This is a genomic window from Citrobacter sp. Igbk 14 (genome assembly GCF_028069825.1).
GTDB lineage: Bacteria > Pseudomonadota > Gammaproteobacteria > Enterobacterales > Enterobacteriaceae > Citrobacter.
In genome coordinates, this window is record NZ_JANEWM010000021.1 from 1 (window position 1) to 57,671 (window position 57,671).

Annotated in this window: 53 protein-coding genes and 2 pseudogenes (1 of these 55 running past the window's edge); 28 read left to right on the plus strand and 27 right to left on the minus strand. The window is 52.4% G+C overall.

Features of this window, described 5'->3' with window-relative positions; translation table 11 throughout:
• The 3 genes and pseudogenes from NNN64_RS10325 to tssJ form a co-directional block, all read left to right on the plus strand.
• Positions 1-124, plus strand: a pseudogene (locus NNN64_RS10325) (type VI secretion system contractile sheath domain-containing protein); the annotation flags it as partial.
• Positions 120-1,721 (plus strand): annotated as a pseudogene (locus NNN64_RS10330) (ImcF-related family protein); the annotation flags it as partial. The pseudogenes NNN64_RS10325 and NNN64_RS10330, both read left to right, overlap by 5 nt.
• 2 nt (positions 1,722-1,723) lie before the next feature.
• A complete protein-coding gene (gene tssJ / locus NNN64_RS23335; protein ID WP_442870702.1) occupies positions 1,724-2,554 on the plus strand; it encodes a type VI secretion system lipoprotein TssJ in 831 nt (276 codons plus the stop codon).
• Between the two features lie 362 nt (positions 2,555-2,916).
• Here tssJ and cbpM read toward each other — a convergent pair whose 3' ends face one another.
• Positions 2,917-3,210 (minus strand): chaperone modulator CbpM, encoded by a 294-nt coding sequence (gene cbpM / locus NNN64_RS10345; protein WP_271441321.1) that lies wholly within the window; start codon positions 3,208-3,210, stop codon positions 2,917-2,919.
• Positions 3,210-4,130: a curved DNA-binding protein gene (cbpA, locus tag NNN64_RS10350; protein ID WP_271441322.1), complete on the minus strand. Its 921-nt coding sequence runs from the start codon at positions 4,128-4,130 to the stop codon at positions 3,210-3,212. Before cbpA ends, cbpM begins: the two co-directional genes overlap by 1 nt.
• A 274-nt stretch (positions 4,131-4,404) precedes the next feature.
• Here cbpA and NNN64_RS10355 point away from each other — a divergent pair, with 274 nt between their 5' ends.
• The gene (locus NNN64_RS10355) at positions 4,405-4,707 is read left to right on the plus strand and encodes an antibiotic biosynthesis monooxygenase family protein (protein ID WP_271441323.1); all 303 of its coding nucleotides are present in this window, start codon (positions 4,405-4,407) and stop codon (positions 4,705-4,707) included.
• Positions 4,708-4,819: 112 nt separating this feature from the next.
• Here NNN64_RS10355 and dsbA read toward each other — a convergent pair whose 3' ends face one another.
• On the minus strand, positions 4,820-5,443 hold the full coding sequence (gene dsbA, locus NNN64_RS10360) for a thiol:disulfide interchange protein DsbA (protein WP_271441324.1): 624 nt from the start codon (positions 5,441-5,443) through the stop codon (positions 4,820-4,822).
• 413 nt (positions 5,444-5,856) lie between these two features.
• On the opposite strand from dsbA, the gene NNN64_RS10365 reads away from it, so the two are divergent.
• From NNN64_RS10365 to agp, 7 genes are all read left to right on the plus strand, one after another.
• Complete coding sequence (locus NNN64_RS10365; protein ID WP_271441325.1) at positions 5,857-6,219, plus strand: copper resistance protein; 363 nt, start codon at positions 5,857-5,859, stop codon at positions 6,217-6,219.
• A 48-nt stretch (positions 6,220-6,267) separates the two neighbouring features.
• Positions 6,268-8,148, plus strand: a complete 1,881-nt coding sequence (locus NNN64_RS10370; protein ID WP_271441326.1) for a protein-disulfide reductase DsbD family protein — start codon at positions 6,268-6,270, stop codon at positions 8,146-8,148.
• The gene (locus NNN64_RS10375; RefSeq protein WP_271441327.1) at positions 8,145-8,768 is read left to right on the plus strand and encodes a DsbA family protein; all 624 of its coding nucleotides are present in this window, start codon (positions 8,145-8,147) and stop codon (positions 8,766-8,768) included. The genes NNN64_RS10370 and NNN64_RS10375 overlap by 4 nt, the downstream gene beginning before the upstream one ends.
• A complete protein-coding gene (locus NNN64_RS10380; RefSeq protein ID WP_271441328.1) occupies positions 8,758-9,264 on the plus strand; it encodes a protein disulfide oxidoreductase in 507 nt (168 codons plus the stop codon). Before NNN64_RS10375 ends, NNN64_RS10380 begins: the two co-directional genes overlap by 11 nt.
• 132 nt (positions 9,265-9,396) lie before the next feature.
• Positions 9,397-10,152 carry a sulfite exporter TauE/SafE family protein gene (locus NNN64_RS10385; protein ID WP_271441362.1) on the plus strand — a complete coding sequence of 252 codons (756 nt, stop codon included), beginning with the start codon at positions 9,397-9,399 and terminating at the stop codon, positions 10,150-10,152.
• A 69-nt stretch (positions 10,153-10,221) separates the two neighbouring features.
• Positions 10,222-10,929: an ArsR/SmtB family transcription factor gene (locus NNN64_RS10390; RefSeq protein WP_271441329.1), complete on the plus strand. Its 708-nt coding sequence runs from the start codon at positions 10,222-10,224 to the stop codon at positions 10,927-10,929.
• Positions 10,930-11,017: 88 nt separating this feature from the next.
• Positions 11,018-12,259 (plus strand): bifunctional glucose-1-phosphatase/inositol phosphatase, encoded by a 1,242-nt coding sequence (agp, locus tag NNN64_RS10395; RefSeq protein WP_271441330.1) that lies wholly within the window; start codon positions 11,018-11,020, stop codon positions 12,257-12,259.
• A 40-nt stretch (positions 12,260-12,299) separates the two neighbouring features.
• On the opposite strand, the gene NNN64_RS10400 is transcribed toward agp, so the two are convergent.
• Both NNN64_RS10400 and wrbA read right to left on the minus strand, forming a co-directional pair.
• The gene (locus NNN64_RS10400; protein ID WP_271441331.1) at positions 12,300-12,527 is read right to left on the minus strand and encodes a YccJ family protein; all 228 of its coding nucleotides are present in this window, start codon (positions 12,525-12,527) and stop codon (positions 12,300-12,302) included.
• A gap of 20 nt (positions 12,528-12,547) precedes the next feature.
• Positions 12,548-13,144 carry an NAD(P)H:quinone oxidoreductase gene (gene wrbA, locus NNN64_RS10405; protein ID WP_003832057.1) on the minus strand — a complete coding sequence of 199 codons (597 nt, stop codon included), beginning with the start codon at positions 13,142-13,144 and terminating at the stop codon, positions 12,548-12,550.
• A 385-nt stretch (positions 13,145-13,529) separates the two neighbouring features.
• On the opposite strand from wrbA, the gene NNN64_RS10410 reads away from it, so the two are divergent.
• The 3 genes from NNN64_RS10410 (at position 13,530) to rutR (ending at position 15,477) form a co-directional block, all read left to right on the plus strand.
• Positions 13,530-13,703: a general stress protein gene (locus tag NNN64_RS10410; RefSeq protein WP_003036022.1), complete on the plus strand. Its 174-nt coding sequence runs from the start codon at positions 13,530-13,532 to the stop codon at positions 13,701-13,703.
• Positions 13,704-13,865: 162 nt separating this feature from the next.
• Entirely contained in the window at positions 13,866-14,780 is a 915-nt protein-coding gene (locus NNN64_RS10415; protein WP_271441332.1) for a DMT family transporter, read from the plus strand.
• A 58-nt stretch (positions 14,781-14,838) separates the two neighbouring features.
• Positions 14,839-15,477 carry an HTH-type transcriptional regulator RutR gene (gene rutR, locus NNN64_RS10420; RefSeq protein WP_271441333.1) on the plus strand — a complete coding sequence of 213 codons (639 nt, stop codon included), beginning with the start codon at positions 14,839-14,841 and terminating at the stop codon, positions 15,475-15,477.
• On the opposite strand, the gene NNN64_RS10425 is transcribed toward rutR, so the two are convergent.
• Positions 15,474-15,869 (minus strand): lysozyme inhibitor LprI family protein, encoded by a 396-nt coding sequence (locus tag NNN64_RS10425; protein WP_271441334.1) that lies wholly within the window; start codon positions 15,867-15,869, stop codon positions 15,474-15,476. The two genes, rutR and NNN64_RS10425, sit on opposite strands and share 4 nt — an antisense overlap.
• Positions 15,870-15,928: 59 nt before the next feature.
• Positions 15,929-19,891, minus strand: coding sequence for a trifunctional transcriptional regulator/proline dehydrogenase/L-glutamate gamma-semialdehyde dehydrogenase (gene putA / locus NNN64_RS10430; protein WP_271441335.1), 3,963 nt, complete (start codon positions 19,889-19,891; stop codon positions 15,929-15,931).
• A gap of 422 nt (positions 19,892-20,313) precedes the next feature.
• Between putA and putP the strand changes: the two genes are divergently transcribed.
• The 5 genes from putP to phoH all read left to right on the plus strand — a co-directional run bounded on the left by putP (position 20,314) and on the right by phoH (position 26,660).
• Complete coding sequence (gene putP, locus NNN64_RS10435) at positions 20,314-21,822, plus strand: sodium/proline symporter PutP (protein WP_271441336.1); 1,509 nt, start codon at positions 20,314-20,316, stop codon at positions 21,820-21,822.
• A 221-nt stretch (positions 21,823-22,043) separates the two neighbouring features.
• Positions 22,044-22,877, plus strand: coding sequence for an iron uptake transporter permease EfeU (gene efeU / locus NNN64_RS10440; RefSeq protein WP_271441337.1), 834 nt, complete (start codon positions 22,044-22,046; stop codon positions 22,875-22,877).
• A 57-nt stretch (positions 22,878-22,934) separates the two neighbouring features.
• Positions 22,935-24,062: an iron uptake system protein EfeO gene (gene efeO / locus NNN64_RS10445; RefSeq protein WP_271441338.1), complete on the plus strand. Its 1,128-nt coding sequence runs from the start codon at positions 22,935-22,937 to the stop codon at positions 24,060-24,062.
• A 5-nt stretch (positions 24,063-24,067) separates the two neighbouring features.
• On the plus strand, positions 24,068-25,351 hold the full coding sequence (gene efeB, locus NNN64_RS10450) for an iron uptake transporter deferrochelatase/peroxidase subunit (RefSeq protein ID WP_271441339.1): 1,284 nt from the start codon (positions 24,068-24,070) through the stop codon (positions 25,349-25,351).
• Positions 25,352-25,871: 520 nt separating this feature from the next.
• A complete protein-coding gene (phoH, locus tag NNN64_RS10455) occupies positions 25,872-26,660 on the plus strand; it encodes a phosphate starvation-inducible protein PhoH (protein ID WP_199954506.1) in 789 nt (262 codons plus the stop codon).
• 177 nt (positions 26,661-26,837) lie between these two features.
• Here the strand turns inward: phoH and artJ are convergent, their stop codons facing one another.
• The 6 genes from artJ to NNN64_RS10485 all read right to left on the minus strand — a co-directional run bounded on the left by artJ (position 26,838) and on the right by NNN64_RS10485 (position 31,544).
• Positions 26,838-27,569, minus strand: coding sequence for an arginine ABC transporter substrate-binding protein ArtJ (artJ, locus tag NNN64_RS10460; RefSeq protein ID WP_271441340.1), 732 nt, complete (start codon positions 27,567-27,569; stop codon positions 26,838-26,840).
• Between the two features lie 239 nt (positions 27,570-27,808).
• Complete coding sequence (gene artM / locus NNN64_RS10465; protein ID WP_137382221.1) at positions 27,809-28,477, minus strand: arginine ABC transporter permease ArtM; 669 nt, start codon at positions 28,475-28,477, stop codon at positions 27,809-27,811.
• The gene (artQ, locus tag NNN64_RS10470; RefSeq protein ID WP_271441341.1) at positions 28,477-29,193 is read right to left on the minus strand and encodes an arginine ABC transporter permease ArtQ; all 717 of its coding nucleotides are present in this window, start codon (positions 29,191-29,193) and stop codon (positions 28,477-28,479) included. Before artQ ends, artM begins: the two co-directional genes overlap by 1 nt.
• Before the next feature lie 6 nt (positions 29,194-29,199).
• Positions 29,200-29,931 carry an arginine ABC transporter substrate-binding protein ArtI gene (gene artI / locus NNN64_RS10475; RefSeq protein ID WP_003027298.1) on the minus strand — a complete coding sequence of 244 codons (732 nt, stop codon included), beginning with the start codon at positions 29,929-29,931 and terminating at the stop codon, positions 29,200-29,202.
• 16 nt (positions 29,932-29,947) lie between these two features.
• Positions 29,948-30,676 carry an arginine ABC transporter ATP-binding protein ArtP gene (gene artP / locus NNN64_RS10480; RefSeq protein WP_137382222.1) on the minus strand — a complete coding sequence of 243 codons (729 nt, stop codon included), beginning with the start codon at positions 30,674-30,676 and terminating at the stop codon, positions 29,948-29,950.
• Positions 30,677-31,028: 352 nt separating this feature from the next.
• Positions 31,029-31,544: a lipoprotein gene (locus tag NNN64_RS10485; protein ID WP_200000890.1), complete on the minus strand. Its 516-nt coding sequence runs from the start codon at positions 31,542-31,544 to the stop codon at positions 31,029-31,031.
• 126 nt (positions 31,545-31,670) lie between these two features.
• On the opposite strand from NNN64_RS10485, the gene NNN64_RS10490 reads away from it, so the two are divergent.
• Positions 31,671-31,994 carry a heavy metal-binding domain-containing protein gene (locus tag NNN64_RS10490; protein WP_108474624.1) on the plus strand — a complete coding sequence of 108 codons (324 nt, stop codon included), beginning with the start codon at positions 31,671-31,673 and terminating at the stop codon, positions 31,992-31,994.
• Positions 31,991-32,821 (plus strand): N-acetylmuramoyl-L-alanine amidase, encoded by an 831-nt coding sequence (locus NNN64_RS10495; protein ID WP_271441342.1) that lies wholly within the window; start codon positions 31,991-31,993, stop codon positions 32,819-32,821. Before NNN64_RS10490 ends, NNN64_RS10495 begins: the two co-directional genes overlap by 4 nt.
• 111 nt (positions 32,822-32,932) lie before the next feature.
• Here NNN64_RS10495 and NNN64_RS10500 read toward each other — a convergent pair whose 3' ends face one another.
• The 4 genes from NNN64_RS10500 to poxB form a co-directional block, all read right to left on the minus strand.
• The gene (locus tag NNN64_RS10500) at positions 32,933-33,946 is read right to left on the minus strand and encodes an NAD-dependent epimerase/dehydratase family protein (RefSeq protein ID WP_137382225.1); all 1,014 of its coding nucleotides are present in this window, start codon (positions 33,944-33,946) and stop codon (positions 32,933-32,935) included.
• A gap of 97 nt (positions 33,947-34,043) precedes the next feature.
• On the minus strand, positions 34,044-35,474 hold the full coding sequence (locus tag NNN64_RS10505) for an SDR family oxidoreductase (RefSeq protein WP_271441343.1): 1,431 nt from the start codon (positions 35,472-35,474) through the stop codon (positions 34,044-34,046).
• Between the two features lie 10 nt (positions 35,475-35,484).
• A complete protein-coding gene (gene ltaE, locus NNN64_RS10510; RefSeq protein WP_271441344.1) occupies positions 35,485-36,486 on the minus strand; it encodes a low-specificity L-threonine aldolase in 1,002 nt (333 codons plus the stop codon).
• 155 nt (positions 36,487-36,641) lie between these two features.
• Complete coding sequence (poxB, locus tag NNN64_RS10515) at positions 36,642-38,360, minus strand: ubiquinone-dependent pyruvate dehydrogenase (RefSeq protein WP_271441345.1); 1,719 nt, start codon at positions 38,358-38,360, stop codon at positions 36,642-36,644.
• A 153-nt stretch (positions 38,361-38,513) separates the two neighbouring features.
• On the opposite strand from poxB, the gene NNN64_RS10520 reads away from it, so the two are divergent.
• Positions 38,514-38,948 (plus strand): DoxX family protein, encoded by a 435-nt coding sequence (locus NNN64_RS10520; RefSeq protein ID WP_040231860.1) that lies wholly within the window; start codon positions 38,514-38,516, stop codon positions 38,946-38,948.
• A gap of 87 nt (positions 38,949-39,035) precedes the next feature.
• On the opposite strand, the gene hcr is transcribed toward NNN64_RS10520, so the two are convergent.
• The 4 genes from hcr to aqpZ all read right to left on the minus strand — a co-directional run bounded on the left by hcr (position 39,036) and on the right by aqpZ (position 43,687).
• Positions 39,036-40,004, minus strand: coding sequence for an NADH oxidoreductase (gene hcr, locus NNN64_RS10525; protein WP_271441346.1), 969 nt, complete (start codon positions 40,002-40,004; stop codon positions 39,036-39,038).
• 10 nt (positions 40,005-40,014) lie between these two features.
• Complete coding sequence (gene hcp / locus NNN64_RS10530) at positions 40,015-41,667, minus strand: hydroxylamine reductase (protein WP_137382230.1); 1,653 nt, start codon at positions 41,665-41,667, stop codon at positions 40,015-40,017.
• Positions 41,668-41,822: 155 nt separating this feature from the next.
• Positions 41,823-42,722 (minus strand): lysine exporter LysO family protein, encoded by a 900-nt coding sequence (locus NNN64_RS10535; protein WP_137382231.1) that lies wholly within the window; start codon positions 42,720-42,722, stop codon positions 41,823-41,825.
• A gap of 269 nt (positions 42,723-42,991) precedes the next feature.
• A complete protein-coding gene (gene aqpZ, locus NNN64_RS10540; RefSeq protein WP_048212061.1) occupies positions 42,992-43,687 on the minus strand; it encodes an aquaporin Z in 696 nt (231 codons plus the stop codon).
• 364 nt (positions 43,688-44,051) lie between these two features.
• On the opposite strand from aqpZ, the gene NNN64_RS10545 reads away from it, so the two are divergent.
• Positions 44,052-45,710 carry an ATP-dependent endonuclease gene (locus tag NNN64_RS10545; RefSeq protein ID WP_271441347.1) on the plus strand — a complete coding sequence of 553 codons (1,659 nt, stop codon included), beginning with the start codon at positions 44,052-44,054 and terminating at the stop codon, positions 45,708-45,710.
• Here NNN64_RS10545 and NNN64_RS10550 read toward each other — a convergent pair.
• Positions 45,707-46,657, minus strand: coding sequence for a VirK/YbjX family protein (locus NNN64_RS10550; protein ID WP_271441348.1), 951 nt, complete (start codon positions 46,655-46,657; stop codon positions 45,707-45,709). The two genes, NNN64_RS10545 and NNN64_RS10550, sit on opposite strands and share 4 nt — an antisense overlap.
• 162 nt (positions 46,658-46,819) lie before the next feature.
• Between NNN64_RS10550 and macA the strand changes: the two genes are divergently transcribed.
• Complete coding sequence (gene macA / locus NNN64_RS10555) at positions 46,820-47,935, plus strand: macrolide transporter subunit MacA (protein WP_271441349.1); 1,116 nt, start codon at positions 46,820-46,822, stop codon at positions 47,933-47,935.
• Positions 47,932-49,878, plus strand: coding sequence for a macrolide ABC transporter ATP-binding protein/permease MacB (macB, locus tag NNN64_RS10560; protein WP_271441350.1), 1,947 nt, complete (start codon positions 47,932-47,934; stop codon positions 49,876-49,878). The genes macA and macB overlap by 4 nt, the downstream gene beginning before the upstream one ends.
• Before the next feature lie 84 nt (positions 49,879-49,962).
• Here macB and cspD read toward each other — a convergent pair whose 3' ends face one another.
• On the minus strand, positions 49,963-50,187 hold the full coding sequence (cspD, locus tag NNN64_RS10565) for a cold shock-like protein CspD (protein ID WP_005128369.1): 225 nt from the start codon (positions 50,185-50,187) through the stop codon (positions 49,963-49,965).
• Positions 50,188-50,509: 322 nt separating this feature from the next.
• Between cspD and clpS the strand changes: the two genes are divergently transcribed.
• From clpS to NNN64_RS10580, 3 genes are all read left to right on the plus strand, one after another.
• Entirely contained in the window at positions 50,510-50,830 is a 321-nt protein-coding gene (gene clpS / locus NNN64_RS10570) for an ATP-dependent Clp protease adapter ClpS (protein ID WP_271441351.1), read from the plus strand.
• A 30-nt stretch (positions 50,831-50,860) separates the two neighbouring features.
• A complete protein-coding gene (gene clpA, locus NNN64_RS10575) occupies positions 50,861-53,137 on the plus strand; it encodes an ATP-dependent Clp protease ATP-binding subunit ClpA (RefSeq protein WP_040231864.1) in 2,277 nt (758 codons plus the stop codon).
• A gap of 75 nt (positions 53,138-53,212) precedes the next feature.
• Complete coding sequence (locus tag NNN64_RS10580) at positions 53,213-53,542, plus strand: DHCW motif cupin fold protein (RefSeq protein WP_271441352.1); 330 nt, start codon at positions 53,213-53,215, stop codon at positions 53,540-53,542.
• A 189-nt stretch (positions 53,543-53,731) separates the two neighbouring features.
• Here the strand turns inward: NNN64_RS10580 and trhP are convergent, their stop codons facing one another.
• From trhP to NNN64_RS10600, 4 genes are all read right to left on the minus strand, one after another.
• Complete coding sequence (trhP, locus tag NNN64_RS10585) at positions 53,732-55,093, minus strand: prephenate-dependent tRNA uridine(34) hydroxylase TrhP (RefSeq protein ID WP_271441353.1); 1,362 nt, start codon at positions 55,091-55,093, stop codon at positions 53,732-53,734.
• A gap of 166 nt (positions 55,094-55,259) precedes the next feature.
• Positions 55,260-55,982 (minus strand): two-component system response regulator BaeR, encoded by a 723-nt coding sequence (baeR, locus tag NNN64_RS10590; RefSeq protein ID WP_137382236.1) that lies wholly within the window; start codon positions 55,980-55,982, stop codon positions 55,260-55,262.
• Positions 55,979-57,382, minus strand: a complete 1,404-nt coding sequence (gene baeS, locus NNN64_RS10595) for a two-component system sensor histidine kinase BaeS (protein WP_137382237.1) — start codon at positions 57,380-57,382, stop codon at positions 55,979-55,981. Before baeS ends, baeR begins: the two co-directional genes overlap by 4 nt.
• Positions 57,382-57,671, minus strand: partial view of an MFS transporter gene (locus NNN64_RS10600; protein WP_271441354.1) — the end only. 1,123 nt of this gene lie beyond the right edge of the window; the window shows 290 of its 1,413 coding nt (coding positions 1,124-1,413); its start codon lies off the right edge, out of view — the gene reads right to left on this strand; the stop codon is at positions 57,382-57,384. The genes baeS and NNN64_RS10600 overlap by 1 nt, the downstream gene beginning before the upstream one ends.

The window sequence follows — 57,671 nt, forward strand, 5'->3', positions numbered from 1 at the left end:
TGAAGTGATGATCCCCGAAACCCGCGAGTTTGAGTTTGCGAACCTTGGGTTTATCCCGCTTAGCTACTACAAGAACCGCGATTATGCGTGTTTCTTCAGCGCGAACTCCACCCAGAAGCCGGCACAGAGGGCGACCACTGGACGGTATTGTGCGCGTCATGCCGCAGTCGCTTAATCTGACCCCGCAAATCAGCGATAACGATTTACGCGGACTGGAAAAAATCAGCGAACTGCTGCGTTATTCCGCGCCGGTCTGGCTGTGGCAGTTGTGTGACAGCAAGTGGTTGCAGGCAAAACGCACTGAACAGGCGGTGGGTGCTTCGTTTCCGCTTCGCGCAAAACCTGATGACATTACCCGCCAGCTTGAATTGATGCTGTCGGCCCTGCGAACGCAGGGAGTGAGTCAGGTGGCTGAGAACAACAGTCACGACTTCCTGCTGCGCCTGGGCCAGTACCTCCAGGACGGCGGTATCGCCCGCTGGGCTCAGCAACTGGCGCCATGGCTGTCTGCCTCACAGCAGCGTGTTCCGCTGCGTGGCCTGATGTTCAGCCTGGCACAGGGCAGGCCTGCTGAAGACACTGGCGAGACGACAGCAACTGGCGAAGAAAAGTACATTCCTGAATCACAACGCCATGCGCTGACCCTACCGGTTGTATGGCAGGGCATCGTGGATGACTGCGTCCGTGTTCGTGGCCGCCGTGTTGGTATGGCCTGGGAGCAGACCCTGGTCTGGACGCTGATGGCTATTATTGGTGTCTGGGGGGCGGGGACGCTGCTGTCGTTTGCGGTCAACCGTCTGCAGATTGTCTCCGTGGCGCAGCAGGCGCATGCTCTGGTGGAGCATCCTTCCGTATCGGATTACCAACTGACGGCCCTGCATACACTGCGTAATGACGCCGGCCGCCTGCAGCACCGTATTCAGGGCGGCGCGCCATGGTATCAGCGCTTCGGTCTGGACCATAATCAGCAGCTGCTCGACGCGATGCTGCCCTGGTACGGCGTGGCGAACAACCGCCTGATCCGCGACCCGGCAAATGCCGTCCTGACGCAGAAGCTCAGCGTGCTGGCAGGCTCCGCTCCCGGCAGCGACCAGCGGGCACTGCTGGCGAAACCGGGCTATGACCAACTGAAAGCCTGGCTGATGATGGCCCGTCCGGATAAAGCCGACGGCGCGTATTACGCTCAGACCATGAAAGTCGTGCAGCCGACGCGGCTGGGTATCTCCACTGGTCTGTGGCAAAGCCTGTCGCCGGACCTGTGGGCGTTCTACATCGCCGAACTGCCGAAGCAGCCACAGTGGAAAATCGCGCCGGATGCGCAACTGGTGAGCCAGAGCCGCCAGGTGCTGTTGCAGCAGATTGGCCGCCGCAACGCCGAAAGTACGCTCTATGAAAACATGCTCAAATCTGTGCGTCGTAATTTTGCCGATGTCTCCCTGGAAGACATGACCAGCGGGACCGATGCCCGCCGTCTGTTTACCACGGATGAGGTGGTGCCGGGCATGTTCACCCGTCAGGCGTGGGAAGGCGGCATTCAGCAGGCTATCGAAAAGGCTGCAAACTCCCGCCGGGATGAAATTGACTGGGTGCTGAGTGACAGCCGGAAAGCGGTTTCCTCGGATTTGTCGCCGGAAGCACTGAAAGCACGTCTGACGCAACGTTACTTCACCGACTTTGCCGGCAGCTGGCTGAGCTTCCTCAACAGCCTGCGGCTTAAACCGACGTGTTACGTACAAGTTTAACTAAAACAGCGCGCTGGCTGTTCCCCCTGCTGGTATTCAGTCTGGTGGGGTGCGGGGTGACGCAGAGCATCACCGATGGCAGCAAATCAGCATTTAACTCTGTGTTCTACAAAAAGATTAAGGTGCTTCACCTGGATTTCACGGCACGTGAAGCACTGAATACGGATGAACGTGAAAACAACGCGTTGTCGGAGCCCGTCGTGGTACGCGTCTATCAATTGAAAGACACTAAAACTTTCAACAGAAGTGTGTACCAACAGTTATTGAACGATGGTGAAGCCGTTCTTGGGGCTGACATGCTGTCCACCCGTGATGTGGTCGTGAAACCAGGTGGTGACGCACTGCTTGATATGCCGATGGAAGACGATGCGAAATATGTGGCCGTGGTGGGGTTATTTCGGCAACAGGCATTTCAGCGTCTGATTGCTCCCGTCATGCGCCGGCTGCGGCTGATGATTGGTCGTGCCGTAGTGACGCTGGTCAATGACAGCCTGAAGATGCAGAACCTGCAGGTGACGAGCCTCGATGATGGTCCACTGGATGACGTCGAACGCCCTCTGCAGTACGGTCAGATTAGTGTCCCGCTGGCTGGCTCTGAAGCCATTATGGTGAGTCTTGGCGGCGATACTGATTCCGCCGTTGCTCTGGTGGTTGATGACCGTCGTTATCGTCCTACCGGTCTGGTCGCGGGCGATAGCGGTCTTTATCACTACGAGGGGCACCGCATCCGCTTATCTGAACAATATGGAGTGGGAGTTTCGACACTTTATAAAAAATTTCCTATCTGCGCTAATTCTGCTTCAGTTTTGTGAACTACCGCACTAAGCCGCCAATCTGGCGGCTATGATACGGTTCCAACGTTCGGCATCATTTCATATCAAATCTTGCACCAATGTCACTTAAACTTAGAACGCTTGATGCGATCCAATTTTAGCTGTCAAAGTTTCGCGATTTATGTGCCGCGCTACACGGACTGTAAAATTTCTGCCGGAATTTTTGTACGGTCAGGGCGTGAAGGGGGGGCCGATATCCGCAGTTTTTCTGAATATCTGCCGGGCGGGTATTGAGCTCAACAATCCGTAGCTGAGAAATCGAATCTGATGAGTTGGGTTCTTTATAAAAAATACGCCCTGCAAATCTGTAGGTGCGGCTCAACGCCGCACCCTTAATATATTCACGGATGGCTAATAAATCGGGACAGGCGTTGGCGCAAAAGGCGGTTTTCCTGTCGTAGCTGCGCATTTTCCTCGAGCAACGTCAGTGCGACAGCAATCCCAGGCCAGTCAAGCGCCAGTTCATGGCGCAGACGCAGTGCGCGTTGCACCACGGTCAGCGCATGGTCATCAAAGGTCTCATCTTCACGGGGTTCGATTATCCCTAAACCGACAATTTCATTCAGTTCCTCTGCAGAAACACCGGTATGCAGACAAAACTCGGTAATGGTAAAGGTAACGGTCACGTTAGCCATTATGCTTTCCCCCACTCTTTACGCGGATCAAAGGACTTCTGCGCATCCGCCAGCTGTTGCCACAAGGCGGCGCTGTTGTCGTCAGGTTTCGGCGGCATCACGATTTTGATGACCGCGTACAGGTCGCCAGTATGTTTTTTACCGACCAGACCTTTGCCTTTGATACGTAATCGCTGTCCAGCCTGGCTTCCTGCGGGGATGGTCAGCAAAATACTCTCTTTGAGTGTTGGTACAGTCACTTTTGCGCCCAATGCGGCTTCCCATGGGGCAAGCGGAACGACAACTTCCAGATCCTGATTAACAATATCAAACAGCGGATGCGGCGCGATATGAATCACCAGCCACAAATCACCGTTCGGGCCACCGTTTTCACCAGGGGTTCCCTGACCTTTCAGGCGAATGCGCTGCCCATTGCCGACACCGGCCGGGATCTTAACGTTGAGGGTTTTGGGGATTTCCCGCTCGATCATGCCAAACGCATTGTACACCGGCAGATTGTAACTGATGGTGCGGCTATGCTCAGCAAGGGTTTCTTCGAGGAAAACGGCGACCTCGATTTCAATATCATGTCCGCGACTGGCGTGGCGCTGCCGTGACTGATGTGCGTGCTGGCCAAAAATTGAAGAGAAGATATCGTCGAAATCTTCAGCGTTGTAGCGTTGACCTTCTCCTTGCTGGAACTGACGATTAAACTGCGGGTCGTTGCGATGCTGCCACAACTGGTCGTATTCGGCGCGTCGCTGTTCATCGCTCAGTACTTCCCAGGCTTCGGCAACTTCTTTAAAACGGGCTTCAGCGTCGGTTTCTTTGCTGACATCGGGATGGTATTTTCGCGCGAGACGACGGTAGGCGGTCTTGATTGTCTTGAGATCGTCTGTCGGCTTCACGCCCATAATGGCGTAATAATCCTTTAATTCCATAGCGTTCTCTCGTGTAAATCAACACATGAAGAAGGCAATTCCTCTCAAAAGGTATCACCGTTAAGTTTAGGGTAATCCTGATAGGCACGAATGCCAACCATGAAAAAGGGGGGCGCAGCTCATAAAAGGGTCACCGGCTAATGTGGTGAGCCTGCTTGTTTATTTACCTATCACACTCACATTCTCCTTTTTCACCAGACTGTTCGTTGTTGAGCGAAGCATCGCATTTAATCCGGCAATAGAGTGGCTGAAATTAACAAGGGAGAGATACTGAATGATCGCCGTTATTTTTGAAGCAGATGTGCATCCTCAGGGGAGGGAGCGATATCTTCAACTGGCCTCAGAGCTGAAGCCGTTGTTGGCAGAGATCCCCGGGTTTATTTCTATCGAACGATTTCAGAGCATTAATACGCCCGGGAAAATGCTGTCACTTTCATGGTGGGAGGATGAGGATGCAGTACTCAGGTGGAAATGCAACGTCAGGCATCAGGCCGCACAACAGGAGGGTAAGCAGTTGATTTTTTCATACTACAGAATACGTGTTGCTACTGTTTTGAAGGATTACGCCTCTGAATAAGGTTCTGCCAGCGTATATGATAGTTAACAGTCAATAATGTCCGCCTGTAGGAACAAGAGCCAGAACAGGCTCTGGCTCTTGTTGATGGTGCGTCAGTAATATTAACGGCTTATCAAGGCTTGGAAAAAAGAAAACGAACGGTATCAGCGTAGTTCTGGACAAAAGCGTTAACGTTATCTGATTTTAATCCTTTCGGGTTAATCATATATTTACCCTTGATAAAGATAGCCGGTACACCTTTCAGGTCTACCGCTTTAGCCAACTCCTGTTGTTTCGCCGTTAATGATTTTACGGCAAAGCTATTCCACGCAGCATCATAGTCGTTTGCACTGACACCAGCGCGGATAAATACATTTCGGATATCATCTGCTGTTTTAACAGTTTGTTTTTTCTGCACGGCATCAAACAGTAAAGGTTTTACTTTATCTTCCACGTTTAACAGCATAGCGACAGACCAGGCGTGTGTCATCTCCGGCCCCAACGGGCCTAAGAAATCGACGTGATACTCAGTGAGTTTGACATCAGTAGGTAATGTTTTTTTCACATTATCAGTGACTTCCAGAACTTCATCATACTGGTAGCATGAAGGGCAATAAAATGAAAAAAACTTAAGCGCAGCGGGCGCTGACGCAACTGGCTTTTCAAGTGAAATATATTCTTTGCCATCGGTAAATGTTGCTGCCTGAACGCTCACAGTAAAAAACAGGCCTAGAAGAGGAAGTAAGATTTTTTTCATTTTCATATACTCTAAATAACATTTAACAAACAATTGTTTTGATGATGAACATAACGTTCATGGCGGCAAGTGATAATACAATATTCATCAGAAAATGTGCTGACTCTTACTTTCATTTACGTAGGAATATCCGCTGGCGGACTTCTCTTTCATTTTTATCATCAGTGATGAAATATCTGTTGGACGCTTTTGGAATGACAGATAATAAACCCTGTGATATTTCCGGCTTTGTTTTATTAGTGCCATTATTTTGTAATAGTGAAATTGATTAATAACATTAATCATCATTTCTGGGCAGATCGCTGTGGGAGGAATGAGATTTGACCGGCCTCTGCCGACATAACTTTACAGGGTAAAGGTTGCCAAAACCTCGCCAGTGGCTAAGATAACTCGCGTCAATCAGTGAGGGTATAATGGCGAAACGTCAACGGATGGGATGGTGGTTCCTCTGCCTGGCATGTGTTGTGGTGATGGTATGCACCGCGCAACGCATGGCGGGTCTGCACGCTTTGCAGATGAACACCGCGACCACTGCTGTTGTCGCGAGCGCCCAGGCCGATACCGATGAAGCTTCGCCCGTTACGCCGTGTGAACTGAGCGCAAAATCGTTGCTGGCTGCACCGCCAGTATTGTTCGAAGGCGCGATCCTGGTGCTATGTTTGCTCATGTCGCTGTTGGCACCTGTGCGGGCATTTCGCCTACCTTTTTTCCCTCCGCGCGTTATCTCGCCGCCCACACTTAGGGTTCATCTCCGATTTTGTGTCTTCCGTGAATGACAGCGCAGCCGTTGCTGACTGTTAGATAATTATTCACGGAGAAAAAATATGAAGACTGTTTTCAGGCAGGCGCTGCTCTGCCTGTTATTGCTATGGCTGCCCGTATCCTGGGCGGCTGATATCGGCTGGCTGCGTTCACCCGATAACAATCACGCCAGTGTACGGTTACGTGCCGATACAGCCGCAGGCGGTGAAACCCGACTGCTGCTCGATGTTAAACTGGAGGATGGCTGGAAAACCTACTGGCGATCGCCGGGTGAGGGCGGTGTAGCACCGTCCATCGTCTGGAAAGATAAAATGCCTGCTGTTGATTGGTACTGGCCGACACCCGCGCGTTTTGAGGTCGCCAATATCACCACCCAGGGATATCACGGTAATGTCACCTTCCCGATGGTCGTACGTGGCACAACGCCAACCACCCTTAACGGTGTATTGACCCTATCAACCTGCAGCAATGTCTGTCTGTTAACGGATTTTCCCTTTTCCGTGACGCCGAGCGTTCAGGACCCGTCTTTTGCTCATGACTATGCGCAAGCGATGGGGCAAGTACCGCTGGCCAGCGGCCTGACCGATGCGCTTAGTGCCGGGGCGCGAGCCGGAGAGCTGGTGGTTGAGGCGCGTCGTACGGGGGGCTGGTCTGCACCAGGCCTGTACCTGGATACCGTTGATGATGCGGATTTTGGTATGCCCCAAATCCGCGTAGAGGGCGAAACACTATGGGCAACGGTTCCGGTTCATGACAGCTGGGGGGAAGGGGCGCCGAATCTTCGGGGTAAGCAACTGACACTGGTTCTGGCTGATAACGGCGTTGCGCAGGAAAGTCGTCTTGCCATTGGCGATGCGCCAGTGGTGCAGAATGCAGAGATCTCGCTATGGCAGGTGGTGCTGATGGCGCTGTCAGGCGGGTTGATTCTTAACTTAATGCCCTGCGTGCTTCCGGTGCTGGGCATGAAGCTGGGCTCGATTTTACTGGTTGAGGAGAAAAGCCGTCTTCAGGTTCGCCGCCAGTTTCTGGCATCGGTGGCTGGCATCCTGGTCTCTTTTATGGCCCTTGCGCTGCTGATGACGGTGCTGCGCCTGACCAATCAGGCGCTTGGTTGGGGGATCCAGTTCCAGAGTCCGTGGTTTATCGGTTTTATGATGCTGGTGATGCTGACGTTCAGCGCCAGCCTGTTTGGGCTGTTTGAATTCCGCCTTCCTTCAGCAATGACCACCATACTGGCAACTCGCGGCGGTAACGGCTTGTCAGGGCATTTCTGGCAAGGCGCGTTTGCGACGTTGCTTGCCACACCGTGCAGTGCGCCGTTCCTGGGGACGGCAGTGGCGGTGGCGTTGACCGCCTCGCTTCCGACGCTATGGGGGCTGTTCCTTGCGCTCGGGCTGGGGATGAGTTTGCCATGGTTGCTGGTGGCGCTGCGTCCAGGTCTGGCGCTGCGTCTGCCGCGTCCGGGGCGTTGGATGAATATCTTGCGGCGTCTTCTCGGCGTGATGATGCTTGGCTCGGCGATCTGGCTGGCAACATTGCTGCTCCCGCATCTGGGGTTCGCAAGCCAAAGTACAGCCAAAGAGAGTGTGAACTGGCAACCGCTGAGCGAGCAGGCCATCGAAGAGGCACTGGCCCAGCACAAGCGCGTATTTGTAGATGTAACGGCAGACTGGTGTATTACCTGTAAAGTTAATAAATACAATGTACTACAAAAAGAAGATGTCCAGTCGGCACTGCAACAACCCGATGTGGTAGCCCTGCGGGGTGACTGGACACTGCCCTCTGAAGCGATTACCGAATTCCTGAAAAAACGCGGCCAGGTCGCTGTGCCGTTCAACCAAATTTATGGCCCCGGTTTGCCGCAAGGCCAGGCGTTGCCGACGTTGTTAACCCGCGATGCGGTGCTAAATACACTGGCCGGTGCCAAAGGAGTAACCCCATGAAAATGATGATTATCCTGCTGTTAACCCTGTTTTCTGCCGTCAGCGTGGCGAAAGAACCTGCGCCATTTACGCCTGAGCAGGAGAAGCAAATTGAAGCGCTGATTCAGGAAGCGCTGTTTAACGATCCCAATAGCCCGCGTATTGGTGCCAGGCAGGCTAAACTGACGCTGATAAATTTCACCGATTACAACTGCCCATATTGCAAGCAGTTGGATCCGATGCTGGAAAAAATTGTACAGAAATATCCTGATGTGGCGGTGGTGATTAAACCGCTGCCGTTTAAAGGGGAAAGTTCGGTTCTGTCGGCGCGAACCGCGCTGACGACCTGGCGTGAGCACCCGCAGCAGTTTCTGGCGTTACATGAGAAACTGATGCAGAAGAAGGGCTACCACACGGCAGTGAGTATTAAACAGGCACAGGAGAAAGCCGCTGCCAGCCCTGTGACGCTGGATGCACAAAGTGAAGAGACGCTGAGCACCAACCTGCAACTGGCACGTCTGGTTGGTGTGCGGGGCACACCTGCAACGATTATTGGCGATGAGCTGATCCCGGGTGCAGTACCGTGGGAAACACTGGAAGAGGTGGTCAAAGAAAAACTGGCGGCCGCAAATGGTCAGTAAACTGCGCCGCTGGCTGCGCGAAGGACTGATCTTACTGGTGTTATTCGCCGGGGCGATGTTGTTGATGGATGCCTGGCGAGCGCCCCAGCTTCCCGCAGCGTTTGACAGCACACCTTTGCAGACGCTGGATGGTGAAAACGTTACGCTGGCCGCGCTCAGCAAAGAGGAGCCAGTGCTGATCTATTTCTGGGCGAGCTGGTGCGGCGTGTGTCGGTTCACGACACCGGAAGTCGCCAGACTGCACTCAGAAGGCGAGAACGTGATAACCATTGCGCTGCGCTCCGGTAATGAGGCGGAGGTAACGCGCTGGCTGGCGCGTAAAGGCGTAGACTTTCCTGTCATCAACGATGCCGACGGGGCCATCTCCCGCAGTTGGGACATCAGCGTCACGCCAACGCTGGTCGTGATGTCGCACGGTCGCGTGGTATCGACAACCAGCGGCTGGACCAGTTACTGGGGAATGAAGTTACGCCTCTGGTGGGCAAAAACTGTCTGATTCTGATGCCGGGGAAACCCGGCATTTTTTCTGCCGCAGCACACCAGGAGGGCATATTTCGTTTCCCGACGAAGCAAACCTGGCGATTGACGTCCAGAATAGGTCATCCTCTTTTTTCCTGGAACGTACATGATGGCAACTTCTTTCGCGCTCGACTCCTCCCTGGTGATAATGATTGCCGCAACCTTTGTGCTGGCGGGGATGGTGAAAGGCGTAACGGGCATGGGCTTACCCACGGTGGCGATGGGGATCCTCGGATCGCTTATTTCTCCGGTCGCGGCGGCGGCGATGCTGCTGTTACCCTCTCTGATTAGCAATCTGTTTCAGTTTGGCGGTGGTGGTAATACCGGCCGATTGCTGCAACGATTGTGGCCTATGCTGCTGGCGGTGGTGATTGCCACTTTGCTTGCCAGTGTCTGGATCACCGGGGGCGACACAACCCGGACCCAGTTTGCGCTTGGCATGGCACTGGTGGCCTATGCCATCTGGACGCTGATGGGGAAAAAAATTACCGTGGATCCGCAGCGTGAAAAACCCTTTTCCCTTGTCATTGGATTGGTGACCGGTTTATTGACGGGGGGAACGGGGGTATTTGTTATGCCCGCCGTGCCATGGATCCAGTCTTTGGGCTTTGAAAAGGATGAATTGGTGCAGGCGCTTGGCATTTCGTTCACGTTTTCGACGCTGGCGTTAGCTCTGGGCTTGTGGTGGCACAATGCGTTACCTGTTCAGTCCCTGAGTTTATCGGCTTTTGCCATTCTTCCAGCGCTACTGGGACAGTGGCTAGGGACTCGTGTGCGACGAGTGATTTCACCTGTGGTGTTTAAACGCTGTTTTCTGTTTTGCCTGGTGGGGTTGGGCGTGGAGATGATGCTGCGCGCCGCGTAAGTCTCGCTGTGACTTTACGCCTGTTTCATGCCATCGTTAATTCAGAGGGTTAACGCCAAAGGAGGTGCTATGGCATCGGTAATACTGCACGAAGAAGAGGGTGAACTGGAGTTGCAAATGGCGCTTACTGCGGCAGTGATGGCGGATAAATCGCGTTCGCGTATGTTGTGTGCGTTGATGGATGGGCGCGCCTGGACCGCAACTGAACTTAGCGCGGTGGCGGACGTGTCAGCCTCGACGGCCAGCGCACATCTGGCGCGTCTGTGCGAACAACGATTTGTTGTGGCGTTAGCCCAGGGACGACACCGTTATTTTCGCCTGGCAAGTGCGGAGATAGCCGGCCTCCTGGAACGCCTGATGGGTGTGGCATGGTCTGCATCAACGTCGCGAAAAATCACCACCCCAATACACCTGCGGCATGCGCGAACCTGCTATGACCACCTTGCCGGCGAAGTGGCCGTGAGGCTTTTTGATACTCTGGTTGCCCGGCAATGGTTAACAGCGGATGGCGAAACGCTGACCGCTCTGGGGCAGGAAAAACTGGCAGAAATGGGGATTGTCCTTTGTGCCGGTGTGACCCGACGAAAGATAAGCTGCGGCTGTCTGGACTGGAGTGAGCGACGTTATCATCCGGGCGGCGTGCTCGGTGCCACGTTGCTGAGCTGGTTTAGCGAACAGAAGTGGATTAAAACGCAGACAGGTAGCCGGCACGTCACCTTTACCCCACTAGGAGTGCGCAAACTTCAGACGGAATTTGGCATCCAAACGACACGGTAGATCCCTCATTTTTGCGAAAGCGTTCCCGGAAAAATGTCATATATCTGTCACACTCTGTGGTGATTGATAACAACAAGAGGTCGTAGGGATGAACAAATCGTTAATCGCCACCGCCGTGGCGGGGGCTGTATTGCTGTCAACGGCTGCACAGGCACAGACGGCACCGGAAGGTTATCAGCTTCAGCAAGTATTGATGATGAGCCGGCATAACTTACGTGCACCTTTAGCCAATAATGGCAGCGTTCTCGAGCAGTCTACCCCCAAACAGTGGCCGGAGTGGGATGTCCCAGGCGGACAACTCACCACGAAGGGCGGCGTGCTGGAAATTTATATGGGCCATTACATACGTGAATGGTTGGCAGAGCAGGGCATGGTGAAATCCGGGGAATGTCCGGCCCCGGGCACGGTTTACACCTATGCTAACAGCCTGCAGCGTACGGTCGCGACGGCGCAGTTTTTTGTCACGGGGGCTTTCCCGGGGTGTGACGTTCCGGTCCATCATCAGGAAAAAATGGGTACCATGGACCCCACTTTTAACCCGGTGATCACTGATGATTCGGCAACATTCAGTCAGCAGGCTGTTCAGGCAATGGAGAAAGAGCGCAGCCAGATGCAGCTCGACGAAAGTTACCAACTGCTTGAGCAAATGACAAACTACAAAGACTCGCCGTCCTGCAAAGAAAAACAGCAGTGTTCTCTGACCGATGCGAAAGACACATTCAGTGCGAAGTATCAGCAGGAGCCTGGTGTTTCCGGGCCACTGAAAGTGGGGAATTCGCTGGTTGATGCCTTCACCTTGCAATATTACGAGGGCTTCCCGATGGACAAGGTCGCCTGGGGGGAGATCAAATCTGATCAACAGTGGAAGGTACTGTCAAAGCTGAAAAATGGTTATCAGGACAGCCTGTTCACCTCTGCGGAAGTGGCGAAAAATGTCGCCAAACCATTGGTCAAATATATCGACAATGCGTTGGTGACTGAACGGGCGAAAGCGCCGAAAATTACGGTGCTGGTGGGACATGACTCGAACATCGCGTCATTGCTCACGGCACTGGATTTTAAACCGTATCAGCTCCATGACCAGAACGAACGTACGCCTATTGGCGGCAAAATTGTCTTCCAGCGCTGGCATGACAGCAACACAAATCGCGATCTGATGAAAATTGAGTATGTGTATCAGAGTGCGCAGCAACTGCGAAATGCGGAGGTTCTGACGCTCAAATCCCCGGCCCAACGTGTGACGCTGGAACTGAAGGGGTGTCCGATTGATGCTAATGGCTTTTGCCCTGTTGAGAAATTCGATAGCGTACTGAATGAGGCGGCGAAGTAAGCAAAGAAAACTCCCCCGTGCAAACGGGGGAGTCCGAATGCTAAACGTTTTTGCGTTCGATAGTCTGTTCACCCCAAAAGAGTGAATCTTTGTCAGTTTTCTCAAAGGCTTTGATCAGTACTTCATCGCTACCTTCTTCCCAAATTTTTTCCGCCATTTTCTCGTCATAGTGGGCGACTTCAAAAATGGCTTCGGCTATTTCTGGCGATGTGTTGCGCAGACTTGCCCATTCGCCGACGCGATGGGCTTTCGCTTCTTGAGTTGGCATTCGAATCCTCCTGTTGAAGATTAGCCGTTGAGTTTTACTGCCAGACCTGCGACATATTCACCCTGATAGCGGGCGATAGATAACTCTTCCTGACTTGGCTGTCGGGAGCCGTCACCCCCGGCAATGGTAGTTGCGCCGTACGGCGTACCGCCACGAACTTGTGAGACATCAAACAGTTCTTGCGCCGCATAACCGATGGGAACAATCACCATCCCGTGGTGGGCAAGCGTTGTCCAGGTTGATGTAATGGTTTGTTCCTGACCGCCGCCAGTGCCTGTTGAGCTGAATACGCTGGCGAGTTTGCCGTAAAGGCCGCCAGATGCCCACAGTCCGCCGGTCTGATCCAGGAAGGTACGCATCTGACCCGACATGTTGCCAAAGCGCGTGGGAGTACCAAAAATGATGGCGTCGTAATCAGCCAGTTCCTGCGGGGTTGCGACTGGTGCGTTTTGTGTTTTACCGCCTGCTTTCAGGAAGATTTCAGGCTGCATTGTCTCTGGCACACGCTTAATAATGACTTCCGCGCCATCTACCTTATTTGCGCCTTCTGCGACTGCATGGGCCATGGTTTCAATGTGTCCGTACATGGAATAATAAAGCACCAGAACTTTTGCCATTTTACACTACTCCTCAAGTTAACCGTGTCCGTAGCGATTCGCTACCTCCCTTTAAAGATATGACGTACGGCCAGGAGTGCAAATTTCACAATCACTTCTTTGATTTATAACAATTTTTATAACAACTGTTTTTGTTGCAAAATGATACATTTTTAACCTGACGTAATTTGGTAGCCATAAGAAAGACTTATTGATTTCATTTCGCGATTATTAACATCTTGCGGCCATTCCTGTTGCAGAATATTACAGTTCGCCGGTTATCCGGTTACTCTTCACTATGCTTAATCCCACGCAGTAAACATCAGGGCACGGCCCATGCGCTGCGTGAGGTATCACTCCTCAGTACCTATGCAATATGATGGCTAATCAATGACGGAGGTCAGTAATGGCAAACCATCGGGGCGGTTCCGGCAACTTTGCGGAAGACCGTGAAAGAGCATCAGAAGCAGGTCGAAAAGGTGGCCAGCACAGCGGGGGCAACTTCAAGAATGACCCGCAACGCGCTTCAGAAGCAGGCAAAAAAGGGGGCAAGAATAGTCACGGCAACAACAAATCGTAATTGTCGGGCTGTCTGTTAGAGATATCGTGACGGCTGAGTGTTCAGAGACAGACGTTACGTCGCCACCGCCGCCGGGTTGTTCCGGCGGTTTTTTTTGTCTGCAAGGTTGAACTGTAACAAAACGCAACGCAGACTAATGACATTCAGCTAATCGGGTGTCTCATGTCATTACTTTCTCGTTATTCCTTCTCTGTTAAACCCCAGGAGGCGATCCTCATTGTGATCACCATGTTCTGGGGCGGAACGTTTTTGGCTGTGCAATATGCTGTCACGCTGAGCGGTCCCTTTTTCTTTGTCGGCGTGCGCTTTGCGACAGCGGCACTGGCGGTGGCGTTGCTGTCATTGCCTACATTGCGTGGGCTGACATGGTTGGAAGTCAAAGCCGGAGTGGCGATTGGCGTAGCGATTGCGCTGGGCTATAGCCTGCAAACCTGGGGATTACAGTCTATTCCCAGCAGTAAGTCGGCATTTATTACTGCGATGTATGTACCACTGGTACCGCTGTTGCAGTGGTTGTGTCTGGGACGAATGCCAGGAGTGATGCCGTGCGTCGGTATTGTGTTGGCCTTTATCGGACTGATATTTCTTGCCGGACCGGATGGCAATTTACTGGCGCTTGGTGAAGGGGAGTGGATCACGCTGGTGGGGGCGGTGGCGATAGCGGCTGAAATTATCCTGATCAGCGCATGGGCTGGAAAAGTGGATGTACGTCGGGTCACTGTGGTGCAACTGGCAACCGCTTCTGTAGTGGCATTTATTGCGATGGGGCCCGCAGGTGAGTCGGTTCCTCCCATGTCGACGGGCTTGCTGGCCGTGGCATTAGGATTGGGTATTTTTAGCGCGATTATCCAGGTTACCATGAACTGGGCGCAGCGCAGCGTGTCGCCGACACGCGCAACGGTAATCTATACCGGTGAGCCTGTATGGGCGGGGATTTTTGGTCGACTCGCAGGAGAACGCCTTCCGCTGCTTGCTCTGTTGGGGGCGGCATTCATTATCATTGGCGTACTGGTCAGCGAACTGAAGTTCAAAAAGAAGAAAGCCGTCCAGCAGGAGGCTCCCCCCGAGTCGCTTTAATTTAACTTTTCAGAGTGCGATTTGTTATGCTGACGCCCTCAGAACAAGGAGAGGGTGCATGGCTCAAGGCGCAGAGAAAAAAACAGGTAAACGCTCGCAGGCCGTGAGCGCGAAACGCCAGGCTATCTTAACCGCGGCATTAAATATCTTTTCCCAGTATGGGATTCATGGCACGCGTCTGGAGCAGGTTGCGGAACTGGCGGGGGTGTCTAAAACGAATCTGCTTTATTACTACCCTTCTAAAGAGGTGCTCTACATTGCCGTATTACGCCAGATCCTTGATATCTGGCTGGCACCGCTGAAGGCCTTTCGCGAGGACTTTGCACCGCTGGTGGCGATTAAAGAGTACATCCGGCTCAAACTGGAAGTGTCCCGCGATTATCCTCAGGCATCGCGACTGTTTTGTATGGAAATGCTGGCAGGCGCACCTTTGTTGATGACGGAATTAACGGGCGATCTTAAAACGTTGATTGACGAGAAATCCGCATTGATTGCCGGATGGGTCAGCAGTGGAAAACTGGCGCCGGTTGACCCGCATCATCTGATTTTTATGATTTGGGCTTCAACGCAACATTACGCTGACTTTGCCCCACAGGTCGAGGCAGTGACGGGCGCAACGCTGCGTGATGAAGCCTTTTTTAACCAAACGGTGGAGAGCGTACAGCGAATGATTATTGAAGGGATCCGTGTGCGCTAGTTGGCGGGGGGTAACGGGCAACTTAAGTCGCCCTCTTCACATTGCAAGAGGGCGGCGAGAAATGCTTCTCGCTCGTTGGTTTTGTCCGTTAAACACTGGCTGGTGATCATCGACTGTATGCTGCCGCCTTCCGTGCCTGAACTGATCAATGCACAGTCTGCATCACGCAGGGTAATCCATGCGACCTGTGCTTTTTTCAGTAAATCACGTTGGGTGGGGGCGGCGCGCTTCAGTGCATTCTGATAAGTCTCATTTAGCTTTGTGTCGGCCGTCTTATACTGCTCAGCGGCGCAGGTATTCATTTCAATCTGGTTGTTTGCGTTTGCGCAGTCATCCGCCAGTGCGTGACTGCTTAGCAGCAGTGCTGCACAGGTCAGTACAATTCGTTTCATGCTTCCCTCTGGCTTAATAAAAAAAGGCCCCGTAACCGGAGCCTTAATTAACCATAACCTTAGCCGATTGTCATCAGGCTGGCGTTCCCACCCGCCGCGGCGGTATTCACGCTCAACGAACGTTCAATATACAGCCTCTCCAGCAGGATATTGCTCTCGCCGCGGGCAAATCCTTGTACCGAAACAATCGCACCTTCCCGTGCCGCTACCGATTCGCACAGTGCGCGTAGCTGGTCAGAATCGCCGTGGAAGATAACGGCATCGAACGGCTGCGCGGTGAGGGTGTCTGCTTTGGCAAACTGAATGCGCCCACAGAGGGCGGCAGGCAGACGTTTTGCCAGTTCGCGATGGAAAGCATCATCTTGCCACAGGATGAGACTGCCAACGGAGGCCACGGCAGCAACCTGCACCAGCGCATCCTGTTCGTTATCGGCCATACACAGCACACGTTCACGCGGCAACAGCGTCCAGGTGTTACGTTCACCGGTTGGTCCTGGCAGCAAACGCTGGGTTCCTGCTTGTGCCAGTTCGGCAAACTGCTGGCAGAGCGCATGCAGCGACGGACGATCGATTGCCCATGCGGTGAGCGCTTCCAGCGGTTGAATCAGCGCTGATTTAAGCTGTGCATCGACAGGGTAGTCTGCATCCTGGCGGGCCAGCGTGACGGCCAGTGCATTTTCCGGACGGTTTGCCAGCAAGCGGTACAGATACAGTGGGCCACCGGCTTTGGGTCCGGTTCCTGACAATCCTTCGCCACCAAATGGCTGCACGCCGACTACTGCGCCTACCATATTACGGTTAACGTACAAGTTACCAACGTGCGCGGACCCGGTGACCTGCGCGATGGTTTCATCAATACGAGTATGTACGCCAAGCGTCAGGCCGTAACCGGAGGCATTGATTTGCTCAATCAAATTGTCGAGGTTATTACGGGTGTAACGCACGACGTGCAGCACCGGGCCGAATACCTCTTTTTGTAGCTCATCAAAGCTTTCCAGCTCAATCAACGTCGGTGCAATAAAGGTCCCGGTTTGCCATTCACGCGCATCATCGCTGTTCTCACGTACGGCCTGGAATACCGGACGTCCTTTGGCACGCATGGCCTGAATATGATGTTCAATATTGGCTTTGGCTTCTTCATCAATAACTGGCCCAATATCGGTGGTCAGACGGCCTGGGTTACCCATACGACATTCGGCCATCGCGCCGCGCAGCATTTTCAGCGTGTGGTCGGCAATATCATCCTGTAGGCACAGGACGCGCAGTGCCGAGCAACGCTGTCCGGCGCTGTCAAACGCAGAGGCCAGCACGTCCACCACAACCTGTTCCGTTAACGCAGATGAGTCGACGATCATGGCGTTCATCCCGCCCGTTTCAGCGATGAGCGGAATTGGACGACCCTGAGCATCCAGACGAGTAGCAATATTTCGCTGCAACAGCGTGGCGACTTCCGTTGAACCGGTGAACATGACTCCGCGTACACGTTCATCGGAGGTGAGTTGCGCGCCGACGGTTTCCCCTTGGCCTGGCAACAGTTGCACCACGCCTGGCGGTACACCGGCTTCCAGCAAAATAGCGATGCCCTGAGCGGCAATCAGTGGGGTTTGCTCTGCAGGTTTTGCCAGCACGCTGTTTCCTGCTGCCAGCGCAGCCGCAATTTGTCCGCTGAAAATGGCCAGTGGGAAGTTCCACGGGCTGATACAGACCACTGGACCGAGCGGACGATGCGTTTCGTTGTCGAAATCATCACGAACCTGGCCGGCATAGTAGTGCAGGAAGTCAACGGCTTCGCGTACTTCCGCAATGGCATTGCTGAAGGTTTTCCCCGCTTCACGCACCAGAATGCCAATCAGTTGCTGCATCTGGCCCTCCATCAAAATAGCGGCGCGATGCAGAATGGCGGCACGTTCTTGTGGCGGTGTAGCAAACCAGATAGGGGCATTATTGACGGCGTTCTGTAGCGCCTGCTCCACTTCAGCGTGAGTCGCTTCTCGCACGTAGCCCACAATGTCTTTCGGCTCAGCCGGGTTGACGACCGGCGTCATTTCACCGTCTGCAACCGGATGTTCGAGCATCGGTTTGGCGTGCCATTTTTGCAGCGCGCTGTTGAGCAGGGCAGAGGACAGCGAAGCCAGGCGGTGTTCATTTGCTAAATCCAGCCCTGCGGAGTTTTCGCGGCCTTTTCCATATAGGGAACGTGGGAGTGCAATCTTTGGATGCGGCAGCCCAGCCTGACCTTCCTGCTGCGCCAGTTTCTCGACCGCTTCAACTGGATCGGCGACCAGTTCATCCAGCGGCAGGGTGGTATCCGCAATACGGTTGACGAACGAGGTGTTGGCGCCATTTTCCAGCAGACGACGAACCAGGTAAGCCAGCAGCGTTTCATGTGTACCAACGGGGGCATAAATACGGCATGGGCGGTTGAGTTTACCGTCTGCGACTTTGCCGGTGACCTGTTCGTACAGCGGTTCACCCATGCCGTGCAGGCACTGGAACTCATACTGACCCGGATAGTAGTTTTGACCTGCTAACTGATAAATTGCCGCCAGCGTATGCGCGTTGTGGGTAGCGAACTGCGGGTAGATCAGGTTTGGTACGGCGAGCAATTTCTTCGCGCAAGCCAGATAGGAAACGTCGGTGTACACCTTACGGGTGTACACCGGATAGCCTTCCAGACCGTCCATCTGGGCACGTTTGATTTCACTATCCCAGTACGCACCTTTAACCAGACGGATCATCAGGCGACGGCGGCTACGGGTTGCCAGGTCGATCAGGTAGTCGATGACGTAAGGGCAGCGCTTCTGGTAGGCCTGAATAACAAAACCGATCCCGTTCCAGCCTGCCAGTTCGGGCTCAAAGCACAGTTTTTCCAGCAGATCGAGGGAGATCTCCAGTCGGTCGGCTTCTTCGGCATCGATGTTAATGCCGATGTCGTACTGGCGCGCCAGCAGGGTCAGCGACTTCAGGCGTGGATAAAGCTCATCCATCACGCGGTCATACTGCGCACGGCTGTAGCGTGGGTGCAGCGCAGACAGTTTGATGGAGATCCCCGGGCCTTCATAAATACCGCGTCCATTCGACGCTTTACCAATGGCATGGATCGCCTGCTGGTAGGAGACCATATAGGCCTGGGCATCGGCGGCGGTCAGCGCAGCCTCACCCAGCATGTCATAGGAGTAGCGGAAGCCTTTCTCTTCCAGTTTACGTGCGTTAGCCAGTGCTTCTGCAATGGTTTCTCCGGTGACGAATTGCTCACCCATCAAGCGCATCGCCATGTCGACGCCTTTTCGCACCAGCGGTTCACCGCTCTTGCCGATGATGCGGTTCAGCGAGCGTGAGAGGCTGGCTTCGTTATGGGTGGAGACCAGACGACCGGTAAACAACAATCCCCACGTTGCAGCGTTAACGAACAGAGACGGGCTGCGTCCGATGTGTGATTGCCAGTTGCCGTTGCTGATTTTGTCGCGGATCAGCGCATCGCGGGTGGCTTTGTCGGGAATACGCAGCAGTGCTTCAGCCAGACACATCAGCGCGACGCCTTCCTGTGAGGAAAGGGAGAATTCCTGCAACAGTCCCTGGACCATGCCGGCACGCCCGCTGGCCGTCTTTTGGTTGCGCAGTTTATCTGCCAACTGATAGGCCAGTTTATGGGCCTGCTCTGCGATAGGTTGCGGCAGACGAGCCTGCTCCATCAACATGGGTACCGCATCGGTTTCAGCACGGCGATATGCCGCGGTAATGGCCGCACGGGAAACAGACTGCGGCAGGATCTGCTCTGCAAATTCAAGGAAAGGCTGGTGCGCTTCATTTTGTTGCGCAGTGGATTCCTCGCTCTCATTTGCTGCACCCGCCAGCAGGGCAGGCAGCTCCGGAAGCGCATCGTCATTTTCCAGTCTTTCGAGATAATTAAAGATGGCCTGCTTGATAAGCCAGTGCGGTGTGCGATCGATTCGTGATGCTGCTGTTTTAATCCGCTCGCGCGTGGCGTCGTCCAGTTTAACCCCCATCGTGGTGGTTCCCATGCCATTTACTCCTGTTGTACTGAAATACGGGGCTGATAGTTACCGAGAAATATCCACTATGTTGCAACTTTGTGCAACCGTGTTAAATGTGACTTGGTTTGCAAGCTTGAAAATGAATGAAATGTTAATAAAGATGATGTTTATAACAAGGGGTGTAAAAAACGCAGAATCTTTTTCTCTGCGATAGTTAACACTTTTTAAAGGTGCAACCAGAAAAAATGTGAGAGAGTGCAACCTACAGAAAAATGCTATCTACTCTGGATCAAAATTGATGTAAATGGTGTGTTAAATCGATTGTGAATGGCCATGGCTTCCGGCAGGATACGGTCGCCCTGGTCAATATAGATATCTTTGCCACGTTCCGGCAGGGTAATAAAACGGCAAGCCACGGCATTGCCGATACATAATTTTGGAGAGTTTTGATGGCTATTAGCACACCGATGTTAGTCACATTCTGTGTCTATATTTTTGGCATGATATTGATAGGGTTTATTGCATGGCGTTCGACCAAAAACTTTGATGATTATATTCTGGGTGGACGCAGTCTGGGTCCGTTCGTAACGGCGTTATCCGCTGGGGCATCCGACATGAGCGGCTGGCTGCTGATGGGGCTGCCAGGTGCGATTTTCCTGTCGGGGATTTCAGAAAGTTGGATCGCTATCGGTCTGGTATTAGGGGCGTGGGTCAACTGGAAACTGGTGGCCGGGCGTTTACGTGTACACACCGAATATAATAACAATGCGCTGACGTTGCCGGATTACTTTACCGGCCGTTTTGAAGATAAAAGCCGCGTGCTGCGTATTATTTCCGCACTGGTTATTCTGCTGTTTTTCACCATCTATTGTGCTTCAGGTATTGTAGCAGGGGCGCGTTTATTCGAAAGCACCTTTGGTATGAGCTACGAAACCGCGCTGTGGGCGGGAGCGGCCGCGACGATCATTTATACCTTTATTGGTGGCTTCCTGGCGGTGAGTTGGACCGATACCGTACAGGCCAGCCTGATGATCTTCGCACTGATCCTGACACCGGTGATGGTGATTATTGGTGTCGGCGGATTTGAAGACTCGCTGGAAGTGATTAAGCAAAAGAGCATTGAAAACGTCGATATGTTCAAAGGGCTTAACTTTGTTGCCATCATTTCACTGATGGGATGGGGGCTGGGTTATTTCGGTCAACCGCATATCCTGGCGCGCTTTATGGCTGCCGATTCCCACCATAGTATTGTCCATGCACGTCGCATCAGTATGACCTGGATGATTCTGTGTCTGGCTGGCGCTGTTGCCGTTGGTTTCTTCGGTATTGCTTACTTCAATAACAACCCGTCGGTAGCGGGTGCCGTGAACCAGAACGCCGAGCGCGTGTTTATTGAACTGGCGCAGATCCTGTTCAATCCATGGATTGCCGGTATTCTGTTATCTGCGATCCTCGCAGCGGTGATGTCGACGCTGAGTTGCCAACTGCTGGTATGCTCCAGTGCGATTACCGAAGATTTGTACAAAGCGTTCCTGCGTAAAAATGCCAGCCAGAAAGAGCTGGTATGGATTGGGCGTATCATGGTGCTGGTCGTGGCGCTGGTGTCCATCGCGCTGGCGGCAAACCCAGAGAACCGCGTGCTCGGCCTGGTGAGCTACGCCTGGGCTGGCTTTGGTGCTGCCTTTGGTCCGGTTGTTCTGTTCTCCGTAATGTGGTCGCGTATGACCCGTAACGGCGCGCTGGCTGGGATGGTCATTGGTGCTGTGACGGTTATCGTCTGGAAGCAGTTTGCCTGGTTGGGTCTGTATGAAATCATCCCGGGCTTCGTGTTTGGCAGCATCGGGATTGTAGTCTTCAGTCTGTGGGGTAAAGCGCCATCAGCAGCAATGCAGAAACGTTTTGCCGAGGCTGATGCTCATTATCATTCAGCACCGCCGTCGCGTTTGCAGGAAGAATAATCGCTGTATTGTTTTTAAAGCCCGCCGCGAGCGGGCTTTTTTATGTCTCCCTCACTTCGATCCAGCGTGCAATAACTGTTACCCACCTAACTGTTTACATTAAGTCATCATTCTCAAAACATTCTGCTTGAGTTTTTCTTTGCTGTAATGATAATCACTATCACTGTAATTTACTTTTCTTTGCATCACTTGACTGAGAATAACGTTAAAGGGTACTTCGCATGTTTGTTCCATTTCTAATTATGTTGCGCGAAGGGTTAGAGGCCGCGCTGATTGTCAGCCTGATTGCCAGCTACCTGAAACGGACTCAGCGTGGTCGCTGGATTGGCGTGATGTGGATTGGTGTGTTGCTGGCGGCGGCGCTGTGCCTTTCGCTGGGAATTTTCATCAATGAAACCACGGGCGAATTCCCGCAAAAAGAGCAGGAGCTATTTGAAGGTATCGTGGCACTTATTGCTGTGGTGATCCTGACCTGGATGGTCTTCTGGATGCGTAAAGTATCGCGCAACGTCAAAGTTCAACTGGAACAGGCTGTCGATAACGCGTTACAGAAAGGCAATCATCATGGCTGGGCGCTGGTGATGATGGTCTTTTTTGCCGTCGCTCGTGAAGGGCTGGAGTCAGTCTTCTTTCTGCTGGCGGCATTTCAGCAGGATGTGGGTATTTGGCCACCGCTAGGTGCGATGCTGGGACTGGCTACCGCGGTGGTGCTGGGTTACCTGATTTATCTCGGTGGGATTCGCCTCAATCTCGGGGCTTTCTTTAAGTGGACCAGTCTGTTCATTTTGTTGGTTGCCGCAGGTCTTGCTGCGGGAGCCATTCGTGCATTCCACGAAGCTGGGTTATGGAATCATTTCCAGGACGTAGCGTTTGATATGAGCAGCGTTTTGTCAACGCATTCGCTGTTTGGCACATTGATGGAAGGCATCTTCGGCTATCAGGAAGCGCCAAGTGTTAGTGAAGTTGCTGTCTGGTTTATCTATCTGATTCCGGCATTGATTATGTTTGCTCTACCACCTCGTTCAGGCACTACGGCATCACGTACCGCACCCTGATAAAACGTGATGCAAGAATATCATTTAGTTACAACATACTTTTTATAGGGATGGGTCATGACGATTAATTTCCGCCGTAGTGCGCTGCAGTTGGGTATTGCCGCGCTGTTTGCTTCTGCTTTTACCGCTCACGCTGCTGATATCCCGCAGGTAAAAGTCACGGTAAATGATAAACAGTGTGAACCGATGACAATCACGGTGAATGCCGGGAAGACTCAATTCATCATTCAAAACCACAGTCAAAAAGCGCTGGAGTGGGAGATCCTCAAAGGCGTGATGGTGGTTGAAGAGCGTGAAAACATTGCACCCGGTTTTAGCCAGAAAATGACGGCTAACCTGCAGCCGGGTGAATATGATATGACCTGCGGTCTGCTGACCAACCCGAAAGGCAAGCTGATCGTGAAGGGGACGGCAACGGCAGATGCCGCGCACAGCGATGCTCTGCTGAGCCTGAGTGGTGCAATTACTGAATACAAAGCCTATGTAACGGCAGAAACAGCGCAACTGGTGTCAGGCACGAAAGCCTTTACGGATGCCATTAAAGCGGGCGATCTGGAGAAAGCCAAATCCCTGTATGCGCCAACGCGTCAGCATTATGAACGTATTGAGCCGATTGCCGAATTGTTCTCTGACCTCGATGGTAGCATTGATGCGCGTGAAGATGATTATGAGCAAAAAGCCGCCGATCCTAAATTCACCGGCTTCCACCGCCTGGAGAAAGCGCTGTTTGGCGACAATACCACTAAAGGTATGGACAAGTACGCCGACCAATTAAACAGCGATGTTCTTGACCTGCAAACGCGTATTAGCGAACTTGCTTTCCCACCGTCTAAAGTGGTTGGCGGGGCAGCAGGGCTGATTGAAGAAGTCGCAGCCAGCAAAATCAGTGGAGAAGAAGATCGTTACAGCCACACCGATTTGTGGGACTTCCAGGCTAACGTTGATGGCGCGCAGAAAATCGTCGATCTCCTGCGTCCTCAGTTACAAAAATCCAATGCTGATCTGTTGGCGAAGGTGGATGCGAACTTCAAAAAAGTCGATTCCATTCTGAGCAAGTACCGTACCAAAGACGGCTTTGAAACCTATGACAAACTGACCGATGCCGATCGTAATGCGCTGAAAGGGCCAATCACGACGCTGGCGGAAGACTTGTCGCAATTACGCGGTGTTTTGGGCCTGGATTAAGCACTATGCAGCAAGATAATGAAAACGGCGTGAGCGAACCGTCACGCCGACGTTTACTGAAAGGGATGGGGGCGCTGGGTGGGGCACTGGCGCTGGCTGGTGGATGCCCGGTCGCTCACGCGCAAAAAACGCAAAGTGCGCCGGGAACACTGTCACCTGATGCACGCAGTGAGAAACAACCGTTTTATGGCCAGCACCAGGCCGGTATCCTGACGCCGCAGCAGGCCTCAATGATGCTGGTGGCGTTTGATGTGCTCGCCAGCGATAAAGCTGACCTTGAGCGTCTGTTTCGTTTACTGACCCGCCGGTTTGCATTTTTGACAACCGGAGGGCCGGCACCAGAAACGCCGAATCCACGTTTACCGCCAATGGATTCCGGTATTCTTGGGGCATACATAGCGCCGGATAATCTGACGATGACGCTGTCGGTTGGATCTTCACTGTTTGATGATCGCTATGGTCTGAAAGCACAGATGCCGAAAAAACTGCAAAAAATGACGCGTTTTCCGAATGATTCACTGGATGCGGCGTTATGCCATGGCGACTTGCTGTTGCAGATTTGCGCCAATACGCAGGACACCGTTATCCATGCGCTGCGCGATATCATTAAGCACACGCCGGATCTGCTCAGCGTACGCTGGAAACGTGAAGGGTTTATCTCTGATCATGCCGCACGCAGTAAAGGTAAAGAGACTCCCGTCAATTTGCTGGGATTTAAGGATGGAACCGCGAATCCCGACGCTGCCGATACAACGCTGATGCAAAACGTGGTGTGGGTCACTGCGGAGCAGGGGGAACCGGCATGGGCACAAGATGGTAGCTATCAGGCCGTCAGGCTCATCCAGTTTCGCGTGGAATTCTGGGACCGTACGCCGCTTAAAGAGCAGCAAACGATTTTCGGCCGCGATAAACATACCGGCGCACCGCTGGGTATGCAGCACGAGCATGATGTTCCGGATTATGCCAACGATCCCGAAGGTGAGGTGATTGCGCTCGACAGCCATATTCGTCTGGCGAACCCGCGCACGAAAGAAACAGAGACCAGCCTGATGATGCGTCGTGGGTACAGCTATTCGCTTGGCGTGACCAATTCCGGGCAATTGGATATGGGATTGTTGTTCGTTTGCTATCAGCACGACCTGGAAAAAGGGTTTTTGACGGTTCAGAAACGCCTGAACGGTGAAGCGCTTGAAGAGTATGTCAAACCTATTGGTGGGGGCTACTTCTTTGCTTTACCTGGTGTCAAAACCGCTGACCACTATCTGGGGCAAGCCCTGCTCGAAGCATGATGATTCTGCCCCGCAGTGCTGCGGGGCATTTCCTGACACTCTGATGAATGAAAAAATTATTTTTCATGATCGGCGGCGGCTGAAATAATTCTGTCATCTCTCTGCAAGAGACTGTTGCTGGCGATAAGATGAAATTAAGTTAACAACAAGTAAAAATATTGTTGCATTAACGAAAGGTTATGATGTAATTATAAGTAATAGCGGTAGTTCCCGGCGGTGATAGTCATTCACTATGGAGATCGCGAATGGAAAAGTCCTGTACTGGACACGTTTTTCAAAGTTATTGCAGTCCCTTACGCGGACGTTTCTCTTCCGGTAGCCATCTCGTCACCGTTAAATCTCTCTCCCTTTCACTTCTTATCCTTGTAACTGACACCCTGTACGGTGCGCGTAGCCGTGTATGGCGTCTTATCCGAAGGCAGGCAATGGCTTACAAGGAAGCCAACCCTCAGATGTTCGTGCGCATAATCGTGCCGCCAACGGCGCGTGTGATGTATACCTACAACTCAAGGTGCTATCCATGGGAAGACAAAAAGCAGTGATCAAAGCTCGTCGCGAAGCAAAACGTGTGCTGAGGCGGGATTCGCGTAGCCATAAACAGCGCGAAGATGAATCGGTCACCTCGCTTGTGCAGATGGGCGGCGTAGAGGCGATTGGTATGGCGCGTGATAGCCGCGACGCCACACCGATCACGGCGCGAAATGAAGCTCAGGCGCACTACCTGAATGCTATCGAGAGTAAGCAGCTGATATTCGCCACGGGCGAAGCCGGGTGTGGTAAAACCTGGATCAGCGCGGCGAAAGCAGCAGAAGCCCTGATCCACAAAGATGTGGACAGGATCATTGTAACCCGTCCAGTTCTGCAAGCTGATGAAGACCTCGGCTTCTTACCTGGGGATGTCTCTGAGAAGTTCGCTCCCTATTTTCGTCCGGTTTATGACGTGCTGGTAAAACGTCTGGGAGCCTCCTTTATGCAATATTGCCTGCGACCTGAGATTGGTAAGGTAGAAATTGCGCCGTTCGCGTATATGCGGGGACGTACATTTGAAAATGCCGTTGTTATTCTGGACGAGGCTCAGAATGTGACTGCTGCGCAAATGAAGATGTTTTTGACTCGCCTCGGAGAGAATGTGACGGTGATTGTGAATGGGGACATTACCCAGTGCGATCTCCCCGCTCATGTTCGTTCAGGGCTAAGCGATGCGCTGGCCCGTTTCGAAGAAGATGACATGGTTGGGATCGTTCGATTCAACAAAGATGATTGCGTTCGCTCGGCACTGTGTCAGCGGACGCTCAATGCTTACAACTGATCTGTTTTGCGTCTTCAAGGCCCGGGAAACCGGGCTTTGTTTTTTGTCCCCCTGTGAGCACAACGGACTGATGGCGTGGCCGACATTGCAGGTGAGGTCCGGTGTTCACGTTGCATCCTGCATGGATAAATAGCAATAAAAAAGCCGCAGGTCGCGGCTTTTTAAACAAGACTGAGATTACTGTGGGAACCACTGGTCACTGATTTTCTGGTACGTGCCGTCAGCTTTGATGGCGGCCAGCGCATTGTTCAATTTTTCCAGCAGTGCTTTATTATCCGGGCGAACAGCAATACCAAGACCCGTACCAAAGTATTGCGGATCGGTGACTTTTGCCGTCGCAGTACCTAACTGTGGATTGGTTTTCAGCCACTCATTGACGACGGCAGTGTCGCCAAATACGCCATCAATACGGCCATTTTTCAGGTCGATGATTGCATTCTGATAGCTGTCGTAGGCCACGGTTTTTACTTCAGGATGCTTGTCCTGCAGGTATTTCTGGTGCGTGGTACCGTTTTCCATCCCGATACGTTTGCCTTTCAGATCATCAAAGCTCTTGTAGGTGTCTTTCTTCGCAATCACCAGCGCTGAGTTGGCATAGTACGGCTGGGTGAAGGAAACCTGCTTGCTACGTTCAGGCGTGATGTCCATACCGGAAATCACCGCATCATATTTTTTGAATTTCAGCGCGGGAATAAGGCTGTCGAAAGCATGATTAGTAAAAGTACATTCAGCCTGCATTTGTTTGCACAATGCTGTTGCCAGATCGATATCAAAACCGACAATTTTATTGCTGGCGTCCAGTGATTCGAATGGTGGGTAGGTTGCTGATACACCGAAACTAATCTTATCAGCAGCTGCGGCGCCAGCGGCGAAAGTAGCAAGTAATGCGGCCAGTACTAACTTTTTCATGGTGGAACTCCCGTCTGTCAATCTTATGATTATTTACCGTGTCTGCGGCGTGGATTCACAATGCCACTTAATGAATTTGTATGCAATAAAAATGATTAAATATTTTTATTGGCATAAAAAAAGACGGACAATTTAGAATGTTGTCCGTCTTTATGTTTTTGTATTATGCACATTCTTCGGATGACGGCGCTGGCACCTTATCCGGCCGACATCGGCGCAAAAACCGCAGCGGCATCGACTTAATTCCGGTGTTCAAACGCCAGGGCTTTACGTTCGATCAAGCGCATCATCAACGTCAGCAAGCCATTGACGATCAGGTAAATCACGCCAGCTGCACCAAAGACCATGACGTCATAGGTACGGCCGTACAGCAGTTGGCTGTAGCCCATGACTTCCATCAGTGTGATGGTGTACGCCAGTGATGTACTTTTAAAGACCAGTACCACTTCGTTGGAATACGAGGAGAGGGCGCGTTTAAAGGCATACGGCAGCAGAATGGCCAGCGTATCCTTTTTGCTCATCCCCAGCGCACCACAGGACTGCCACTGGCCTTCCGGGATTGCTCGAATCGCACCATAAAACAGTTGCGTGGTATAGGCCGCACTGTTTAAGGACAGTGCGATTAACGCGCACAGCCATGGTTCGGACAGCAAATGCCAGAGCACTGGATATTCCTGCAGCGCAGGGAACTGCCCTGGTCCGTAGTAGATCAGGAATATTTGCACCAGCAGCGGTGTACCGGTAAACAACGTGATATAGGCGCGAACCAGCCACACCAGTACCGGCGTTTTCAGTGTCAGGATAACAGTGAAAACCAACGCCAGAACCAGTGCCACCACAATCGAGGCGACCGTCAGCGTCAGGCTGGTGTGCAGCCCTTTCAGTAGTTCAGGTAAATACTCAAGCATTAGCCTGGTCTCCGCTCAAAACGTGTCGCGCGCAGGTCAATGCGTTTGAGAATGTACTGACTCACCAGCGTAATCACCAGGTAAATAGCCGCCGCGACGATGTACCAGGTAAAGGGTTCCTGAGTACGGGTCGCAATGCTCTTGGTTTGTAGCATCAGATCGTTCACGCTGATGAGGCTAACCAGTGCGGTATCTTTCAGCAACACCAGCCACTGGTTACCCAGACCCGGCAGGGCATGGCGCCACATTTGCGGCATCACCAGGCGAAAGAAAATCGCGGTTTTAGATAAACCCAGCGCCTGGCCTGATTCCCATTGTCCAAGCGGAACCGCTTTCAACGCACCGCGCAGCGTTTGTGAGGCATAGGCTGCATAAAGCAATGACAGTGCAATCACACCGCACAGGAACGGGCTGACGTCGAAGTTTTCAATCTGCATCTGAACGGGAATTTGCACGAACCCGAGATTGATCGTAAACCCATCGGCCAGCGTCAGCAGCAGTTGAGAGGAACCGAAATAGATAAACAGAACGACCAGAATTTCTGGTAACCCGCGCAGGATAGTGACCAGCCCTGAACCTGCCCATGCCACTGGACGCCATTTTACAGACTCCCAGACGGCAAAGAACATGGCGAGTGCAAGGCCAATAATCAGCGCACAAACGGCAAGGCCGACGGTCATCCCGGCGGCGCTTGCTAAAGGAAAAAATTCATTCATCAAATATTACTTCTGGAACCATTTGTTATAGATGGTCTCGTAAGTCCCATCTTTCTTCACTTTTTCCAGCGCAGCGTTAAATTTCTGCTGCAGCTCGGTATTACCCTGGCGCACAGCAATGCCCAGACCGGTACCGAAGTAATCTTTATCCGTCACTTTATCGCCAACTGCAGCCAGTTTCGGATTGTCTTTCAGCCATTCCGTTACCACTGCGGTATCACCAAAGACGCCATCAATACGACCGTTTTGCAGATCCAGTTTGGCATTCTGATAGCTGTCATATGGCACGGTAGTCACTTCCGGGTGTTTATCCATGATGAATTTTTGGTGCGTGGTACCGTTCTGTACGCCGACTTTTTTGCCTTTCAGCTGGTCGATGCTGGTGTATTTACCCTGCTGGCCGACAAACAGTGCCGAGTTGTCGTAGTAAGGCGTCGTGAACAGTACCTGCTTTTCACGTTCTGGTGTGATGTCCATACCGGCCATTACCGCGTCAAAGCGGCGGAACTTCAGGCTAGGGATCAGGCTGTCGAAGGCCTGATTGGTGAACGTACAGGTAGCGTCAATCTCTTTACACAGCGCATTCGCCAAATCAACGTCAAAGCCTACGATCTTGTTATTAGCATCGATGGATTCAAACGGAGGATAGGACGCTTCGGTAGCGAAACGAATGGTTTGGGCTGCGGTAGCGGAAAGACTAAAACCTGCGATTAGCGCGGCAATCAGAACTTTTTTCATTGTATTGTCCCGAATCTTAGTGAGAAAGATAGTTTTTAAACGCTTCGGTTTGCGGGTTGGCAAAGCAGCTCGCATCCCCAAACTCGACGATATGACCGTTTTCCATATACACCACACGACTGGCTGTTTTACGTGCAACTTCCACTTCGTGGGTGACGATCACCTGAGTAATTTTAGTTTCCGCCAGCTCACGAATGATGCTGACGATTTGGGCCGTGATTTCCGGGTCAAGCGCTGCGGTAGGTTCGTCAAACAGCAGTACCTGCGGTTCCATCATCAACGCACGGGCAATCGCCACACGCTGCTGTTGACCGCCAGACAAATGCAGTGGGTAGCGATCGCTGTAAGGCTTCAGGCGCAGACGCTCAAGCAGTTTTTCAGCACGCGCCAGTGCTTGTTCTTTCGTCAGACCAAGTACGCGGCAGGGCGCTTCAATCAGGTTTTGCTGTACCGTCAGGTGCGGCCAAAGATTGTATTGCTGGAAGACCATGCCCACGTTTTGACGCAGCTCACGAATGGCTTTATCTGATGGGGTTTTCGTGAAGTCGAAACGGTTACCTGCAATAGAGAGCGTGCCCGAGCGTGGCATCTCAAGCAGATTGAGTACACGCAGTAGCGAGCTTTTCCCGGCTCCACTTGGGCCAAGTAACACCAGTGTTTCACCCTGAGGGCAATCCAGCGTGATATCGAACAGCGCCTGATGTGCGCCGTAGAAGCAGTTAATGCCGTTTAATTGAATACTCATTGATTCTCGTATGCTGGCAGTCTGATAGCTATACACTTCATCCTTCAAGCTGCCTCTTTGTTGGCTGCGTTCATTCACTCCAGCCACGTACTATTCGTACGCTCCTGGAGATTCATTCACTTGCCGCCTCGACGCATCATGAATGATTTTGTGTATATTGAAGCCGCAGATACTACCTTTGGCAGAATAGTTATGCAATATTTATGCGTTAAAAGTTAAATGCAAACCGCATTCTTATCTAAACATAGCACAAAATAGCGGGGCCACCAGTGGGCAAGAATAATTGTCGGCATTCTATGCAGAATGCCAGACAATTTATGGGGGTTATGATTTGATGAGATGAATGGGGAGATTAGCGGTTTTCGACAGACTGGCGCAGTGTCCCGGCTGGCGCGTGTACGCTGCCGCCCAGATAACGCACATCGTCAACTACCCAGCACTGGCCTTCGCGGATCATCAGCACTTCATCACGCCAGCTTTGGTCGCCCTGTTTAAGCTCTACACGCAGCGGAATATTGCGTGCATCACTATTCGGAATAGTCGATGCGCTGGCGACGCTGGCGCTGTCCGGTAACGTGGCGCGACTGGAGAACGGATCGCTGTTAAACAGTTCGCGATGCGCGTTATCACGGCTGGCATCATTCAGCAGTTTCGCCAGGTTGTCGCTTAAGTACGGGCGCAGGGCGGTGATGTCATTATTACGATGCTGAATGCGGTAATCATAGAATTGCTGGGCCACGCTGTCTGGCCCGCCTTCTACGCATGAACCGCTACGCGTGCCGTTATCTTTATAGACCGGCGTCACGGTAGTACAGGCGCTGAGAAGAAGTGCACAGGGAACCAGCAGAGAGAGTTTCGAGTAGCGCATAATGATTTCCTTATTAGCTTTCTACGATTAGTGTTCTACGTTGATAGAATATATCCTTTCAATGATAGTGGATCGGTTCGATAATGCTTTTGAGATCGTGCTCTTAGCGCAACAAGGAGATTAACCATGCAGTTTTCGACTACCCCTACGCTTGAAGGGCAGACCATCGTGGAATACTGCGGTGTGGTAACCGGCGAAGCTATTTTAGGCGCAAATATCTTCCGCGATTTCTTTGCGGGTATCCGTGATATCGTCGGTGGGCGCTCCGGCGCGTATGAAAAAGAATTACGTAAAGCGCGTGAAATTGCCTTCCAGGAACTCGGCGAACAAGCCAAAGCATTGGGCGCTGATGCGGTTGTCGGTATCGATATTGATTACGAGACCGTCGGGAAAGATAGCAGTATGCTGATGGTCAGCGTCAGCGGTACCGCGGTAAAAACTCGCCGATGAAGCGTCTGCTGTGGTTGCTGGCGTTCACGCTGCTGTTGGCCGGGTGTGCCGGCGAGAAAGGGATTATCGATAAAGACGGGTATCAGTTAGATACCCGCCGTCAGGCTCAGGCTGCCTATCCCCGCATTAAGGTGTTGGTTATTCATTACACCGCAGATGATTTTGATTCATCACTGGCTACGCTGACGGATAAAAACGTCAGTTCGCATTATTTGATCCCGGCGGTGCCGCCGTTGTATCACGGTAAGCCGCGTATCTGGCAACTGGTCCCGGAAAAAGATTTGGCCTGGCATGCGGGGATTAGCTTCTGGCGTGGTGCCACGCGCATCAACGACACATCGATTGGTATTGAGCTGGAAAATCGCGGCTGGCAAACGTCGGCGGGAACGAAATATTTCACCCCGTTTGAAGCAACACAGATTCAGGCGTTGATCCCGCTGGCAAAGGATATTATTGCCCGTTACGACATCAAGCCACAAAACGTCGTGGCTCATGCGGATATCGCGCCACAGCGTAAAGATGATCCCGGCCCCCTGTTCCCGTGGCGTGAGCTGGCAGCACAAGGTATTGGCGCGTGGCCGGATGCGCAGCGCGTCACGTTTTATCTCGCCGGGCGTGCGCCTCATACGCCGGTAGATACCGCCTCGTTGCTTGATGTGTTGTCGCGCTATGGCTATGACGTTAAACCTGAAATGACGCCACGTGAACAACAGCGGGTGATTATGGCGTTCCAGATGCACTTCCGCCCGGCGTTGTGGAACGGCGTGGCGGATGCTGAAACCCTGGCGATTGCCGAGGCGTTACTGGAGAAATACGGGCAGGGTTAACGCAGATCACCGATGCCTGATGGCGCTTCGCTTATCAGGCCAACGGATAGTTCGGGCAGGAATGTAGGCCGGATAAGGCGCTTGCGCCGCTATCCGGCAATGGCAACCCGCTTAACGTGGCAGTTTGCCGTGGTCGCGTAACCAGGCCGCGGTACGTTCAATCCCTTCGTCCAGTGTGACTACGGGCTGATAGCCTAACTCTTCCTGAGCGCGCGTTGTATCCAGCGTAAAATCAAAATTAAGCTTCGACACACCGTAATGCGTGAGCTTGGGTTCTTTAGCCGATTTATTACCAAGACGTTCCATGCTGCGGGCGATCATGTCCAGCATCGGATAAGGAACCGAACGAATACGGCAATCAATATTCAGCTCATCAATGAGCTTCTGCACGATGCTGCGCAGGGTGCGATGCTCGCCGTTGGTAATGTTATAGGCACGACCTGACGGCAGTTTATCGCAGGTTGTCTGGCTTGCCAGCCACATCGCATGCACCGCGTTCTCGTAGTAGGTCATATCTACCAGCGCACTTCCGCCGTGCGGCAACAGAATGCTGCCGTAGTGATGCATCATATGCGCCAGACGCGGGATAAACACTTTATCATGAGGGCCGAACAGACTTTGCGGACGCAAGACCGTAAAACGGGTCTGCGGGTTGGCCTGAGCTAACAGTGCAATAACCTCTTCACCAGCGGCTTTGCTGCGGGCGAATTCGTTGGCAAAGCGATGTGGGCGGAAGTCCTCTTTGATATCACGATGGTGGTGATAGTCAAAATACAGTGAGGGAGAGGAGATATGAATAAAGTTACGCACGCCCCAGGCAACGGCCCACTCGCCCAGACGACGGGTAGCACGAACGTTGGCCAGATCGAAGGCTTCCTGCGTGCCCCACGGTGAGGTGAAACTGGAGCAGTGCCATAGTGTGTCGATACCTGCGAGCATCACTTTTGCCTGCGAAGAGACCAGCTCGGTCAGATCCGCATGGACAAATTCTGCCCCCATTTTTTCCAGCAGCTTACCCATCGCTTCGTTGCGACCGGTGGCTCTGACGCTGATGCCTTTTCTGCACAAAAACTCAACCGCGTTTCGGCCCAAGCCGCTGGTGGCTCCGGTAACCAGTACCTTCATATCAATCCACTGTGTTTAAAAAACGTCGTGCGCATTCTTCCGTGAAATACGCTCGTATGCAATGGGAAACATGAAAGAATACAGTCTCTTTTTATCATTAGTCTGTGATTTGTTCTGCAAGTTTGGCAATACGCTTCGCCATCCCTCTGAAAATGAACAAGTGCGCTGGGATCATCAACAACCAATAGAAGAGACCGGGCATCCCGTGCGGGTGCCACCATGCCCGGACATCAATACGTCGGTGATCGCCTTTTTCTTCCAGCGTAAAGCTCAGGCGACCGAGACCAGGGGCCTTCATGCCAAACAGCAGAGTGAGCTGTTTTTCCGGTTCAACGATGATGACTTTCCAGCTATCAACGGTATCACCAACCTGCAATAATGGGTGTTGGGGCCGACCTTTTGCCAGCTTGTGACCTACCACCAGGTCCAACGCCGCACGTGTCTTCCACAACATGTTGCCAAAGAAATAACCTTCTTTACCCCCGAGGCGGTTCACGACCTGCCACAACGCTTTCCGGCTGGCGGAAGTCTCCACGCTAAAACCGGCTTGTTTGGCAAAATACCCATATTCAGGACGCCAGCGTGCAAAAGCCTGAGCGTCATACCCCCAGTCGCTGGAGTTAACCAGTTTTTCTTCTTCTTTCAGCGTACTGCGAACCGCGTCGTCGAAGGCAATCAGCGGTTGTGGGATCAGCGTCCGTAGTTCTGTGTCATCAGCCAACAGATCGTGCTTAAGCCCCTGGATTAGCGCTTTAGCCGTAGTCGGCGGAACCGAAGTGATGACATTTAAAAACCAGACGGAGATCCAGCGGGTCGGAAAGGGGATAGGGACCAACAGCCGATGCTTACCGCTGACTGTCATAAAGTGCTCAAACTGCTCCTGGTAGCTTAATACCTGCGGGCCTGCTGCTTCGAGTACGCGGTGTTTGCTTGCCGGATGGTCCAACAACGCCACCAGGTAATACATCAGGTTTTCCAGCGCGATAGGCGTGGTGCGAGAACGTACCCAGCGTGGCGGGGTTAACACAGGTAGGTTATAGACCATGTCGCGCATGACTTCAAACGCAGCGGAACCGGCGCCAACGATAATGCCTGCACGTAGCTCAGTCACCGGTACACCGGATTCGCGCAGCGTATCTGCGGTAATCTGGCGCGCACGCAGGTGATCGGACTGCTCATGTCTGGGAGCCTGCAATGAGCTCAGGAAGATCAGTTGTTTGACCGGGGTCGTACGCAGCGCATCGCGCACGTTTTCTGCGACCAGGCGCTCATGGGCAATAAAGTCGCCCCCTTCGCCCATGCCATGAACCAGATAGTAAACGGTATCAATACCCGCCAGCAGCGGCGGCAAAGTATCCGGTACATTTAAATCGATCTTATGACAGTTAACGTTGGCCAGTTGCTGCTTTTCCAGCCGTTCAATGCGACGTGCCGCAGCCAGCACCTGATGCCCTTGCTGGCTGAGCGCCTGAACCAGATGCTGACCAATGTAGCCACTGGCGCCAAGAACTAAAATCCGTTGCGGCACGCCTGACTCCTTAGCGGGTTAAAAAAGCGCGCCAGTGGGCGACGACTTCAGCAAGCTGTGCACGTGACACGTCCAGATGCATCACCAGACGTACAATCGGGGAGGCGTTAATCAGCACATCATGTGCCTTCATATATTCGCCCAGTGCTGCAGCATGTTCTTCACCAACACGGATAAACAGCATGTTGGTGTCGTGACGCATGACGTCCGCTCCCGCTTCACGCAACTGTTCTGCCATCCAGGCCGCGTTGTCGTGGTCGTCTTGTAAGCGCGCGACGTTATTTTTCAGCGCATACAGTCCGGCTGCCGCCAGAATCCCGGCCTGGCGCATCCCGCCGCCGGTCATTTTGCGCCAGCGAATCGCGCGTTTGATGTAGTCATGGCTGCCAACCAACAGTGAACCCACCGGCGTTCCCAGACCTTTGGACAGACAAATTGTGAACGAGTCGCAGTATTGGGTAACGTCTTTTAACTCACAGCCGTAGGCGACGATGGCGTTAAAAATACGTGCGCCATCAACGTGCAGGGCAAGGTTTCGCTCACGGGTAAATTCCCAGGCATCCTTCAGGTACTCACGTGGCAACACTTTACCGTTGTGGGTGTTTTCCAGACTGAGCAGGCGTGTGCGGGCAAAATGGATATCATCCGCTTTGATTTTTGCCGCCACTTTATCCAGTGGCAGAGAACCATCTGGCGCAGCATCAATAGGTTGGGGTTGGATACTCCCGAGCACTGCAGCGCCGCCAGCTTCATACAAGTAGTTATGAGCCCCCTGACCGGCGATATATTCCTCGCCGCGCTGGCAATGGCTGAGTAACGCAACCAGATTAGCCTGAGTGCCGGTAGGCAGGAAAATAGCCGCTTCTTTACCAGAAAGTTCAGCGGCGTATTGCTGAAGGGCGTTAACGGTAGGGTCATCTCCGTAAACGTCGTCCCCGACCGGGGCTGCCATCATCTCTTCCAGCATGGCGCGACTGGGTCGGGTGACGGTATCACTGCGTAAATCAATCATGGTATCTCCTTATTACACTTCATCCTTCAAGCTGCCTCGGCGTTGGCCGCACCCTTAAACCCCAGTCACATAGTATACCTATGCTCCTGGGGATTTTCGGGCTAGCCGTCTTGATGCATCATGAATGATATTGTGTGTGATTTGATAAGGATGTTTTACCTGAGCCAGTTCGTTTTCGCCAGTTCGATCACTTCATCACCGCGTCCACTGATGATCGCGCGCAGCATATACAGGCTAAATCCCTTCGCTTGTTCGAGTTTTATTTGTGGTGGAATGGCGAGCTCTTCTTTCGCCACAACGACATCGACCAGCACTGGACCATCGATTGACATGGCGCGTTGCAGGGCCTCATCGACCTCAGAGGATTTCTCTACGCGGATGCCGGTAATACCACAGGCTTCGGCAATGCGTGCGAAGTTGGTATCGTGTAGTTCCGTCCCGTCTGTCAGATAACCGCCTGCCTTCATCTCCATCGCCACAAAACCCAGTACGCTGTTGTTGAACACGATTATCTTCACCGGGAGCTTCATTTGTACAACCGAGAGAAAATCGCCCATTAACATGCTGAAGCCACCATCGCCGCACATCGCGACGACCTGACGACCTGGTTCAGTCGCCTGCGCACCCAGCGCTTGTGGCATGGCGTTTGCCATTGAACCGTGGTTAAACGATCCTAGCAGGCGGCGTTTACCGTTCATTTTCAGATAGCGTGCGGCCCACACTGTTGGTGTGCCTACATCACAGGTAAAGATTGCGTCGTCCGCGGCGAAATGGCTGATTTGTTGTGCCAGATATTGTGGATGAATGGCTTTATCGCTGGGCTTGGCTAAATCATCCAGCCCTTTGCGTGCATCGCGATAGTGCTCCAGCGCTTTGTCCAAAAACTGCCGATCGTTTTTTTCTTCTAGCTGTGGAAGCAGGGCGAGAAGTGTGGATTTAATATCGCCCACCAGCGCCATATCCACTTTGCTGTGTGCGCCAATGCTCGCCGGGTTGATATCAATCTGGATAATTTTGGCATCGGTAGGGTAGAACGGACGATAAGGGAACTGAGTGCCGAGTAAGATCAGCGTGTCGGCATTCATCATGGTATGGAACCCGGAAGAAAAGCCGATTAATCCGGTCATGCCGACGTCGTAAGGGTTGTCGTATTCAACGTACTCTTTACCACGCAGGGCGTGAACAATCGGGGCTTTGATTTTAGCGGCAAATTCGACCAACTCTTTATGTGCCCCGGCACAACCGCTGCCGCACATCAGGGCAATATTGCGGGAATAACGCAGCAGTTGCGCCAGCTTTTTAATTTCTTCTTCTGCTGGCGTAACTATCGGCAGCGGTGCGTGATACCAGTGCGTACTGGCGCTTTCCGGCGCGGGTTTCAGCGCGACGTCGCCAGGTAAGACGACTACCGAGACACCGCGGTTTAATACGGCTTTTCGCATCGCAATCGCCAGTACCTGGGGGATCTGCTCAGGACTGGAAACCAGCTCGCAATAATGGCTACATTCGCGGAACAACTCCTGCGGGTGGGTCTCCTGAAAATAACCACTGCCTATCTCACTGGAAGGAATATGTGCAGCAATTGCCAGCACCGGGACATGGTTGCGGTGGCAATCAAACAGGCCGTTAATCAGGTGCAGGTTTCCCGGTCCGCATGAACCGGCACAGACAGCTAGCTCACCGGTCAGTTGGGCTTCTGCGCCTGCGGCAAAAGCGGCAACCTCTTCATGGCGGGTTGGCATCCAGTCAATCGTTCCCATACGATTCAGACTATCACTGAGGCCATTCAGTGAGTCGCCCGTCACACCCCAAATACGTTTAACGCCAGCTTGTTCAAGGGTTTTAGCAATAAAAGCGGCAACCGTTTGTTTCATGGTTTTCCATCTCCTTTAATGTGATATCGGTTACAAGTTTAGATGAAGATAATAGTTATGCTTCTCATTACCCCCTTATTTTCGGCAGCTTACATTTCACGAAGATAAAGCGTAGCTTGGCAGAAGACATGGTAAAACAAGGAATGAATTCAAATGGTTACAAAACTATTAAATGCAGTTAACCGGACGCTGACGCACGAAGATTTTGGCAAGTTTTTGTTACGCCTCGCTGTTGGGGGGCTGATGCTTTTCCATGGGCTGCATAAACTGTTTGCAGGTATTGATGGCATCAGTGGCATGCTGATAGCCAAAGGGTTTCCCGGCTTTATTGCTTACGGTGTCTTGCTGGGAGAGGTTGTTGCGCCTTGCCTGATTATTCTTGGGATCCTGACACGCCCGGCGGCATTAGGGCTGGCGTTTACAATGATTGTGGCGTGGCTGATGGTCGGGATGGGAGAAACCTGGTCTCTGGACAAAACCGGCGCCTGGGCGATTGAGAGTCTGGTGTACTTTTTTGTTGGCGCGATGGCGGTGGCGTTTCTGGGCGCAGGTAAATATGCCCTGGGCGGTAATTCAGCCTGGCGGTGATAAATGACCGGATGACGGTATTAGTACTTTGTCCGGCCTACAACGGTTCTTGTAGGCCGGATAAGTATGCCATCCGGCAATGACTATTTACGCAAGTACCAGATCGCCCTGCGGATGACAGGAACAAGCCAGAACGTAACCTTCCGCAATTTCTGTATCGGTCAGCGTCATGGTGCTGCTGACCGTGTAGTTACCATCAACCACTTTGGTTTTGCAGCAACCGCACACGCCTGCGCGACAGGCGGCAACGACCGGAACCTTATTGCTTTCCAGCGCTTCCAGTAGCGTCGTGCCAACCGGCGCATAGAACTCTTGTGCGGGTTGCAGCTTGGTGAACTTCAGGCCGCTGGTTGCCGCTTCGGCTACCGGAGTGAAGAACTGCTCTTTAAAGAAGCGTGTTACGCCAAGTGCTTTCACTTCTTTTTCGACCAGATCCATATACGGGGCCGGGCCACAGGTCATCACGGTACGTGAGGTCAGATCCGGGACGCTCTTCAGCAGTTCGGTGGTCAGTCGGCCGGAAACAAAACCTTGAGTGGCATTGTTTTCAGCGACTAATGTCACCGGATACTCACGCCATTCATCGGCAAAGATGACATCTTCTGGCGAGCGAACGTTGAAAATCACCTGCACGTCGGCTTGTGGACGGTACTTCGCCAACCAGCGACGCATCGACATGATTGGCGTTACGCCACAGCCGGCAGCCAGCATCAGGAACTTGTCTTCCGCTTTATCTTCACAGGTAAATTCACCCATGGCATCGGACAGCCAGATGTAGTCGCCGCGCTTCACGTCGCGGGTTAACCACTGAGAACCTGCACCGTCGTCAATGCGGCGGATGGTCAGCGTGATGTACTCGCTAACACCCGGCGTTGAAGAGATAGTGTAAGCACGCAGCGTATCCGCTGAGTTACGTACGCTGACCAGTGCATACTGCCCGGCACGATAGGGATAATAGTCGTGGCATAGCAACGAAATTGTCCACACATCCGGCGTTTCCTGATGGATGTGATGAACCTGCATCCGCCACGGGCACTGATGGGTTGGCATTGTCATTCTTTACTCCTTACGCGCTCAGCAGCTGCTTCATGTCTTCTTCAACGGTGGTCACGGAACGCAGACCAAATTTCTCGTTGAGTACAGCCAGCAGATCGGGTGTGAAGAAGCCAGGTGCAGTTGGGCCAGTCACAATGTTTTTCACACCCAGTGACAGCAGGGTCAGCAGGATGACAATCGCTTTCTGTTCGAACCAGGAGAGCACCAGAGACAGTGGCAGATCGTTCACGCCACAACCCAGTTTCTCAGCCAGAGTGACGGCCAGGATAATGGCAGAGTAGGCATCGTTACACTGACCGGCATCGACCAGACGCGGCAGACCTTCGATATCGCCGAATTCCAGTTTGTTGAAACGGTATTTACCACAGGCCAGAGTCAGGATTAGGCAGTCGTCTGGTACGCTGGTGGCGAAATCGGTGAAGTAGTTACGTTCACCGCGTGCGCCGTCACAACCGCCAACCAGGAAGATGTGACGTAGTTTTTCGCGGCTCACCAGGTCAATCAGGGTATCAGCTGCACCCAGCAGCGTCTGACGACCGAAACCGACGGTTATCAGATGAGGAATCTCGCTGTACGGGAAGCCAGCCATCTGCTGCGCCTGAGCAATAACCGGACCGAAATCATCACCTTCGAGGTGGCTCACACCTGGCCAACCAACGATGCTACGGGTCCAGATGCGGTCATCATATGCGCCAACGGTTGGGTCGATGATGCAGTTAGAGGTCATGACGATTGGGCCAGGGAAACGAGCAAATTCAACCTGCTGGTTCTGCCAGCCGCTGCCGTAGTTACCGATCAGGTGTTTGAACTTACGCAGTTCCGGGTAGCCATGTGCTGGCAGCATTTCACCGTGGGTATAAACGTTAACGCCGGTGCCTTCAGTCTGCTCAAGCAGGTTGTACAAATCTTTCAGGTCGTGACCGGAGATCAGAATGCACTTCCCTTCGGTTGCTTTCACGTTGACCTGGGTTGGGGTTGGGTGACCGTATTTTGTGGTTTCACCGGCATCCAGAATGCTCATCACTTTAAAGTTCATCTGGCCGATTTCCATTGAACACTCCAGCAGAGCGTTCATATCGGAAGGCCAGGTACCCAGCCACGCCATGATTTTGTGGTATTGCGCGTAGATATCGTTGTCGTACTGACCGAGAACGTGTGCGTGCTCCATGTAAGCTGCCGCACCTTTCAGACCGTACAGACACAGCAGACGCAGACCGAGGATATTCTCGCCGATGGTCGCTTTGTCTTTATTCGGGGTGAATTCAGCGGCCTGACGTTGCAGGTCGCCCAGATCGTCGCTGACCAGTTGCAGGTCGGCCATCGGGTTTTCAACAGTTGCGTTAGCATCAATGTTCAGGCATTGCGCTTTCAGTGCATCGCGCATGGCGATAGCTTCACGAGCATAGCCAACAATACGCGGGGAGTCGAAGTTAACGTTGGTCAGCGTGGAGAAGAATGCACGCGGCGCGAAGTTATCAACTTCATGGTCGATGATGCCGTATTCACGCGCTTTAACAGCCCATGCAGACAGACCTTGTAGGGAAGCAATCAGCAGATCCTGCAGATCGGAGGTTTCAGCTGTTTTACCGCACATACCCTGCGCGTAAGAGCAGCCGTTTCCTGCCGGAGTACGGATGGTTTGTTCACATTGCACACAAAACATGGTCACACCTTTTAAAGTTATATTTGATATACATGTTTAAGGTTATGCCTGCGCGCGAAGGGATTAAAGGGATTTCTGCTACAACTTGCAGGGAGATTGATTTAGCGCAATTTTGGCGGTAGCTGACTACCGCCAGAGAGGTATTTGTCTGTGTATCAGGCGGAGAAAAAGGCCATTAACAGTGGTACTAACAGGCTAAGAATAAAGCCGTGCACAATGGCTGCGGGCACCATCTCCAGACCGCCACTGCGTTGCAAGACGGGCAGCGTGAAATCCATAGATGTCGCCCCGCAAAGACCCAATGCGGTTGAACGGCTGCGGACCACCAGTCCAGGGATCAGCATAATGGCAATCAACTCACGTGCCAGGTCGTTAAAGAAGGCGGCGCTACCAATTACTGGACCGAATGATTCAGTCAACAAAATGCCTGACAGGGAATACCAGCCAAAACCCGATGCCATCGCCAGTGCTGTTTTCAACGGCAGGCCGAGGATCAGCGCATTAATGACGCCGCCCAGCAGAGAACTGGCCACGACGACGACGGCAACAATCATGCCCCGACGGTTCAGTACGATCTGCTTTAATGTCATACCACTGTTTCGGAGTTGGATCCCAACCAGGAATAATAAAAAGATCAGCGTATATTCGCTGGCTTCGGTTGCGTGCTGCAGTATCGACAATCCGGTAAGACCCAACAGAAAACCCAGCACCACGACGCCGCAAAGCTGTAGCGACTCAAGCGCCATCGCGATTCGGGAGGGGAGCTTCTCTTGCTGGTGGCTGTGTCGCCAGGGGAGTGAGCGCTCCAGCCACAGCAGCGCTGCGATATTACACAGCAGAATGACCGTCACACTGACGGCAGAATAATAAAGAATGGATAACAGATTACTGGCGAGATTATCCAGAAACGCCAGACTGATCCCCATAAAAAAGAGAATAAGGTAGACGATCCAACTCAACAGCCGATTGATAAGTTTTAATGCGGCTCTGTGTCGAAGCGGAATGAGGTAACCCACAATAAGGGGTACCAGAATGATTAACAGCCCTGAGAACATGAAACCCCGATCCTTGCTGAGAAGTAAGACGAAATGCACAACTATAACCTAAATAATTCAAGTTGCAGGAAGGCGGCAAGGGAGTGAATCCCCGGGAGCGTACATAAGTACGTGACTGGGGGGAGCGAGCGCAGTCAACACATCTGCAACTTGAAGTATGACGGATATACACACTACTGAAAGCAAAGAGGGGAGTAAAGTTGCAAATAAAAGGAAATATCGCGAGGAAAAAAAAGGCCTGACAGTTCATCAGGCCTTGTTGTTAGCGATTAATCGCGTTTTTCCAGCAGGGTACGGTAAATAAGACCGCCGACGATCCCGCCGATAATCGGCATAACCCAGAATAACCAAAGCTGTTGTAATGCCCAACCACCCTGGAAGATAGCAACCGCAGTACTACGTGCCGGGTTTACGGATGTATTGGTGACCGGGATACTGATCAGGTGAATCAACGTTAATGCAAGACCGATGGCAATTGGCGCAAAACCTGCCGGAGCATGTTTATCGGTCGCACCGTGGATCACTAATAAGAAACCTGCGGTCAGAACGATTTCAATTACGATGGCAGAAAGCATGGAATATCCGCCAGGTGAATGCTCACCGTAACCGTTTGAGGCGAAGCCACTGGCTGCTGCATCAAAACCGGCTTTGCCGCTGGCAATAAGATAAAGTACCGCTGCTGCGACAATGCCACCCACAACCTGAGCAATAACATAACCAATAACGTCTTTCGCCGGGAAGCGACCACCAGCCCATAAACCGAATGTCACTGCAGGGTTAAAATGGCCACCTGAAATATGACCCACAGCGAATGCCATGGTTAATACTGTCAGACCAAACGCCAGGGCGACACCGGCAAACCCAATACCTAACTCCGGGAAAGCCGCGGCCAGAACGGCACTACCACACCCGCCAAAAACAAGCCAAAACGTGCCGAAGAACTCGGCTGCTAATTTCCTGAACATAACCACCTCAATTAAAAGTTCCGGGTTAGTTTTTCTATCCCGGTATTTCATCGCTAAAAGGGACGATGATTAAAGCGCGCTTATTCTAGAAAAAAATCTCATCCCTTCGCCACTTAAATTAATAAAAAAATTTGATTTAAGGCAATGTGATGCGAATCCTTTTTGGAGTTCAGGTGAATAAAGCATAGTTCAGTTATCAGAAATCTGATGATTGACGTCTGAAATTATATTCAAAAGTAATTTTTAAAGAGAATATTCTTAACTCTTTCGATTTATCTGCGGATGAGATCGGGTGTTCTGAGCGCCCGCTTACCGTTATACTCCTGATAACTTGAAGGAAAAAGTGAGCATTTCCGGAGGCTATATGATTCTCGAACGCGTTGAGATTGTTGGGTTTCGTGGTATTAATCGGCTGTCGTTGATGCTGGAGCAAAACAACGTGCTGATTGGGGAGAACGCGTGGGGTAAGTCCAGCCTGCTGGATGCGTTAACCTTGCTGTTGTCGCCAGAGTCGGATTTGTACCACTTTGACCGCGAAGATTTCTGGTTCCCGCCGGGTGACATCCAGGGCCGGGAACATCATCTGCATATTGTCCTGACGTTTCGTGAATCTCAACCGGGTCGCCATCGTGTGCGCCGATATCGCCCGTTAGAAGCGTGCTGGTCGCCGTGCTCCGATAACTATCACCGTATTTTCTATCGTCTGGAAGGCGAGTGTGCTGATGACGGCAGCGTCCTGACATTACGCAGTTTTCTTGATGGCGAAGGCCACCCGTTACCCATCGACAATATTAACGAACAGGCGCGTCATCTGGTGCGTTTGATGCCAGTACTGCGTTTACGTGATGCGCGTTTTATGCGGCGGATCCGTAATGGAACGGTGCCGGATTCCGCGGATGTTGAGGTGACTGCGCGTCAACTGGATTTTATGGCGCGTGAGTTGGCCACCCGACCGCAGAATCTGACGGATGGGCAGATTCGCCAGGGGCTGTCAGCGATGGTTCAACTGCTGGAGCACTACTTTTCGGAACAAGGTTCGGGTCAGTCGCGCTATCGTCTGATGCGCCGACGCTCCAACAACGAGCAACGCAGCTGGCGTTATCTGGATATTATCAACCGTATGATTGATAAACCTGGGGGGCGCACGCACCGTGTGATTCTGCTGGGGCTGTTTTCCACGCTATTACAGGCCAAAGGGTCACTAAGACTGGATAAAGACGCTCGTCCGTTGCTACTGGTAGAAGATCCTGAAACGCGGTTACACCCCATTATGTTGTCTGTTGCCTGGCAATTGTTGAACCTGCTTCCCCTTCAGCGAGTGACGACGACCAACTCTGGTGAATTGTTGTCGCTCACGCCCGTAGAACATGTTGTCCGACTGGTACGAGAATCTTCCCGCGTCGCCGCCTGGCGACTGGGACCGGGAGGACTCAATGCGGAAGACGGGCGGCGCATTGCCTTCCATATCCGTTTTAATCGGGCGTCTTCACTGTTTGCCCGTTGCTGGCTGTTGGTGGAGGGAGAAACAGAAACATGGGTCATCAACGAGCTGGCTCGTCAGTGTGGGCATCACTTTGATGCCGAAGGGATTAAAGTCATTGAATTTGCCCAGTCTGGGCTTAAACCCCTGGTGAAGTTTGCCCGCCGGATGGGAATTGAGTGGCATGTGCTGGTCGATGGCGATGAGGCGGGGAAAAAGTATGCGGCCACGGTACGCAGTCTGTTGAACGATGACAAAGAGGAAGAGCGCGAGCATTTGACCATGTTACCTGCGTTGGACATGGAACACTTTATGTACCGCCAGGGGTTCTCGGATGTTTTTCATCGGGTGGCGCAAATACCGGAAAATGTGCCGATGAATATGCGGAAAATTATAGCGAAGGCGATCCATCGCTCGTCAAAACCGGATTTGGCGATTGAAGTGGCAATGGAAGCGGGGCGACGCGGTGTTGAAGCGGTGCCAACGTTGCTGCGGAAAATGTTTTCCCGCGTGCTGTGGTTAGCACGCGGGCGAGCGGATTAGCGGCGGAACATGACTGATAACTGCGAGTGGATACTGTCGAGTAACTGATAGCGGCGGCGATATTCCGCGCGCTTCTTACTGGCAATATCTGCTTCGCTTTTACGCGCTAGCGTACGCGGAATATGATAGTAGCCATTGCTGTCACATTCGCCGCCCACTGACTCCCAAAATGAATTGTAGTCAGAATGAATAACCTTGTTTTTATCATGGTAGCGCTGGCTGCGAAAAATATGCTGGTCATTGCTGACGGCCAGTACTTGTTCAATATTCAATTGTTCTGCAAAACGACAAATAGCTTCCATTACAATACGTTTAGGGAACAAACCATGGCATGATTTTGTCGCTTTTTGAATTTCTTCGTGCGGCATTAATCGGTTACCCCCCTGCAAGCCACCAATAAAAAGCGCGCTGCGCCCTTCATAGTTGCACAGGGTGAAGGTCATTTCTGCTAATGTCTCGCCCTCACTATTACGGACAAGAATTGTACTTTCACCTTCTTTATCCAGGGCAATAAATGATGACATTATAATGGTGTATATTGCGCTGTCTTTGCCTTCAATTTGTGCCAGTTGTAGCCCATCTGCACTTAAATAATCATTAAATTCTGTCGATGAAAAAGCGTTGCGGATAACATTGTAATGAAAACGCACAGCATCGAGTTTTGCTTTACGGTCAAGGTTGACTGCGAGATATGCGCGATGCAGGCGAACCGGTATACGGGGTTGGATCGCGAGAATTTTCTCGAGATCCGGCCATTGCGCCAGCTCAGCCATCCATTCACGTGTTAATCGTGGCATCAGCAATGAGCGCCATACAAACTTACGGCGAAAGCTTCGTTGATGCCAAAATTTACCTGGCCGCCATTGTCCGGTTGTCAGACGACAAAAAAGACTAAAACTTGTGGCGGGTCTGGAAGAATGAAAAGTGCTTTCTGTTAGCTGGCTCATAATAACAATCCAATAGATACTCTGATACTAATTTCAGCACAGCGGACCTTAACGGTTCATCAATAACTCTGTTATTCTTTGCACTTTTCAACGCCTGTTAATTTATCGTTGATGTTTATCACTCCACTCTGGTGGGCGTATTGGGGGACACTGGGACATTTTATGAAGCTCAAGGGAAAAATTAAAAAACGTTATTTTCTCCTCGCCATCATCATTATTGTGGCGATGATTTCACTTTGGCGAACGCTTAATGCGCCACTACCTCAGTATCAAACGTTAATTGTACGTCCAGGCGATCTCCAGCAAAGTGTGCTGGCCACCGGGAAACTGGATGCGTTACGCAAAGTTGATGTTGGTGCACAGGTGAGTGGGCAGTTAAAAACGCTGTCAGTAGCCATTGGCGATAAAGTTAAAAAAGATCAGTTGCTCGGCGTTATCGATCCTGAGCAGGCACAAAACCAAATCAAAGAAGTTGAAGCGACACTCATGGAGCTGCGGGCTCAGCGTTTGCAGGCTGAAGCTGAGTGGAAACTGGCGCGCGTAACGCTTTCTCGTCAGCAACAACTGGCGAAAACGCAGGCGGTTTCGCAGCAGGATCTCGACACAGCAGCGACCGAATTGGCGGTCAAGCAGGCACAGATTGGCACTATTGATGCGCAAATTAAGCGTAATCAGGCTTCCCTTGATACGGCAAAAACGAACCTCGACTACACGCGAATCGTCGCGCCAATGGCGGGTGAAGTGACGCAAATCACCACCCTCCAGGGACAAACCGTGATTGCCGCCCAACAGGCACCCAACATTTTGACGTTGGCAGATATGAGCACCATGCTGGTAAAAGCGCAGGTCTCCGAGGCCGATGTTATTCACCTGCAGCCGGGCCAAAAAGCCTGGTTCACTGTGCTGGGCGATCCGCAGACACGGTACGAAGGCGTGCTCAAAGATGTCCTTCCGACGCCTGAGAAGGTGAATGACGCCATTTTCTACTATGCGCGCTTCGAAGTGCCTAACCCGAAAGGGATCCTGCGCCTTGATATGACCGCACAAGTGCACATCCAGCTCACCGACGTTAAAAATGTGCTGACGATCCCGTTGTCGGCGTTGGGCGATCCTATTGGCAACAACCGCTATAACGTCAGGCTGCTGCGCAATGGTGAAACTCGCGAACGCGAAGTGGTCATCGGTGCCCGTAATGATACCGACGTAGAAATTGTGAAAGGGTTGGAAGAGGGGGATGAAGTGATCACCGGTGAGGGTAAAGCGGGAGTAGCACAATGACGGCGTTGCTTGAGTTGAGCAATATCCGCCGCAGTTACCCGTCAGGCGAGGGACAGGTCGAGGTTTTAAAGGACGTTTCCTTGCGTATTCAGGCCGGGGAAATGGTGGCGATTGTCGGGGCGTCTGGCTCGGGTAAATCGACGCTGATGAACATTCTGGGATGTCTGGACAAGCCAACCAGTGGAACCTATCGGGTTGCGGGGCGGGATGTTTCTACACTGGATAGCGATGCGTTAGCACAACTGCGGCGTGAGCATTTTGGCTTTATCTTCCAGCGTTATCATTTGCTGTCACATTTAACGGCGGCACAAAATGTTGAAGTCCCGGCGGTGTATGCCGGGACTGAACGCAAGCAGCGTCTGGCTCGTGCTCAGGAATTACTTCAGCGTCTGGGATTGGGTGACCGGGTTGATTATCAGCCTTCCCAGCTTTCCGGAGGCCAGCAGCAACGTGTCAGTATTGCACGTGCGTTGATGAACGGTGGTCAGGTTATTCTGGCCGATGAACCCACTGGCGCGTTGGACAGCCGCTCCGGCGAAGAGGTGATGGCTATTCTGCATCAGCTACGCGATCGCGGGCATACGGTCATTATCGTCACGCACGACAGCCAGGTTGCCGCCCAGACAGAACGCGTCATTGAAATTCGTGATGGCGAGATTGTGCGTAATCCACCATCACAAAAGCCCGCTACCGGACGTGATATTGCTGAACCAACGGTGACGACGGCTTCTGGCTGGAGCCAGTTTGTCAGCGGTTTTCGTGAAGCATTGACCATGGCCTGGCTGGCCATGGCCGCCAACAAGATGCGTACACTGCTCACCATGCTGGGTATTATCATCGGCATCGCGTCGGTGGTATCGATTGTGGTGGTGGGCGATGCGGCAAAACAACTGGTGCTGGCAGACATCCGAGCGATTGGTACGAATACTATCGATATCTATCCAGGCAAGGATTTCGGTGATGACGATCCACAATATCAGCAGGCGCTGAAGTATGACGATTTAGTGGCGATTCAGAAGCAACCCTGGGTCAGTTCCGTTACGCCTGCGGTATCAAAGAACCTACGCCTGCGCTATGGCAATATTGATGTCGCCGCCAGCGCGAATGGCGTTAGCGGTGATTACTTCAACGTCTATGGCATGACGTTCAGTGAAGGCGCCACCTTTAATGCAGAGCAACTGGCGGGGCGGGCACAGGTGGTGGTGCTCGACAGCAATACCCGACGTCAGTTGTTCCCCAGCAAAGCGAAAGTGGTGGGTGAAGTTATTCTGGTGGGAAATATGCCAGCCACCGTCATTGGCGTTGCGGAAGAAAAACAATCGATGTTTGGCAGCAGTAAGATCCTGCGCGTCTGGCTGCCCTACAGCACTATGTCAGGACGGATCATGGGGCAATCGTGGTTAAACTCTATTACCGTGCGGGTAAAAGAGGGGTTTGATAGCGCCCAGGCCGAGCAGCAACTTACCCGTCTGTTATCGCTGCGTCATGGCAAAAAAGATTTCTTCACCTGGAACATGGATGGCATCTTGAAAACCGCCGAAAAAACCACACGTACATTACAGCTCTTTCTGACGCTGGTAGCGGTGATTTCGCTGGTGGTAGGCGGGATCGGCGTGATGAACATTATGCTGGTTTCGGTGACAGAGCGTACGCGTGAAATCGGCATTAGGATGGCAGTGGGGGCGCGGGCCAGTGATGTGCTACAGCAGTTCTTAATTGAGGCTGTGCTGGTGTGCCTGGTGGGAGGCGCGCTCGGTATCAGTTTGTCGATGTTAATTGCCTTTACGCTACAACTGTTCCTGCCCGGGTGGGAAATTGGTTTCTCTCCTGTCGCGCTGTTAACGGCTTTCTTGTGTTCAACCGCCACCGGAATTTTGTTTGGCTGGCTTCCGGCCCGTAATGCAGCGCGTCTGGATCCCGTGGATGCTTTGGCGCGAGAATAACGCGTTGTATTGCATAAGAAATAAAAATGCCAGCCTCAGGGGCTGGCATTTTGTCTGCGGGATGTACACAATGAGACAGAAGAGCTATGCGACAGCTTCTGCTTCAATGACGGGCACGATAAGACTGGCATGATTGCCTTTTGGCCCCTGGTGGACATCAAACTGGACAGACTGTCCGGCTTTTAGCGTTCTGTAACCATCCATCTGAATGGTGGAGTAATGGGCGAAGATATCTTCACCACCGCCTTCGGGGCAGATGAAACCAAACCCTTTGGCATTATTGAACCACTTAACAGTACCCGTTTCCATACTTCGACATCCTTCGTAAATCTTATATAAGTAAGATGGAATGAACCGGTGGCGGAGTGGGGGCTGTTCAAAACCTCGCCAACTCTCGAAACTACAATTTAGAGAAATCAGGCGAGGCGTCAAGCGCCAGGCAGGTGGAATAGGGTAAAAATGCATCAAAATTTGAAGCAGTTAACGCTATTGTCGGATATGTGACAGATGTCGCGGATGACACTGATAGATGATAGTTATCTAATACTTGAGGTAGATTGATTGTGCGCATAGGCTCTTGTCAGCGGCAAGTTATTCTGCCGGTAACCGTAACTGAAGATGACGACTGACAATGAGTAAGACGAACGACTGGCTGGATTTCGAACAGCTGGCGGAAGACAAATTGCGCGACGCGCTAAAACCGCCATCTATGTATAAAGTGATATTAGTCAATGATGATTACACTCCGATGGAGTTTGTTATTGACGTGTTACAAAAATTCTTTTCTTATGATGTAGAACGTGCAACGCAACTGATGCTTGCCGTTCACTATCAAGGTAAAGCCATCTGCGGCGTATTTACCGCCGAGGTTGCTGAAACCAAAGTGGCGATGGTGAACAAATATGCGAGGGAAAACGAGCATCCGTTGCTGTGTACGCTGGAAAAAGCCTGAATGCAGCCATAAATATTGGGGGAGGTGCCTATGCTCAATCAAGAACTGGAACTCAGTTTAAACATGGCTTTCGCCAGAGCGCGCGAGCACCGACATGAGTTTATGACCGTCGAGCACTTGTTACTGGCGTTGCTCAGTAACCCATCGGCCCGCGAAGCGCTGGAAGCGTGTTCTGTGGATCTGGTGGCGCTCCGTCAGGAACTCGAAGCCTTCATTGAACAAACCACACCCGTATTGCCTGCCAGCGAAGAAGAGCGCGACACGCAGCCGACGCTGAGTTTTCAGCGTGTTTTGCAACGTGCTGTCTTTCATGTTCAGTCCTCCGGGCGCAATGAAGTGACTGGCGCTAATGTGCTGGTTGCTATCTTCAGCGAGCAGGAATCACAGGCGGCCTATCTGCTGCGTAAGCATGAAGTCAGTCGCCTGGACGTGGTGAATTTCATTTCTCATGGCACGCGTAAAGACGAACCGAGTCAGTCTTCTGACTCCGGGAATCAGCCAAATAACGAAGAGCAAGCTGGCGGGGAGGACCGTATGGAGAACTTCACGACTAACCTTAACCAGCTGGCTCGCGTGGGCGGGATTGATCCGCTTATTGGCCGCGAAAAAGAGCTGGAGCGCGCCATTCAGGTACTGTGTCGTCGCCGTAAAAATAACCCACTGCTGGTGGGGGAATCCGGCGTGGGGAAAACGGCGATTGCCGAAGGTCTCGCCTGGCGTATTGTCCAGGGGGATGTGCCGGAAGTGATGGCTGATTGTACGCTGTACTCTCTGGATATCGGTTCATTGCTGGCGGGTACCAAATACCGCGGTGATTTTGAGAAACGCTTTAAGGCGCTGCTGAAGCAACTGGAGCAGGATACTAACAGCATCCTGTTTATCGATGAGATCCACACTATTATCGGTGCGGGTGCGGCATCGGGCGGCCAGGTGGATGCCGCTAACCTGATCAAGCCGCTGCTCTCCAGCGGGAAAATTCGTGTGATAGGTTCAACCACCTATCAGGAGTTCAGCAATATCTTTGAGAAAGACCGTGCGTTAGCGCGTCGCTTCCAGAAGATCGATATCACTGAGCCGTCAGTGGAAGAGACCGTGCAGATCATCAACGGTCTGAAACCGAAGTACGAAGCTCACCATGACGTTCGCTACACCGCCAAAGCGGTACGTGCAGCGGTCGAACTGGCGGTGAAATACATTAACGATCGTCATCTGCCGGATAAAGCGATTGACGTGATTGATGAAGCGGGCGCACGTGCGCGCCTGATGCCGGTCAGCAAGCGCAAGAAAACCGTCAACGTGGCAGATATCGAGTCCGTCGTGGCCCGCATTGCACGGATCCCAGAGAAGAGCGTTTCGCAGAGCGATCGTGATACGCTGAAAAATCTGGGCAACCGCCTGAAAATGCTGGTATTTGGGCAGGATAAAGCCATTGAAGCACTGACCGAAGCGATCAAAATGAGCCGTGCCGGTCTGGGTCATGAGCATAAACCTGTCGGTTCGTTCCTGTTCGCTGGACCGACTGGCGTTGGTAAGACCGAAGTCACGGTGCAGTTGTCTAAAGCGCTGGGCATCGAACTGCTGCGTTTTGATATGTCCGAATATATGGAACGTCATACTGTCAGCCGCTTGATTGGTGCGCCTCCAGGGTATGTCGGTTTCGACCAGGGCGGTTTACTGACCGATGCGGTGATTAAACATCCGCATGCTGTACTGCTGCTGGATGAAATTGAAAAAGCGCACCCGGATGTCTTTAACCTGCTGCTGCAGGTTATGGATAACGGTACGCTGACTGACAATAACGGGCGCAAAGCAGATTTCCGCAACGTAGTGCTGGTGATGACGACCAACGCCGGGGTACGTGAAACTGAGCGTAAATCGATTGGGCTTATTCATCAGGACAACAGTACTGATGCGATGGGCGAAATCAAAAAAGTGTTTACGCCGGAATTCCGTAACCGCCTCGACAACATTATCTGGTTCGATCATCTCTCTACTGAGGTGATTCATCAGGTGGTGGATAAATTTATTGTCGAGCTGCAGGTTCAGCTGGATCAAAAAGGTGTCTCTCTGGAAGTGAGTCAGGAAGCACGTAACTGGCTGGCGGAAAAAGGTTATGACCGCGCAATGGGCGCACGTCCGATGACGCGAGTGGTTCAGGACAACCTGAAAAAACCATTGGCCAACGAATTGTTGTTTGGTTCGCTGGTGGATGGCGGTCAGGTTACCGTCGCGCTGGATAAAGAAAAAAATGAGCTGACCTATGGTTTCCAGAGTGCGCAAAAGCACAAGCCAGAAGCTGCACATTAATTTCTAATTACATGATAAACCGGGCGTAATGCCCGGTTTTTTTTGCCCGTAATTTACTTTCAGTGGAGTCTAAAAATGAAAATGGAGAACATCCCCTTCCATGTGACTGACTGGTCGCAGGTTATTTCTGAGCGTCATCCTGGAGAAGCCGGGTATGCCATGTGGAAAGTCGCTTTTGCTGGTGATGTTCGGGTGCGAATTGTCGAGTATTCACCAGGATATCTGGCCGATCACTGGTGTGCGAAAGGGCATGTTCTGTTTTGTCTGGAGGGGGAGTTACGTACAGAATTGGAAGATGGTCGCACGTTCGATCTTAAACCGGGGATGAGTTATCAGGTGGCCGATCACGCAGAAGCACATCGCTCATCAACGGTGACAGGTGCGAAGTTATTTATTGTGGATTGAGGGTGAGATTCTACGGGCAAAAAATAAGCCTGCGTAAGGGAGATTACGCAGGCTAAGGAGGTGGTTCCTGGTACAGCTAGCATTTATGGGTTATGTTTTTCAGCGGGTGGGATAATACCCTTAATGAACGAAACGGTATGTGATCGATTTCTAAGAATCTTCCGAACGCTGAAAAATAACCGTAATTAACTACTTAGCATGTGGATTGCGCGTGGACTCACCGGCAAAATTACGCATCAGTAATGCATAATTGAGATCGATATCCTGCGGTACGGGCATCCATACGGTATAACCATCACCAGGCGCAACTGGCATAGCTTCGCCTTTGGCGTTTTCCATCTGCTCAAGGGTGAAATTGACGTTACCCTGCGGCGTCATCAGCTCCAGACTGTCACCGACGGTGAATTTGTTTTTCACCAGCACAGCAGCCAGATCGCCTTTGCGTTCGCCAGTGAATTCACCGACAAACTGCTGACGTTCGGAAACAGAAAAACCGTATTCGTAGTTCTGATAGTCGTCATGCGTATGGCGGCGCAGGAATCCTTCGGTATAACCACGGTGCGCCAGGCCTTCCAGTGTTTCCAGCAGTTGCGGATCGAACGGTTTACCGGCTGCAGCATCGTCAATGGCTTTACGATAGACCTGTGCGGTACGGGCGCAGTAATAGTAAGACTTGGTGCGGCCTTCGATTTTCAGCGAATGCACGCCCATCTGGGTCAGGCGCTCAACGTGAGCAATTGCGCGTAGATCTTTTGAGTTCATGATGTAAGTGCCGTGTTCGTCTTCGAACGCGGTCATGTATTCACCCGGACGCTGGGCTTCTTCAATCATAAACACTTTGTCCGTAGGCGCGCCGATCCCAAGCGTCGGTTCCACGTTTTGTACCGGGATGGGTTCGTATTTGTGCACGATATTACCCACCACATCTTCTTTGCCTTCCTGCACGTTGTATTCCCAGCGGCAGGCATTGGTACAGGTACCCTGGTTAGGGTCGCGCTTGTTGATGTAGCCGGAGAGCAGGCAGCGGCCGGAGTAGGCCATGCACAGCGCACCGTGAACGAAGATTTCAATCTCCATATCCGGAACCTGGGTGCGGATCTCTTCAATTTCTTCCAGCGACAGTTCGCGGGACAGGATAACGCGGGTCAGGCCCATTTGTTTCCAGAACTTCACCGTTGCCCAGTTTACCGCGTTAGCCTGTACTGACAGATGAATATCCATATCAGGGAAGTGCTCACGTACCAGCATGATCAGGCCTGGATCGGACATGATCAGTGCATCCGGCCCCATTTCCACAACGGGTTTCAGGTCACGAATGAAGGTTTTCAGCTTGGCGTTATGCGGGGCAATGTTAACCACCACATAGAATTTTTTACCCAGTTCATGGGCCTCATTAATGCCGAGCTGCAGGTTTTCGTGATTGAATTCGTTGTTGCGCACACGCAGAGAGTAACGCGGTTGACCCGCATACACAGCATCTGCGCCATAGGCGAAAGCGTAACGCATATTTTTCAGCGTTCCCGCCGGGGAAAGGAGTTCCGGTTTAAACATAATTTTCTCGTTCTGATGACAGGTCAGACTCGCTTCACTGAATGAAGCGGTTGGGGGAGTGCCCCCATATTAAGGGCGGGCATTGTATCGCTGCGTGACGGGCAGGTAAAGTTATTGTGCCGGGTGGGCGTTTTGCCTTACCCGGCCTTGATTGACTTCTGGCAGATTAAGCAATCCGACAGGCATCGGCTTCCCAGCGATATCCTACGCCATAGACCGCGCGGATAAACGACTGCTCTGCATCCAGCGATTCCAGTTTGCGGCGCAGGTTCTTGATATGGCTGTCGATGGTGCGGTCGGTAACGACGCGGTAGTCATCGTAGAGATGGTTGAGCAATTGCTCGCGGGAGAACACTTTTCCCGGTTCATGCGATAGCGTTTTGAGTAAGCGAAATTCAGCGGGCGTCAGGTCGAGCATTTTTCCACGCCACGATGCCTGAAAACGGCCTTCATCGACGATCAGAGGACTTTCTGCATCCATCTGTTGCAACTCGCGCTGTGGTTTACAACGGCGCAGGATCGTTTTCACTCGTGCGACGACTTCCCGCGGGCTGTATGGTTTACAAATGTAGTCATCTGCACCGATCTCCAGCCCCAGCAGGCGGTCAATCTCTTCGATTTTGGCGGTCACCATCATAATCGGGACATCAGAGAAACGACGAATTTCCCGGCACAGAGTCAGACCGTCGGTACCTGGCAACATCAGATCTAACAAGATAAGATCGGGCGGCGTCTGGCGTACGTAAGGCAACACCTGATCGCCGTGGTTGATGAGCGTAGGGGCATAGCTTGCCGCACGCAGGTAGTCGATGAGCAGTTGCCCCAGCTTGGGCTCGTCTTCCACGATCAGAATACGCGGCGTGTTTTCATCAATAGGTAACTCAGTCATACATCTCTCTGTAAGTCGCGTTCCAGCGGTAACTCTACTGTAATGCTAACCCCGCCAAAAGGCGAATGGGCGGCGCGGATCAGACCATTATGCGCCTGGACAATGTTGACGCAAATCGCCAGCCCCAGCCCGGACCCTCCGCTGGCCCGGTTACGGGACCCTTCGGTACGATAAAAACGTTCAAACAGTTTCTGTAGCTGTTCGTCGCTAACGCCGGGAGCGGAATCGGCGAAGGTTAGTAACACCATCCGCTCGCGCTGTTCGGCGCTGATATGCAGACCGCCACCGCTGTCGGTGTAGCGTAGGCTGTTTTCCAGTAGGTTGTTAAACAGTTGCATCAGGCGATCCCTGTCGCCAAAGACCGTCATGCTGTCCGGGAGTGAAAGTTGGATCGTCAGTCCACGACTGGCGAAGCGTTCGCGAAACGCGCCGCTCGCCACTTCCAGCAGAGGGATCAGGTCCAGCGAGGTTTTCTGGTAGGCCAACGCACCTTCATCAGACATAGAAAGCTGGTGGAGATCGTCTACCAGTTTGGTGAGCGTACCCACTTCGGCCTGCAATGAGGCTACCGAATCCGGGGTGAACTGACGTACACCATCCTGAATAGCTTCGAGTTCGCCGCGTAAAACTGCCAGCGGCGTGCGCAGTTCGTGAGAGATATCAGCCATAAAGTCCCGGCGCATCTGCTGGTTTTTTTCCAGCGTACTGGCGAGCTGGTTGAAATCCTGCGCCAGTTTGCCCAGTTCATCGGTACTGGTGGGGACCACGCGGGTGGTAAAATCGCCGGCAGCCAGTTTGTGTGTGCCTTCCACCAACCGCTTAACCGGGGCCAGCAGGCTGCGCGCAAGCGTAAACGTCGCCAGCGCGGCAAGGATCGTGGAGAGCGCCACGATAAGCCAACTGGATCGTCTTTGCTGCATGTCGAAATTGATATCCGTATTCCGCGTTAAACGTTCTACGGGCGAGGCGATCACGGCCCCCACTTCGCTGCCGTTAACGCGTATGGGATGGCGCATGCCGTCACGCGGTACGGGACCGCGCGGGCCGACCAGCACGCGGGCACTTTGATCGACCACCCAAAATTGCGTACGCCAGCCGTGCGGCGGCATGCCGGGTCCCGGTTTATCATCGTCATTGTCGTGTTCAAAAGAGCGCAGGATCTGGAAAACAAAACGATCGTTATTGCGTAAGAATCGCCAGTTGCCGTGCTGCTCGTACTGCTCGCTTAACGCATCGCTGAGCATTTGCAGGCGTTGTTCGTTACCGTGTTTGATGTAGTCAATAAAACCGCGTTCGAAGCTAATGCGCACGGCCCAGTGCATACTGATCAGCAGCACAATGCAGGTGGCGAAAATAGCCAGAAATAGTTTGCCGGTGATACCGGGCCGCCAGAACTTCATCAGGTGCTCCTTTTGCGCCGTGAAATCACCGCGTTGGTCTGCGTGTCGTTCGGCACGCGGGCAAAAATGAGGGCGGGCAGTGCGATAAGAAACGCAATGCACAGCCAGGTGTACATAAAGACGGTATGCGTAGACGCGCTATCGATGGCGATATGCTGCTGCCCAAACATGCCTAACAACAGGCCGGCGATGGTTACCCCGATACTCATCGACAGTTGCATAATCATCGACAGCAGGCTGTTGCCGCTGCTCGCGAGGTCATCTGGCAGGTCTTTTAGCGTCAGCGTGT

Coding starts and splice junctions, on each gene's coding strand:
- artJ (WP_271441340.1), bottom strand. CDS start 27,569: ATGAAAAAGTTAGTACTGGCCGCATTACTTGCTACTTTCGCCGCTGGC.
- artQ (WP_271441341.1), bottom strand. CDS start 29,193: ATGAATGAATTTTTTCCTTTAGCAAGCGCCGCCGGGATGACCGTCGGC.
- macA (WP_271441349.1), top strand. CDS start 46,820: ATGAAGCTCAAGGGAAAAATTAAAAAACGTTATTTTCTCCTCGCCATC.
- clpS (WP_271441351.1), top strand. CDS start 50,510: ATGAGTAAGACGAACGACTGGCTGGATTTCGAACAGCTGGCGGAAGAC.
- cbpA (WP_271441322.1), bottom strand. CDS start 4,130: ATGGAATTAAAGGATTATTACGCCATTATGGGCGTGAAGCCGACAGAC.
- aqpZ (WP_048212061.1), bottom strand. CDS start 43,687: ATGTTCAGGAAATTAGCAGCCGAGTTCTTCGGCACGTTTTGGCTTGTT.
- ltaE (WP_271441344.1), bottom strand. CDS start 36,486: ATGATTGATTTACGCAGTGATACCGTCACCCGACCCAGTCGCGCCATG.
- efeU (WP_271441337.1), top strand. CDS start 22,044: ATGTTTGTTCCATTTCTAATTATGTTGCGCGAAGGGTTAGAGGCCGCG.
- hcr (WP_271441346.1), bottom strand. CDS start 40,004: ATGACAATGCCAACCCATCAGTGCCCGTGGCGGATGCAGGTTCATCAC.
- NNN64_RS10375 (WP_271441327.1), top strand. CDS start 8,145: ATGAAAATGATGATTATCCTGCTGTTAACCCTGTTTTCTGCCGTCAGC.
- putA (WP_271441335.1), bottom strand. CDS start 19,891: ATGGGAACCACCACGATGGGGGTTAAACTGGACGACGCCACGCGCGAG.
- efeB (WP_271441339.1), top strand. CDS start 24,068: ATGCAGCAAGATAATGAAAACGGCGTGAGCGAACCGTCACGCCGACGT.
- agp (WP_271441330.1), top strand. CDS start 11,018: ATGAACAAATCGTTAATCGCCACCGCCGTGGCGGGGGCTGTATTGCTG.
- phoH (WP_199954506.1), top strand. CDS start 25,872: ATGGGAAGACAAAAAGCAGTGATCAAAGCTCGTCGCGAAGCAAAACGT.
- NNN64_RS10500 (WP_137382225.1), bottom strand. CDS start 33,946: ATGAAGGTACTGGTTACCGGAGCCACCAGCGGCTTGGGCCGAAACGCG.
- artI (WP_003027298.1), bottom strand. CDS start 29,931: ATGAAAAAAGTTCTGATTGCCGCGCTAATCGCAGGTTTTAGTCTTTCC.
- efeO (WP_271441338.1), top strand. CDS start 22,935: ATGACGATTAATTTCCGCCGTAGTGCGCTGCAGTTGGGTATTGCCGCG.
- rutR (WP_271441333.1), top strand. CDS start 14,839: ATGGCTCAAGGCGCAGAGAAAAAAACAGGTAAACGCTCGCAGGCCGTG.
- NNN64_RS10410 (WP_003036022.1), top strand. CDS start 13,530: ATGGCAAACCATCGGGGCGGTTCCGGCAACTTTGCGGAAGACCGTGAA.
- NNN64_RS10490 (WP_108474624.1), top strand. CDS start 31,671: ATGCAGTTTTCGACTACCCCTACGCTTGAAGGGCAGACCATCGTGGAA.
- trhP (WP_271441353.1), bottom strand. CDS start 55,093: ATGTTTAAACCGGAACTCCTTTCCCCGGCGGGAACGCTGAAAAATATG.
- baeR (WP_137382236.1), bottom strand. CDS start 55,982: ATGACTGAGTTACCTATTGATGAAAACACGCCGCGTATTCTGATCGTG.
- NNN64_RS10355 (WP_271441323.1), top strand. CDS start 4,405: ATGATCGCCGTTATTTTTGAAGCAGATGTGCATCCTCAGGGGAGGGAG.
- clpA (WP_040231864.1), top strand. CDS start 50,861: ATGCTCAATCAAGAACTGGAACTCAGTTTAAACATGGCTTTCGCCAGA.
- dsbA (WP_271441324.1), bottom strand. CDS start 5,443: ATGAAAAAAATCTTACTTCCTCTTCTAGGCCTGTTTTTTACTGTGAGC.
- baeS (WP_137382237.1), bottom strand. CDS start 57,382: ATGAAGTTCTGGCGGCCCGGTATCACCGGCAAACTATTTCTGGCTATT.
- cbpM (WP_271441321.1), bottom strand. CDS start 3,210: ATGGCTAACGTGACCGTTACCTTTACCATTACCGAGTTTTGTCTGCAT.
- NNN64_RS10380 (WP_271441328.1), top strand. CDS start 8,758: ATGGTCAGTAAACTGCGCCGCTGGCTGCGCGAAGGACTGATCTTACTG.
- putP (WP_271441336.1), top strand. CDS start 20,314: ATGGCTATTAGCACACCGATGTTAGTCACATTCTGTGTCTATATTTTT.
- NNN64_RS10385 (WP_271441362.1), top strand. CDS start 9,397: ATGGCAACTTCTTTCGCGCTCGACTCCTCCCTGGTGATAATGATTGCC.
- NNN64_RS10365 (WP_271441325.1), top strand. CDS start 5,857: ATGGCGAAACGTCAACGGATGGGATGGTGGTTCCTCTGCCTGGCATGT.
- NNN64_RS10550 (WP_271441348.1), bottom strand. CDS start 46,657: ATGAGCCAGCTAACAGAAAGCACTTTTCATTCTTCCAGACCCGCCACA.
- NNN64_RS10485 (WP_200000890.1), bottom strand. CDS start 31,544: ATGCGCTACTCGAAACTCTCTCTGCTGGTTCCCTGTGCACTTCTTCTC.
- poxB (WP_271441345.1), bottom strand. CDS start 38,360: ATGAAACAAACGGTTGCCGCTTTTATTGCTAAAACCCTTGAACAAGCT.
- cspD (WP_005128369.1), bottom strand. CDS start 50,187: ATGGAAACGGGTACTGTTAAGTGGTTCAATAATGCCAAAGGGTTTGGT.
- NNN64_RS10390 (WP_271441329.1), top strand. CDS start 10,222: ATGGCATCGGTAATACTGCACGAAGAAGAGGGTGAACTGGAGTTGCAA.
- macB (WP_271441350.1), top strand. CDS start 47,932: ATGACGGCGTTGCTTGAGTTGAGCAATATCCGCCGCAGTTACCCGTCA.
- NNN64_RS10545 (WP_271441347.1), top strand. CDS start 44,052: ATGATTCTCGAACGCGTTGAGATTGTTGGGTTTCGTGGTATTAATCGG.
- wrbA (WP_003832057.1), bottom strand. CDS start 13,144: ATGGCAAAAGTTCTGGTGCTTTATTATTCCATGTACGGACACATTGAA.
- NNN64_RS10400 (WP_271441331.1), bottom strand. CDS start 12,527: ATGCCAACTCAAGAAGCGAAAGCCCATCGCGTCGGCGAATGGGCAAGT.
- hcp (WP_137382230.1), bottom strand. CDS start 41,667: ATGTTTTGTGTGCAATGTGAACAAACCATCCGTACTCCGGCAGGAAAC.
- NNN64_RS10370 (WP_271441326.1), top strand. CDS start 6,268: ATGAAGACTGTTTTCAGGCAGGCGCTGCTCTGCCTGTTATTGCTATGG.
- NNN64_RS10535 (WP_137382231.1), bottom strand. CDS start 42,722: ATGTTCTCAGGGCTGTTAATCATTCTGGTACCCCTTATTGTGGGTTAC.
- NNN64_RS10495 (WP_271441342.1), top strand. CDS start 31,991: ATGAAGCGTCTGCTGTGGTTGCTGGCGTTCACGCTGCTGTTGGCCGGG.
- NNN64_RS10520 (WP_040231860.1), top strand. CDS start 38,514: ATGGTTACAAAACTATTAAATGCAGTTAACCGGACGCTGACGCACGAA.
- NNN64_RS10425 (WP_271441334.1), bottom strand. CDS start 15,869: ATGAAACGAATTGTACTGACCTGTGCAGCACTGCTGCTAAGCAGTCAC.
- NNN64_RS10415 (WP_271441332.1), top strand. CDS start 13,866: ATGTCATTACTTTCTCGTTATTCCTTCTCTGTTAAACCCCAGGAGGCG.
- artM (WP_137382221.1), bottom strand. CDS start 28,477: ATGCTTGAGTATTTACCTGAACTACTGAAAGGGCTGCACACCAGCCTG.
- NNN64_RS10580 (WP_271441352.1), top strand. CDS start 53,213: ATGAAAATGGAGAACATCCCCTTCCATGTGACTGACTGGTCGCAGGTT.
- artP (WP_137382222.1), bottom strand. CDS start 30,676: ATGAGTATTCAATTAAACGGCATTAACTGCTTCTACGGCGCACATCAG.